The organism is Arthrobacter sulfonylureivorans (assembly GCF_047607445.1).
GTDB classification, from domain to species: Bacteria; Actinomycetota; Actinomycetes; order Actinomycetales; family Micrococcaceae; genus Crystallibacter; species Crystallibacter sulfonylureivorans_A.
The window spans coordinates 1-52,691 of record NZ_JBLKRT010000031.1 but is presented as its reverse complement, the minus strand read 5'-3'; the positions used below and the strand labels follow the sequence as shown (position 1 = coordinate 52,691).

Sequence of the window (52,691 nt, the reverse complement as noted above, 5' to 3'; positions counted from 1 at the left end):
TGCGGCGCGCGGCAGATCGATGGCACCCTGGTCGAGGGCGGCCAGGGTGGCGGGCAGGTGGGTGCCGAGCTGATGCGCGTCGGCCAGGTCCGCGGCCGCCTGCCGCCGGGGCACGGCGAGGATCGGGGCGAGTTCCTGCGCGGCGTGCCGGGAAATCCCGTCCGGGGCGCCGACGTCGGCGCCGGTGGCCGGCCGGAGCACGGCCATGCGGTGCAGGCCGCGAGTGCGGCGGGACTGGGTCCAGGCCTCGTGTTTGCGGACGGCTTGGAGGTATTCAATCGTCGACCAGTCGTCCAGGGTCCCGGGGTCGGTGCCGGCGAGCAGCCCGGCCAGTTCCGCCGGTTCCAGCTCCCGCCAGTCCTCCTCCCACAACTCCCGCCCCGCCGGCGCCCCACTGCGGTATCGTCTTCGGGACCGGCGCTGCCAGGATCTTCGGCGGCTTCAGCGGCAGGTTCAATGGCTGCAGGATCAGATGATGTGCGGTCCTCCGTCAGGGCGCGATCCGCGGCAGACAGGGCTGGGACGGTTGGGGTGCTCGGGCCGGGTTCGGCTGGCCCGCCGGCGACGGCTCCGGGTTCGGCCGGCCCGCCGTTGACGGCATCGGATTTTGTCGGCCAGTCAGCGTAGTGTTCGGCTGACCCCTCAGCGGAGGATTCCGCTGCCCCCTCGGAGGTGCCATCGCTGTCAGTGGAACCGGTGCCGGCTGGTGTCCGGGAGGACACGGCATCAGCGACGGCAGAAGGCATCGATACGGAGTCCGGTGGCGTGGCCGTGGAGCCGGTGTGTTCCTCCGGCTCCTGTGCCTCGTCCAACGGTTCCGCTGCCATACTTCGACGCTACGCAGCGCAAGCTCCGACTAGAACGGGCGTTCGACGTATGTGCACAAACACCCGCCAGCACGAGCCTGTGGAGGCCAAGCCGCCCCCCGCGGACGAGGACTCGGGAGCCTGTGGAGGCCAAGCCGCCCCCGCGGACGAGGACTCGGGAGCCTGTGGAGGCCAAGCCGCCCCCCGCGGACGAGGACTCGGGAGCCTGTGGAGGCCAAGCCGCCCCCCGCGGACGAGGATTCGGGAGCCTGTGGAGGCCAAGCCGCCCAAGCGATTCGTCCCTGCGATCTCCCTGCTTGTCCTGGCAAACCGCGTCACACAGCAAAGCCCGGCTGCCCGGCCGCCACAGGGGCGGCCAAAGCAACCGGGCTTCGGAGTAGTCGAAGAACGTCGGAGCCAGCGGAGAATACGGCGCCTAGAGGGCGGCTTCACCGCGTTCACCGGTGCGCACCCGAACGGCTTCCTGGACATCTACCAGCCAGACCTTGCCGTCGCCGGCGTGACCTGTATTGGCCGTGGCCACGAGGACATCAACGATGTCGTCGGCTTGTTCGTCCGAGACCAGCACTTCGATGCGGATCTTAGGCAGCAGGTCCACGGTGTATTCCGCGCCGCGGTAGACCTCGGTGTGGCCGCGCTGCCGGCCGTATCCACTGGCCTGGCTGATCGTCAGCCCTTGGACCCCGTAGCTTTCCAGGCTGTTGCGGATGGCATCGAGCTTTTGCGGCCGAATGATCGCTGTGACCAGTTTCATGCGTTGACCTCTTCTTTGACGTGGTTTCCGATGCCGGCGTTATGGGAGCTGCGGTCGGTAGCCGGGTGCGGGATGAACGTACCGCCGGTTCCCAGGCCGCCGAATTCGTATGCGGATTCCGCGTGCTGGGTCAGGTCCACGCCAGTGACCTCTTGCTCTTCGGTCACCCGGAAGCCGATGGTCTTGTGGATCGCCAGCCCGATGAGGACAGTGAGCACCGCGCAGAACACCACGGATACGACTGCTGCCACCGTCTGTGCCCACAGTTGGGCGAAGCCGCCACCGTAGAAGAGGCCGCCGCCCGCCCCCTCGACCGGCAGTGCGATGAAGCCCAGCGCCAGGGTACCGACAAGGCCAGCCACCAGGTGGACACCCACTACGTCCAGCGAGTCGTCATAGCCCCAGCGGTACTTCAGCCCAACGGCCAGCGCTGCCAGCACACCGGCCACCAGGCCGAGGCCCACGGCGCCCACCGGCGACACATTCGCGCAAGCCGGAGTGATAGCCACCAGCCCGGCGACCACGCCGGAGGCAGCGCCCAGCGAGGTGGGGCGGCCGTCGCGGATGCGTTCGGTCACCAACCAGCCGATCATGGCTGCAGCCGGGGCGGCCATGGTATTGACCCAGATCAGGCCGGCTTCCTCCGCTGTTCCCGCCGCACCGCCGTTGAACCCGAACCAGCCGAACCACAGCAAGGTGGCTCCGATCATCACCAGCGGAATGTTGTGCGGGCGCTGGGCCGGGTCCTTGCCGAAGCCCTTGCGCTTGCCCAGGATCAGGGCCAGGATCAGGCCGGCCACACCTGCGTTGATGTGCACCACGGTGCCACCAGCGAAGTCGATCGCTTCTCCGGCCCAGGCACCGATAGCTCCTTCAGCGCCGAGCAGTCCCCCGCCCCACACCATGAAGGCCAGCGGGCAGTAGACCAGCGTGACCCAGACCGGCACGAACAGCGCCCAGGCGCCGAACTTGGCCCGGTCGGCGATGGCCCCGGAGATGAGGGCAACGGTGATGATCGCGAAGGTAGCTCCGTAACCTGCACCGATCAGGTCTTCGGTGTTGAGCAGCGGCTCAAGGCCGAGGGCAGCGAACGGATTGCCGAAGAGTTGGGCCACTCCTTCGCCACTGCTCATGGAGTAACCCCAGAGCACCCAGACCACGGCGACCAGCGCAACGGCGGAGAAGCTCATCATCATCATGTTCAGGGCGGATTTGGCCCGCGTCATGCCGCCGTAGAAGAACGCCAATCCCGGCGTCATGAGCAGCACCAAGGCTGCCGAAATCATTACCCAGACGTGACCTGCTGACAGATCCATCTTCACGTCCTCTCGTCCTTTGGCAGGTAGCTTCCCGCCGCTGACTCAAGATTGCCGACGGCGTGTTTCGGCAAGCCGGAAGCTGCATTGCGGCCGCGTTACAAGAAACCCGCCCAAGTAAAACCGGCTTATCCGGCGTGTTTCCGCAGTGTTACGTGGGCAGGCAACGCACGACGGCGGTGCTCGCCACCGAGGAGGCGGCGCGGCAAGTTTGGATGGGCACCCGCAACGCACGACGGCGGTGCTCGCCACCGAGGAACCGCACGGCAAATTCGGTCGGCAGGCAACGCACGACGGCGCCCGCCAACACGACGGCGGCGCCCGCCATCGGATCGGCGCGAGCCTTGGCCCCGTCCCCCGCCGCCATCGTTGTTGCTGCCGCAGTCGCCGCCGCCGCAGCCGCTGTCGCTACCTCTGCCGCCGTCAATGCCGCTGCCGCCGCCGTCGCTCGCGCTGCCGCAAGGACATCTATCCCAGCGGGCTAGGCTTAATGGCATGCCAGTTTCCCGCCGCACCGAGCGCCATCTCCGCCTCCCTGGCCTGCAGCGCCAGGGCAAGGAGGCGCAGACGCCGCTGCCGCGGGACATCAAGGTGCTGGTTGCGGCAGCATTCGTCATCGCCCTCGGGTACGGTTTGGTGGCGCCGGTCCTGCCGCAGTTCGCCGCCAGTTTCGATGTCGGTGTGGCGGCTGCCAGCGTCATTGTCAGTGTTTTTGCCCTCGCCCGGCTGGTGTTCGCGCCGGTGGGTGGGGCGCTCGTGGGCCGCTGGGGCGAACGCCGGGTCTATCTCACCGGGCTGTTAATTGTGGCTGCTTCAACCGGAGCCTGTGCGATGGCGCAGGACTATTGGCAGCTGCTGATCTTCCGCGGCCTCGGCGGTCTGGGCTCCACCATGTTTACGGTGTCGGCGATGGCACTGATCCTGAGGCTGGCCCCGCCGAGCGGACGCGGCCGGGTCTCCAGCCTCTACGCAGGCACCTTCCTGATGGGCGGCATCCTGGGGCCGGTGGTCGGTGGCCTGCTGGCCGGGTTCGGGCTCCGGATGCCCTTCGTGGTCTATGCCCTGGCCCTGCTCGTGGCGGCCGCCGTCGTCGCCGTCTTGCTGAAGAAGCCTGCGCCCAAGACCGCCGACGATGGGCCGGTACCGGAGGCGATGGATCTGCGCGAGGCGCTGTCGGATCCCGGCTACCGCGCCGCCGTCGTCTCCGCCTTCGCCAATGGCTGGGCAACGTTCGGGGTGCGAATGGCACTGATTCCGCTGTTTGCGGCCGCCGTACTGGGGGCCGGACCGGAGACCGCTGGCCTGGCGTTGGCCGTCTTCGCCGTCGGCAATGCGCTGGCCCTGACTTTCTCCGGCCGTCTGGCCGACACCGCCGGCCGCCGCCCGCTGGTGGTCGCCGGTCTCACCATTGCCGGACTGGCGATCGCCGCCATCGGCTTCACCGAATCCGTGCCGGTCTTCGTGGCGGCCTCGGTGATTGCCGGCTTCGGGTCCGGGCTGCTGGGGCCCGCGCAACAGGCTGCCGTGGGCGACATCATCGGCAGCGACCGCAGCGGCGGCAAGGTGTTGGCCGTGTTCCAGATGGGCACCGACGCGGGCGCCATTGTCGGCCCGGTCCTCGCCGGCATGCTGGCCGACCGGCTGAACTATGCCTGGGCCTTCGGCGCCACCGGTGCGGTCATGCTGGCGGCAGCGCTGCTCTGGCTGGTGTTCGGTCGCGAGACGCTGACGAAGCCGGTCAAGGGAACGGCGGCGGACTGACCCGCGCAGAGCCGTAGCCAGGCACCACGTTCGCCGCTATTCTCTGACCCATGACCGTTGGGGGACGTATTTTCGCGGCGATCGCCGTGCTGTTTTGGGCAATATTGCCCGGTTTCGGACTGATCGACCTCTCGACCATGTTCGTTGAGGATTCCTACTACGTCGAGGTCGCGGCGCTGGAGACCAGCTGGGGTGTCCTCACCACGTTCGCGGTGGCCTTGTCCTTCGGCTGGGCGGCGTGCCGGCCGCGGGACGTCTGGCCGGTCCTCGTCCTGCTGTGGCTTACGACGGCGGCGCTCCTCTTCGGTGCCCTGCTCGGCTTCAGCTTCGGCCCGGTGGTGATGGCTGCGGTGCTCGGCCTCATGTCCCTCGGCCTGCTATGGTCCGCCCGGCGCGCCGGTACCCGATTCCAGCGGCCGGGGCTGTCGGTAGACTGGCCGCTGCTGGTGCTCGCCGTGCTGGCTCTCCCCTTCTGGGCAGCCTACGCCTGGCATGCCCTTGAGGTGTCCCGCACCACCGGTTCCCAGCCCGAGTACTGGACCATGGGCATCGACCACTGGCCGGTCCAGGGCGCCCTCGGCATCGTGCTGGCCGGGACCTGCCTGCTGCACGCCCTCTGGCCGCAGGCGCGTTCGATCCTGCGGACTGTGCTCAGCTTCAGCTACGTTTCGCTCGGCATCAGTTGGCTGCTCGGCCCCGACACCGGCGGCAGCGTGGACAACACCTGGCTGGCCATCGCCGCGGTGCTGTGGGGTGTGCTGACCGCCCTGCGAAGCCCGACACTCCCCTCCGATCCCAGGGCGGCATCCGAACCCGGCGCGCCGTCGGCAAAGCACCGGTTTAGCGGGCTGGGTTCTACCGCGGCGTAGGCTCCAACCACCGGCCCCAGCTCGGGAGCGGCCCTAAAAAAGGCGGTCCCTCCTGCCGGACGGGATGTCCGGCAGGAGGGACCGCCGTCGTGCAGCGTGCTCAGGCAGCATGCCTTGGCCCGTGCGAAGCCCGCCTGCTAGTTCAGCAGCGCGTCCACGAAGTCTTCGGTTTCGAACGGGGCCAGGTCGTCGGCGCCTTCGCCCAGGCCAACCAGCTTCACCGGCACGCCCAGGCTGCGTTGGATCGCGACGACGATGCCGCCCTTGGCGGTGCCGTCAAGCTTGGTCAGCACGATGCCGGTGATGTTCACGACCTCGGCGAAGACCTTGGCCTGGTTCAGCCCGTTCTGGCCGGTGGTGGCGTCCAGCACCAGCAGGACTTCGTCCACCGTGGCCTGCTTTTCGATCACGCGCTTGACCTTGCCGAGCTCGTCCATCAGGCCCACCTTGTTCTGCAGGCGGCCGGCGGTGTCCACCATGACCACGTCGACTTCCTGGTCGATGCCGGCCTTGACCGCCTCAAAGGCAACGGAAGCTGGGTCCGCGCCATCGACGTCGGACTTCACCGTGGGAACCCCCACCCGCGAGCCCCAGGTGGCGAGCTGCTCGGCCGCGGCCGCACGGAAGGTATCCGCGGCACCCAGGATCACGTCCTTGTCCTCGGCCACCAGCACGCGGGCCAGCTTGCCCACCGTGGTGGTCTTGCCGACGCCGTTGACGCCCACCACCATCATCACGGCGGGGCGGTCGGCGTGCCGCATCACGGCCAGCGACCGGTCCATGGACGGGTCCACCAGCTTGACCAGCTCCTCGCGCAGCATGGCCTTGACCTGCTCCGGATTGCGGCTGCCCTCCACCTTCACGCGGTCCTTGAGCGCATCCACCAGCTCCAGCGTCGGCTCCGTTCCGAGGTCGGCCAGCAGCAAAGTCTCTTCGATTTCGTCCCAGACGTCGTCGTCGATTTTGTCGCTCGCGAGCAGGGCCAGCAGCCCCTTGCCCAGCGCGTTGTTGGACTTCACCAGCCGGGCGCGCAACCGGGCCAAGCGGCCCTGCACCGGCGCCGGCGTCTCCACCGGAATGGTCTCCAGCGCTGCGGCATCCTCCGGAATTTCGACGCCGACCGGCAGCGGTTCTTCTTCGGTCGGTACCCCGATGGGCGGTGCCGTGGCGGTTGGTCCGCGGGGCGCTTCCAGTGTGTCGGTTCCGCCCCCGGCCGGCGGCGTGGCCGGGTCGTTGGCGTCCCGGGTGGTGGTGTAGGTGCCCGGCGGAGTCTTGCGACCGCGCAGCAGCAGCGTTGCCACGAGGCCGATGACGGCAATGGCGATGACGACGTAAATAATGATCATGGTTGCGTCCACGGGGTCTAGCCTACCGGCCACTACGACTGGCCGTGCAGCGGCACCGGGGCTCCGTTTACCCTCGGCGGTACACTGCGGGCATGTCCCCCAACGGCAGCGAACAGGACGGGCGGAAGGCCGCGCCGGCCGGTCACGAGCACGGCGCGTCGCCGCTGCGGCCGACTGCCGAGCCGGATCTCAAGCGCCCGACTGCCGAGCCGGATCTCAAGCGCCCGACTGCCGAGCCGGATCTCAAGGGCCCGGCTGCCGAGCCGGATCTCAAGGGCCCGGCTGCCGACATGCTGCTGCATACCATCCGCGGACAGTTTCTTCGCCTCGTCGAACTGGCCGGCCCCGCCCGGCAGAACGCCCCGGACGCCGTGCACCAGATACGCACCGCGACCCGCCGGATGCGCTCGGTCCTAAAGGCCTACCGCAAACTGCTGGATCCCCCGCCGGACCGGCTGCAGGCCGGCCTGAAGTGGCTCGCCGGTGAACTGGCTTCCGCCAGGGACGCGGAGGTGCAGGCCGAACGCCTGGGACGGTTGCTGGTTGCTGCCTCGGGGGACCAAACACGCAGCGAGGCCCTGGGTCGGGAGCAGGGCAACCGGTCAGCACCGGACGAGCACGACGGTGGCGGACGACCGGACGGGGTCCACGACGGCGCACCGAATGAGCGCGACGGCGGCCGACTCGAAACGGACGGGCACGACGACGGCGGGCCGGTTGAGCCTGACGACGGGATTGGAAGCGGTGGAACGGACGGGGACGACGACGACGGCGGGCCGGTTGAGCCTGGCGCCGGGACCAGAAGCGACGGGGTCCATGCGGACGCCCGTCCGGAGCTGGCCCGTCAGTTCCAGCGGCAGCTGGAGCGGACGGTGCTGCCGGGCGCCCCGGGCACCGCACCTGCCGTCCGCCGTTTGACCTCGGAGCTGGCGGAATGGTTGGACGCCGGCCACCGGCAGGTGGTGCTGGCCCTCGACAGTGAGCGCTACCGGCAGCTGGCGGCGGATCTCGAGGTCTGGCTGGCCCACCCGCAGCTGGCCCCGCTGGCCTTCGAACCCGCCCGGCAGGTGGTGCCGCGGCTGGTGGGCCGGCAGTTCAAGCGCCTCCGTGCAGCCGCCCGCTCCGCCCTCGCCGCACCGGAGGGCACGGAACAGGCCGAAGCAGCGCTGCACAAGGTCCGTAGACGAGCGAAACAGCTGCGCTATGCCGCCGAAGCGGCCGCGGCGCTATCCCCCGTCGACGTCGCCGCCTTGGGCGAAGCGGCCCACGAAATCCAAGGTGTCCTGGGCGAGCACCAGGATGCCGTCGTGGCCCGTCAACTGCTGCGCCGGGTTGCGGCCCGGGCGGCCTACGACGGCGAGGACACCTTCCTCTATGGCCGTCTGGACGCCCTCGAGCAGGCGACCGCCCAAGAGGCAGTATCGCGGTTCCAAACGCTCTGGAATCGTTTTCCTTCGGCCAAGCCGAAGAGCTGGGGTAAACCGTGGAAGCCAGCGTGAGCAGCCGGGGCGGGAGGTCAGGCTGGCAAGGACGGCTGCCGGGCCGGGACAACCGCCGTACCAGCAGGCGCCGCCGTGACTCCTGCCATATCCGCGGTGACCGCTGCCATATCGGCACCGCCCCTGCCAGCCGCCGTACCGACAGCCGTCGTACCGGCGCACGCCGCGGCGACTGTACGATCAACGCATGAAGCCGTTCCTGCTGCTGGCCACCCGGGCCGACGACACCGCAGCCGATGAGGAATATGCGGCTTTCGTCCGGTTCGGCGGTCTGGACCCGAACCACCTGCGCCGTGTCCGGCTGGAAGCCGAACCGATGCCGGTCATCGATCTGGACGATTACAGCGGCATCATCCTGGGCGGCAGCCCGTTCACGTCGAGCGACGACGACGCAACCAAGTCGTCCGTCCAGCTGCGGGTGGAAGCCGAGCTGGAGCAGCTGCTGGACACCGTCGTCGCCCGCGATTTTCCGTTTTTGGGCGCCTGCTACGGGGTCGGCACACTGGGGCGGCACGGCGGCGGAGTGGTCGACCGGCAATACGGTGAGCCGATTGGCGCAGTGCAGGTGGAGCTGACCGAGGACGGCGCCGCCGATCCCCTGCTCACCGGCTTACCGCGCGAATTCAGCGCGTTCGTAGGACACAAGGAAGCCTGTTCCGTGTTGCCCGCGGGCGCGGTCCATCTGGCCGAATCCGAGCATTGCCCGTACCAAATGTTCCGACTGCAGAACCACCTTTATGCCACCCAGTTCCACGCAGAACTGGATACCGAAGGCCTGCTGACCCGGATCTGGATCTACCGGAACGCGGGCTACTTTCCGCCGGACCAGGCGGAGGCGGTGATGGAGCAGGTCCGCAGCAAGACGGTGTCGGTCCCGCAGCGGATCCTGCGCAACTTCGTCGCCCGCTATGCCACCACCTGATGCCACACCGAACGTCGATTGCTGGACGCACCGACTGACCACTCATCGACCACAACAACACCGAAGCGAGGAACCCACGTGAGTTTGAAAGAGCAACTGCAGGCCGACGTCGTAGCCCACATGAAGGCCGGGAACAAGACGGCACTGACCACCGTCCGCAATGTGCTGGGCGAGATCACCACCAAGGAAAAGTCGGGCAAGACTCCGGTGGAGCTGGATGATGCCCAGACCACCGCCCTGCTGCAGAAGGAAGCGGCCAAACGTCGCGATACCGCACGCATATACTCCGAGGCCGGCGAGTCGGAACGGGCCGCGGCGGAGACTGCCGAGGCTGAAATTATCGAGGCCTACCTGCCCAAGCCGCTGAGCGAGGCCGACGTAGCGGAGATCGTGGACTCCACCATCGCCGGGCTCAAGGCCGACGGTGTGGAACTGTCCATGCGGCAGATGGGTGCGGTGATGAAGCCCGTCACCGAGAAGGTTGCCGGCCGCTACGACGGCAAGGCGGTCAGCGACATGGTCCGCGGAAGGCTGGCGCAACAGTAAGGCAGGGAAAGGTTGTAGGGCGGCGGCACGGCGGCAACCGCCCTGCGCATGGTTAGTCGGCGAGCTCCGGTGGCCACACAATCCGGAAGCGCTCGAACACTACTTCGTTGTCGCCGCGCCACTCGATTCCCTGCGCGGCACAGACCCGCTTCCAGTAGGCCACGTGTTGCTCCAGCCAGGTCGAGCGCTGCCGGTCATCTTCGCCCTCATCCCAGGCGAATGCCTCGTCCACACTGGACGGCGGCCCCAGCCGGAGCTCGGTGGAGCGCAGAATGGCCTGCGGCTTGCCCGAGCCATCGCAGGCCACCCAGTGGTCCCCGATCCGCGGCAAACGTTCTCCCTGCAGGTGGAATTCAGCCGCGAGCGTTGCCGTGGCGCGCTTCTGACCGGCAAGCACCAGCCCCAGCAGCTCGTCCGCGAGCGCGGCGCTGTCGCCGAAATGGTCGGCGACAACCTCCTCGCCTGGCCTGGTGTCCTCAGGCCGCGCCGCGGCATACTCGCGCCACATCCGCGCGGCGGCATCACGGTCAGGGCTGGTGCACGGTTGAGTTGACGTCATCTTGGAATCCTAGGCGGGATGGCCGGCGTCGAAATCCTTGACGTCGCTGAAGGACAGCAGGTCAGTGACGCCGCCTCCGCGTGTTTGGAGCGGGGACAGCAGGAAGCCGGTGTGGTCGCCCATGCCGACCTTCTTCACGACCCGGCCGACCATGACCCGTGCTGCGTCCACCAACAGCGGAACCTCCTCCGGGCCCGGCTCCCAGTCGCAGCGGGAGAACTTGTCGACCTCATCACCGGTTGTTTCGCCGAAGAGTTCTGCGAGCGCGCGCTGGCGGCGCTCCAACACATGCACAGCGAGGACGCTGGCCTCCAGCGCCACGGGATGGGTGTGGTTCTGCTGCGAGATGCAGACCAGGAACAGCGCGGGCTTCAAGCTGCACTGCGTTGCGAAACCGACCAGGCAGCCGGACCGCTGGCCCGCACCGCCCACGGCGGTGACCACATACATCGGATAGTCAAAGCCCTTCGCAAAGTCGCTCATGGGCTGCTCCGACGGTGCCTGTTTCTGCGCCATCCCCCCATCATGCCGTACATGCATGCCCCACATCACAGCGGTCCAGTCTGGCCCCGCGACGGCGGCGGACGTCTGGTCCAGCCCCACCCTGCCAGCTCGGTTCGCGCCTTGACGGCCTATCGGGCGCGTGGTTGGGTCGAAATATCCCACCCGACCAACCGATCCTTTCGTGGCCGCCGCACCCGGCACTGGTCCATGAAGGTCTTCACCAACAACGGGAGGCATCAATTTGAAGAACGTATTTATTCTGGGACTGACAGATTTCCAGGCAGGCGAACTGCAGACAGTCCGCGGAGCCGAAAACTACACTTTCCACAGCTTGCTGGACTACGACCGGCTGGTCGGAGCGCAGGACATCGATTTCCACGGCTTGCTGGACGCAGCGCGGCAGCAGCTGCGGGACTTTGACGGCAGCGTGGACGCGATCGTCTCCCACTGGGACTTCCCCACCAGCGTCATCGGGCCCATCCTCGCCAAGGAATACGGCATCGCGGCGCCCACGCTGGAAAGCGTGCTCAAGTGTGAACACAAGTATTGGAGCCGGCTGGAGCAGCAGGCGTCCATCCCAGAGGTAGTGCCGCAGTTTGCCTCCTTTGACCCTTTCGACGACGGCGCCCTGCAGCAGATCGACATTCCGTTCCCCTTCTGGGTGAAACCGGTCAAGGCGCACTCGTCCAACCTCGGCTTCGAAGTCCGCAGCGAAGAAGACTTCAACGACGCCATCCGGCAGATCCGGGCCGAGATCGAGCAGGTTGGCGACGCTTTCAACGAGGTGCTGAAGATGGTGGATCTGCCACCGGAACTGCAGAACGCCGGCGGCAACACCTGCCTGGCCGAACAGTTCGTTTCCGGAACCCAGGCCGCCCCGGAAGGCACCATGTTCCGAGGCTCGTACAACGCCCACGGTGTCTTCGACATGCACAAGGACGCTGCCGGAACCAGCTTCGAGCGGCTGGACTACCCGGCGAACAGCGTCCCGGAGCCCGTCCAGCAGCGGATGATCGAGCTGGCCGAGCGGTACCTGCGGCATGTGGGTTTCGACAACGGCTGCTTCAACGCCGAGTTCATGTGGGACCAGGCCGAAGACCAGCTGTGGCTGATCGAGGTCAACACGCGCATTTCCCAGTCCCACAGCGATCTTTTCGCCAAGGTAGACGGGGTATCCAACCATGAGGTCGCGATCGATATTGCGCTCGGTGTGGAACCGACCATGCCGCACCGCAAGGGTGAGTTCGCCGTCGCCTCCCAGTGCATGGTTTTCCATGACGAGGACGCGATCGTGACCCGCGTCCCCGACGAGCAGGACGTTGCCCGGCTGGCCAAGCAGATCCCGCATGCCAACTTCACCCGTCAGGTGCAGGTGGGAGACCGGCTGTCTGAACTGCCCAACCAGGACAGCTACCGCTACGTCGTCGGCATCCTGTATCTGGGCGCCGATGACCGTGACCAGCTGGTGGAGCGCTACAACGCCGCCGTCGAAGCGCTGCCGTTTGAGTTCGAGGCAGTTCCCGCCGCCTAGTCCTGTGCCTGCGCCGGGCCGCGACCTTGCAGCCCGGTGCAGGCGTACCAAGCCCGCCCCGGCGCCGGCAGCGCCCGGTGCGGGCATCCGGTGCAGGCAGTATTCGGCCCAGGCAACATCCGGTGCAGACACCATCCGAAAGGAGCACTGAGCACTGCATGAAAACCATCGAGGACTTTCCGCATAAGATCCGCGCCATCGAAAACGTCTTCATTCCAATGCGCGACGGCGCCCAACTGGCGGCACGGATCTGGATGCCGGAGGGCGCCGAGCAGCTTCCGGTCCCGGCCATCCTTGAGTACATTCCGTACCGCAAGCGGGACAATTCCCGCGGCCGCGACCAACTGAACCATCCCTACATGGCCGGCCACGGCTACGTCAGCGTCCGGGTAGACATGCGCGGCAGCGGCGATTCCGACGGCGTGATGATTGACGAATACCGGCCGCAGGAACACGAAGACGCCGAGGACGTGATCGCCTGGTTGGCGGACCAGCCCTGGTGCGACGGCAAGGTGGGCATGATGGGCATCTCCTGGGGCGGCTTTAACAGCCTGCAGATGGCCGCCCGCCAGCCTCCGGCCCTCAAGGCAATCATCAGCGCCTCGGCCACCGACGACCTGTACGTGGACAACATGCACTACATGGGCGGCTGCCTGCTGGCCGACAACCTCTCCGAGGCCACCGTCATGTTTGCGTTCAACAGCCTGCCGCCGGACCCGGAAATCGTCGGCGACAAATGGCGCGATATGTGGCACGAGCGGCTCTCCGGCAGCGGCCTCTGGTTGGAGACCTGGCTGGAACACCAGACCCGCGGCGACTATTGGAAGCCGGCGTCGGTCTGTGAGGACTACTCGCAGGTGAAGATCCCGGTCATGGCCGTGGGCGGCTGGGCGGACGGCTACACGAACGCGATTTTCCGCCTGATGGAGAACCTGGACGTGCCGCGCCAAGGGCTGATCGGTCCCTGGGGGCACAAGTACCCGCATCTTGGCGTGCCGGGTCCGGCCATCGGTTTCCTGCAGGAAGCGGTGCGCTGGTGGGACCACTGGCTGAAGGACAAGGACACCGGCTTGATGGAAGAGCCCATGGTCCGGGCCTGGATGCAGGACTCGGTCTCCCCCGAACCGTCCTACCAGGACCGCCCGGGCCACTGGGTCGCCGAACCGTCCTGGCCGTCGCCGAACATCGAGAACCAACGCTGGCAACTGGGCCGGTATGGCTTGTTCCCGGAAGGCGCGCCGGTGGAGCCCGGCGGCGGCGTCGACCTCCTCTCGCCGCTGAGTGTGGGCATGTTCGCCGGCAAGTGGGCGTCCTACGCGGCGCTGCCGGACCTGCCCTCCGACCAGCGCGAAGAGGACGGCGGCTCGTTGGTCTACGAGACCGAGCCGCTGGACGGCGATCTTGAAGTTTTCGGCCGGCCGGTCGCCACCTTTGAGGTCGCCTCGGACAAGCCCGTCGCCCAGTTGGTGGCCCGGCTTTCCGATGTGGCGCCCAACGGGGAGGCGACCCGGGTCACCTACGGTCTGCTCAACCTGACCCACCGCGACGGCAGCGAGCAGCCGCAGCCGCTGGAACCCGGCGAGCGCTACCGGATCGAAATCCCGCTCAACGGTCTGGCGCAGTCATTCCCGGCCGGCCACCGGCTGCGGCTGTCCGTCTCGACGTCGTACTGGCCGCTGGTGTGGCCGGCGCCGGAACCGGCGACGGTCACCATCTTCTCCGGCGGCACGCTGGACCTCCCGGTGCGCAAGCCGCGTGCCGACGACGGCGAGCTGCGTCCCTTCGCGGAGCCGGAAGCGGCCCCGGAGCTGGCGACCACCCTGCTGAATCCGGGCAACCATCATTGGCGGACCATCCGCGACCTGGAGACCGGCACCTCGACAGTGGAGATCATCAACGACCAGGGCCGGTTCCGGATTGACGAAACCGGCACGGACATCCTGCGGGTAAGCAACGAGTGGTACAGCTCCCGCGGTAACGACGTGAATTCGGTCCGCGGCGAAACCCAGACCGTCCGGCGCTACGAACGCGGCGACTGGCGGGTGGAGGTGCAGACCAGGACGGTACTGACCTCTACACCGACGGACTTTGTGGTGAACGCACAGTTGGACGCGTACGAGCTGGACGAGGATAACGGCAATCCGCGCGTCTACTCGCAGAACTGGCAGCGCAGCATCCCGCGTCAGCTGGTCTGAGCCTGGCTCAGCTGATCAGGATCTGCGTCGAAGACTCCTTGAGCTTGGCGTTGGCCCAGTGCATCTGGCGGACTGTCTCGGGGTGGCATCTTTGTGCCACCGCCAACAGGTCGGTGTGCTTGATGCCCTGGGCCGCCTGCGCCAGCATTTCCCAGTCGGTGGAAACCCCGGAGGCTTTCAGGTAGATCTCCCGCAGGTCGCGCAGCAGCAGCAAGGCGACGTCGCGGCGGCCTAGCAGCTCGCTGCCCTTTTCCCGCATCCGTTCGGCCCAGGCACTCTCGTCCTTTGGCTCCGGGGCGAGCTCCTGTCCGTACTGCCGGCCGATCTCGGCGATCTCCCGGACGTGCTGCTGCGACCAGCGGGCCAGATCGCGGGCAAGATGGTAGATCTCGTGGTCCACCTTGTGCCGTTCGCTGGCTTGCAGCAGTTCGTGCGCCAAATCGTTTTCGGAGCGATGCAGCTCTTCCAGTACCAGGCCGATCCTCATGACAGTCCTCCCCCGGGCGCCGCTTGCAGCCGTTCGTCAACGCCTGCGGTGTGGCCTCCGGCCGTCTGCCGGTCGATCGGGCCTGCCGGTGCGGAGGCGGTGGTGGTGGGCGCCGGCGCCGGTCCATCGCCCGCGCCGATTCTCTCCACCCGGGCAGCGGCGGTCTTGAAAATGGGCTGTTTGGACGCGGCATCCCAGTCGGTGATGGTCAGTTCGTTGGCCGCCCGCCCGGCGCCGTCGGGCTGGTGGCCGCCGTCGGTGTCCCAGTAGCCGTAGTGGAAGGGAAGGAAGAGCACGCCGTCCCGGATGCCGCTGATCCGCACCTGGGCCTGTACGGCCCCCCGCGGCGTCGCCACCTCCGCGAGGTCTCCTTCGGTAATGCCGTAGGCGGCGGCGTCGGCCGGGGACATTTCCACCCAGACCTCGGGGGCGGCGGCCTGAAGCTGCGGTGCGCGGCCGGTCTTGGTCCGGGTATGGAAGTGGTACAGCGTGCGCCCGGTGATCAGCTGCAGCGGGAAGTCTTCGCTGGGCAGCTCGTGCGGCGGCAGATAGTCGGCGGCTTTGAGCAGCGCCTTGCCGTCCGGGTTCAGCGCCTTGTACTCGTCCGGCTCCAGCGGGGCGCCGGTGAGCAGGTCCCGGCCGTAGCTTTCGCAGTAGTCCGGCGCGCTCCAGAACTTGCCGTCGGCATAGATCCGCTCGGTGCCGTCCGGGTTGTCCTCGTTGCACGGCCACTGGATGCCTGACGCGCCGCGCAGCTTCTGGTAGGTCATGCCGGTGTAGTCGCATGGCCGGCCGCGTGTGCACTCTTTCCACGCTTCGAAGGCCGATTCCGGATCGTGCCATTTCACCAGCGGGCCGCCATCCTTGTCCTTCAGATCCAGCCGCCGGGCGTAGTCCAGGAAGATGTCCAGGTCGGATTTGGCCTCCCCCGGCGGATCAACCGCTTTCTCCGACAGGTGGACGGTCCGGTCGACGTTGGTAAAGGTGCCCGTCTTCTCGCCCCACGTCGCGGCGGGAAGCACGACGTCGGCCAGCTGCGCGGTTTCGGAGAGGAAAATGTCCTGCACCACCAGGAACAACCGCTCCTGTTCCAGGATCGAGCGGATGCGCCGCAGTTCCGGCAGCGACACGGCGGGGTTGGTGCCGCTGACCCAGAGCATCCGGATCGACCCGTCCTCCACGTACCGCATCATCTGCATCACGTGCGTCGGCGGGGACATGTGCGGGATGGCCATCGGGTCCACGTTCCAGACCCGGGCCAGGTCTTTGACGTGGGCATCGTTGGACCAGTTGCGGAACGCCGGGAAGTCGCCGTCGGCGCCGGCTTCCCGAGTGTTCTGTGCGGTCGGCTGGCCGTTCATCTGCAGGATGCCGCAGCCGGGCTTGCCCAGCATGCCCCTGATGATGTTGATGTTGTTGACCTGGACGGCGGCCGCGGTGGCCTGGTTGGACTGGTAAAACCCTTGGAGCACCGTGGAGAGCAGCCGCTCGGCCTGGCCGATGATCTGGGCGGCTTCGCGGATCTTCTCCACCGGGACATCGCAGATCTCCGCCGCCAGCTCCGCCGGGTAATCCTTCACCCGCTGTTCCAGCTCCCCGTAGCCGACGGTGTGGGCCTTGACGTAATCGTGGTCCACCCAGTCGTTGGCGATGATCTCGTGCAGCAGGCCGTTCATCAGCGCCACGTTGGTGCCCGGCTGGGGCGCCAGATGGACCGTCGCGGCCTTCGCCACCGGCGTGGCCCGCGGGTCGACGCAGACGATCTTCGGCGGATGGGGGCCGGCCAGCCGGTCCAGCACCCGGGACCAGAGCACCACCTGGGTCTCCGCCATGTTGTGCCCGTAGAGGGCGATGACGTCCGCATGGTCCACGTCCGTGTATGAACCTGGCTGGCCGTCGCAGCCAAACGACGCTTTCAGGGCCGCCGCGGCCGTTGCCGTGCACAGCCGGGTGTTGCCGTCCACATGGCTGGTGCCCAGCCCGCCGTGCGCTACCAGGCCCAGCGTGTAATATTCCTCGGCAAACAACTGCCCTGTGGTGTAGAAACCGATGGCGCTGGCGCCTTGTTCGTCCAGCAGCTCCTTGGTCCGGCCCACCACGCGGTCCATCGCGGTGTCCCAGTCCGCTTCCACCAGCTTGCCGTTTTCCCGGATGAGTGGTTTGGTCAACCGGTCCGGCGACGCGTTCGCCTGCCAGCCATACAAGTCCTTGGGACCCAGCCGCCCGTGATTGACCCGGTCCGTGGCCCGGCCGCGGACGCCGGCTATCCGGCCGTCCTTGACCGCAAGGTCCAGCGCGTCGCCGTTGGAGTGCAGGATGGAGGCAGTCTGCACCCAGCGGTCCACGCTGTCCGGTTCCAGCCCGTCTTCCAGGTAGATGTCCACCCGCACCGGCCAGTCGTCTCCCGCGGCGTAAGGGGTCCGTGTCCCCCATGGTTCGGCGATCCGGTCTATGCGGCTCATGATGCCTCCGATGTACTTCGGTGGTACGGGGACTGCCCTTTTTCAGGAACGACGCCGGTCCACGGCTGCGGAGAAGTCCGGCAAATGGCTTTCGGTAACCGGCTGGATTCCGGTGACCGTGGCGAAGCCGGCGGCCAGGAGCGCGAAGTCGCTCTCCGGCGGGGCCTGCTCTTGGCTGTCCGCGATGGCCAACCGGAGGTGTTCGTCGCCGCGCTCGGCCACCGTGGTTTGGACAATGCCGAACTCCGCCAGCGTCGCCGCCCGGAATTCGGGCAGCTCGGATCCGTTGACGTTCGGCACGTTGAGGTTCAGGACGGTGCCCGCCCGCTGGTCCATCAAGTACGGCAGCAAACCGGTGGCCATCCGGGCGGCGGTGTCCCAGTTCAAGTGGGACGGGTTCAGTCCGGTGTCCAGCGACACCGCCATGCCGTGTCCGCCATTGACGCCGGCCGTCAGCGCCGCGCCAACCGTTCCCGAGTGCAGGATCACGCGGCCCACATTCGCGCCCCGGTTGACGCCGGAGAGCACCAGGTCTGGCCGGTCGCCGAAGGCGCCATGCGTGGCGATCATGGAGATGAAACCAGGGGTGCCATGCACGGCGAAAGCCGGCACCGACTCGAGCCCCTCCAACGTGCGCTGCTCCACCCGGATCCGGCCTTCGTCTTCCCGGGCGGTAATGGACGCGCTGCTGCCGCTGGCTTCGGTGACCGGCGCTGCGATCGTCACGTTCAGCCCGGCCTCCAAGGCGCCGGCGGCCAGCGCATGCAACCCCGGGGAGTCGATGCCGTCGTCGTTGGTAATCAGGACCATCTTGGGCGTCTTCATTGCTTCCATACCTTTCGGGCCAGCTCGTCCGGACTGACCTGCTGGTCGGCGGCGGGCTCCTCGGCCTGATAGGCGGACACCGTCACCAGTTTGGTCAGGTTGCGGATGGCGCCCTCCTCGCCTGTGCCAAGGCCGTGGCGGGTAACGTTCAGCGCGCCGGCGGCCGTGCCCAGCACCACCGCCTCGTGCATCGATCCGCCGTCGGCCAGGGTGGCGGCCACCCCGGCGGTCAGCGAATCCCCGGCGCCGTGGGTGTCCACGCTCTGCATTTCGGGGACGCGAATCTGGCTGAGCTCGTCCTCGTGAAGCATCAGCGACGGCAGGTGCGCGCGGGTCACAATGACCGTGCCGGCACCTTCCTCGTGCAGGGCGTGCATCGCCTCGATGATCGCCTCGGGTTCGTCCGAGGAAGCGCGCCCACTCTCGGTGAGTTCGTCGTCGGCAATCTTGGCCACGGTGACGCCGCCCTCGAGCGCAGCGGTCAGCCGGTCTCCGGTCAGGTCAACGATCACGCGGCAGCCCGCAGTCCCAAGATCGGCAGCGAGCCTCCGGTAGACGTCCGCCGGGACGGCGTCCTCGCGGACCGCTCCGCTGAGGATCACGGTGCCGGCATCCATGCCGGCCTTCAGGGTCTGTCCGTAGAGTTCGTCGAGGTCATGGCGGGTCAGCTTTTCACCGGGGTTTTCCGCCACCAGCTCCCGGGCGCCCTCCCGCCGGTCATGGATGTAGGCGCCGCTGCTGCCCTGCCCCTCGACCGCCATCACTGCGACGCCTTCATCGGCGATCAGATGCCGGATCACGGTGCCGGTTTCGCCGGAGAAGACGGAGCACATGGTGACCGACGCGCCGAGTCCGGTCAGCATCCGGGCCTGCCAAACGCCTTGACCGCCGGCGTGAAAGTGGATGTCCGGGCTGCCGTCAACATCCTCCACCGTCACTGTCAGTCCGGGCGACGGGGCGAAAACAACTACCGAACCCATAGCGCACCCCGATCCAAGCGGTTTGTCCGGCTGATCGCCATGCCTGCCTCCTTTGTCTCGGGCAGTCAGCACGGCAATGCGGCTGCCCGGTATGCGTCCGCAGTGGTCCTTCTTTTTCGACACTAACGCCGCTCGCCCGGCCGGACAATGGGCGACATCCCCCGGTGGTCGACCAAGCGAGCGCCAGCGAGCGCGTGGAGACCCTACGCCGGCGTCGCTCCGGCCAGCACCTGGTCGATGATGTCGTGAACGCGCTTCTCGGCAAGAATTTTGAAGTGCCCGGTGCTTTCCAGCCTGACGTTCACGCCGCCTTCCAGCCGGCAGCCGCCGGGAATGTGCGGATCGAACGCGCTGTAGATGGACACGATCCGGTGATTGACCTCCAGGTTCACCAGCAGTTGCCGCAGCACACGGTTCCTGGGCGAAAACGCCCTGACCATCGGCGTCACGGCAAAAGCCGCGTAGCGGGAACCGGAAAACGGGGTCCCGATTGCCACCATCCGCGGTACACGCACGGCGGACTCCGCCGTCGTCATCACGAATTTACCGATCAGGCCGCCCTTGCTGTGCGCAATGATCGTCACGTTCTCCAGATCGTGCTGACGCAGGTAGTCGCCGACGATGCCGGCCATCCGCGAGACGCTGCCCACGTTGTACCCCAGCGGCTCGACCACGTGCACCGGATGCCCGCGGCCGTAGACGTGCTCAATCAACGGGAGCATGAACGTCCAGGACTCGTAAATGCCCGGAATCACGACGACGGGGCTCGCCTGCTGCTCGGCGCCCTCCCGATACTGTGCCGGGTCGGCTCGGGCGAGGAACCCGCGGACGTGATGATGGCCGAGGTAGATGTAGTCCTCCAGCCAGCCCAAGGCCCGCCGGAGCATCCGGAGCAGCCGGTGCCGCCGGAGCCGCCGGTTCATGGCCGGTCGCCGACGGCGGCATCCCCGCGGGGTCCGGCCGGGGCCAGACACAGCTCGGCCACCGGCTTCGGCGAGCGGAACATCATGACGTGTCCCTCGCCGTCGATGCTGTCCACGGTGGTTCCCGGCAGGGCATCGGCCAGCTCCCGGCACCAGTAGAGCGGCACAATGGGATCCCGGCTGCCGCGGATGATCCGCACCGGCACCCGAACGCGGGCAACCCGGTCTTCCAGCTTCTGGTAGATCATCGCCGGCAGCTGGGCAAGATACCAGCGCGGACCGCAGCGCAGGTAATCGGTCACGACGATCGCGTCCACGGCCAAGGGCTCACGGAAGAAGTCCTGCACTAGCCGCCAGCCTTGCTTCCACACGTTCCGTTCGCGCCGGTTGGTGGTCGGCCCCAGCAGCACCAGGCCGGTACAACTTTCCGGGTGCAGCAAGGCCAATTCGGCGATGACTTGGCAACCCATCGAGTGGCCCACCAGCAATGCCGGGCCAATAGCCAGCTCCGTCATCGCGCAGTGGACCAACCGGGCGTGTTCCACCAGATCGAGGGGCCGGTCAGGCTTGGGCAGCCCACCGTAGCCAGGCAGGTCGATCAGATGGACGCGGCCGTGCCGGGCCAGTTCTATTGCGAGGGGTTCGAAGTAGCGGCCGGAAACGCCGATCCCGTGCACCAGCACGAACACCTCCGGGCCGGATCCCACGGTCCGGACGCGCAGCCGGCAGCCCTCAACGGTCAGCAGCTGAGCTGTTTCGCCCGGAATCTTTACCATCGCCGACCTTCCTGCCTCAGTCCACCAGCGCCTTGGCGTGCTCCAGCCGCTGCGAGATCACGGTGGTGACTCCGTCGCCGCGCATGGTCACGCCGTACAGCGCATCGGCCACTTCCATGGTGCGCTTCTGGTGCGTAATCACAATCAGCTGGCTGGATTCGCGCAGCTCTTCGAAGATGGTGATTAGCCGGCCCAGGTTGGTGTCGTCCAGCGCGGCTTCCACCTCGTCCATCACGTAGAACGGCGACGGTCGGGCCTTGAAGATCGCTACCAGCAGGGCCACCGCGGTCAGCGAGCGTTCGCCGCCGGAGAGCAAGGAGAGCCGCTTGATCTTCTTGCCGGCTGGCCGGGCTTCCACCTCGATGCCCGTGTTGAGCATGTCCTCCGGGTCGGTGAGCACCAGCCGGCCCTCGCCGCCCGGGAACAAGCGCCCGAACACCCGCTCGAACTGCACGGCGGTGTCGTGGTAGGCCTCGGTGAAGACCTGTTCCACCCGCTCATCGACTTCCTTGATGATGTCCAGCAGGTCCTTGCGCGTGGCCTTGAGGTCCTCGAGTTGAGTGCTCAGGAACTGGTGGCGTTCCTCCAGCGCGGCGAACTCCTCCAGCGCCAGCGGGTTGACCTTGCCCAATGCGGCCAGGTCCCGCTCCGCTTTCTTGAGCCGCTTCTGCTGCTCCTCGCGAACGAACGGAATGCCCTCGACGACGGCGTTGCCCTCTTCGTCCACCGGGGCCCGAAGCGCCGCCCATTTGTCGTTCGATGCTGCAGTGGCGACCGGCACCGGCTGGTCCGGCCCGTATTCGGCAATCAGATGGTCCGGTGTCAGCCCCAGGTCTTCGATGGAGCGGGCCTCCAGCGCCTCGATCTTCAGCCGCTGCTGCGCGCGGGCCAGTTCGTCACGGTGCACGGTGTCCGTCAGCTCGCGCAGCTCGGCGGCGAGCGCGTCAGTCGACGAGCGCACGGTAGACAGCTCGGCCTCCCACGCAGCGCGCACCTCTTCGGCCTGGTCGCGTTCCCGTTCGGCCAGATCCACCGAGACGTCCAGCCAAGCCAGCGTCTGCTGCGCGCCCTGGGCCACGGCCGCGGCCTTGGCGGCCTGCAAGCGGCGCTTCCGGGCGCGCTCTGCAGCCTGCGCCCGGGCATGGCGCTCGGTGGCCGCTGCCCGTTCCAGCGAAGCCGCCCGGTTGCCGATGGCGGTCAACTGCTCCTCGCCCGATCGCAGCGCCAGCCGTGCTTCCATTTCCACCTGGCGTACGTGGGTTGCCGCGGCGGCGAGCGCGTCCCGCTTGTCGGTGGACGGCTCGGCGTCGGCCGGTGCGTCTTCGGCGGCCTGTGCCGCGGCCAGCCGTTCGGTGATGTCGGCGAGCTTCTGCTGCTCGGTGACGATGTTGGCCTCCGCGGCAGCCACCAGCTTGGCCAGCCGTTCGCTCTCCCCCGTGGCTGACCGCAGCGCGGAGCCGAGCTGGCCCAGCCGTTCGGCAACAGCTGCCAGCCGGGCGTCGGACTCGTGAAGTTGTTCCAGCGCAGCATCGGTCCGCTGCTTGGCCTCATCCCGGCGCGCGGTGGCGCCGGCAATCGCGAACTTGGCCCGCTCGGCCCGGGCCGTCGCGGCCTCCAGCCGCTGCGCGGTCTCGTCCACTGCCGCCTGGACTTCCAGCAGGCTGGGACCGCCGGCGGAGCCGCCCCGGGCGGAACAGGACGTGAAGATGTCGCCCTCGCGGGTAACGGCGGTCAGCGCAGGATCGGCTGCAATCACGCGGGCGGCGGCCTGCAGGTCTTCAACCACGACGACGGCGCCCAGCAGCGCGCGCACGACACCCTCCACGCCCTGCTTGGCCTGGACCAAACTGTTCGCCGGAATGGCACCCTCCACGGTCTCCACGCGGTCGCTGGCGCTCCCTTGGTCGACCACCGGGGAACGCTCATCCACCGGCGATCGACCAAAGGCGCTTGCGCCTGCGCGGAGATCCGCGGTCTCCACGCGGTCGCTGGCGCTCCCTTGGTCGACCACCGGGGAACGGTCGCTGGCGCTCCCTTGGTCGACCAACGGGGACCCGTCGCCCGTCGCACCGGCGATGAGGAGGTCCACCTGGCCGGCGTCGTCGGCCTTCATCAGTGCCAGTGCCCGGACCGCGGCGTCCGGGTCCGCCACAGCAACGGCTTCCGCCAGCGGCCCCAGAGCTGCGGCTATGGCAGCCTCGTAGCCGGGCTCCACGGTGATGAGGTCCGCCAGACGGGCGAGCACGCCGTCGGTGCCGGACGCCAACAGCGTCTCGCTGCCGTCCCGCCGGTTCAGTCCGACTTCGAGCGCTTCCTTGCGCGCAGACAGTGCGTCACGTTCCCGCTCGGCCTCGCGTTCGTCGGCCCGCAGCTGTTCCAGTTCCGCTTCGATCTCGGCCAGTTCGTCGCTGGCGTCCTCGTAGGCGGCGTCCAGGCCTTCTTCGCCTTCTTCCACCCCGGCCGCCTGGGATTCGAGGGCGGTGAACTCGGCCTGGGCTTGCCGGCGGCGCTCCTCGCCTTCGGTGATCGACGCTCGGAGCCGGCCCAGCTCCGCCTCCGCAGACTCCACCCGGGAGCGTGCCGCGCCCACCTGCCCGGCCAGTTTGGCCAGTCCTTCGCGGCGGTCGGCAGCAGCCCGCAGGATATTGGTCAGCCGCTTCTCTTCGTCCTGTGCAGCTCGCTCGGCAGCGGCACGCGCTTCGATCGCGTCGTCCAACACCTCGCGGCGGTCCTCAAGCTCAAACTCTAGCTCGGCCTGTTCCTCGCGGACTTCGGCCGCCTGCTGCTCCAAGATTTCCGGGTCCCGCCCGCTGTCCGGTTCCTGATCGGCGGAGCCGAGCAGCCGCCGTCGTTCATTGGCAAGGCTGGCGAGCGCGCGGAAGCGTTCCCGGGTGGACGAGAGCTGGTACCAGCTGTCACGCGCGGCGTTGAGTTTGGGCGTGGCCTCGGCCGCAAGCCGCTCCAGTTCGGCCAGCCGTCGGCGGCCTGCGCCCAGAGTCTGCTCCACCTCGGCCTGCCGGGCCTTCAGCGCGGCCTCGTCGGCCACCTCCTGCTCCAGCGAGGTGCTGAGGTCCACCAACTCGTCCGCCAGCAGCCGGGCGCGGGCATCGCGGACTTCGAACTGCACCTGCTGCGCCCGTCGGGCCACCTCGGCCTGCTTCCCCAGCGGCGTCAATTGGCGGCGGATCTCGCCGGTCAGGTCGGTGAGCCGCTGCAGGTTCGCCTGCATCGACTCCAGCTTGCGGACCGTTTTCTCCTTGCGGCGCCGGTGCTTGAGGATGCCGGCGGCTTCCTCCACGAAGCCGCGGCGGTCTTCCGGGGTGGCGTGCAGGACCTTGTCCAGCTGGCCCTGGCCGACGATCACGTGCATTTCCCGGCCAAGGCCTGAATCCGAGAGCAACTCCTGGATGTCCAGCAGCCGGCAGTTGCTGCCGTTGATGGCGTATTCGGAGCCGCCGGTGCGGAACAGGGTGCGGGAAATGGTGACTTCGGAGTACTCGATCGGCAGGGCGCCGTCGCTATTGTCGATGGTCAGCGAGACATGCGCGCGGCCCAGCGGCGGGCGGCCCGCGGTGCCGGCAAAAATGACGTCCTCCATCTTGCCGCCGCGCAGCGTTTTGGCGCCCTGCTCCCCCATCACCCAGGCGAGGGCGTCCACCACGTTGGATTTGCCCGACCCGTTCGGACCGACAACAGCGGTGACGCCGGGCTCGAAGTCGAAGGTCGTCGCCGACGCAAAAGACTTAAAGCCCCGCACAGTCAGAGATTTAAGATGCACGTTGTGTCTCCCGCGGCGGACATTTCCTTGCAACAATCTACCGTGTTTACCGCGTATTCCCCGGCGCCACGGCCTTGTCCCGCCGGACAATCGGGTGTAGTACCTAGCGGAGGCGGGTGTAGAACCCAGCGGAGGTGGCCGGTCGGCCGGCCACGGAGAACTCAGTCCAGGCCGTGTCCGGAGAGGAGTGAACCTCCCGTGTCAGATACAGCTAGCTTTCCGGGGCAGCGAATTGCCGCCATCGTTCCCTGCCACAACGAAGAACGGACAGTTGCCGCTGTGGTCCGGGATCTACAGCAGGCGGTCCCGGGAATCACGGTCTACGTCTACGACAACAACAGCTCCGACCGCACCGCGGAGCTCGCCGCGGCAGCCGGAGCCATCGTCCGGTACGAAGCGCGCAAGGGCAAAGGCAACGTGATCCGGCGGGCCTTTGCGGACATCGACGCCGATATCTACGTGACCATCGACGGCGACGACACCTACGAGGCCGCGGCCCTGCCCCGCATGATCGAAGCCTTATTGGAGGGCCCGTACGATCACGTGCTGGGTGTCCGTTCCTCAGGAGGAGCCGGGTCCTACCGCCCGGGGCACGAAATGGGCAACCGCGTGTTCAACCGGGTGGTCAGCCTCCTCTTCCGCTCCCAGGTTTCGGACATGTTGTCCGGGTACCGGGTGTTTTCCCGCCGCTTCGTCAAGTCCTTCCCCGCCGTCTCGAAGAAATTCGAGATCGAAACCGAGCTCACCGTGCACATGACCTCGCTGCGTCTGCCGCAGGTCGAGGTCGAGGTGGGATTCGGCGAACGGCCGGAGGGAAGCGAAAGCAAACTCCATACCTACTCGGATGGCTTCAAGATTCTGTACCTGATCCTGCAGCTTGTCCGCCACGAACGGCCGACCCTGTTCCACGGCCTCATTGCCGCAGCGCTGGCGCTGGTCTCGCTCGGGCTGGGCCTTCCCGTGGTGCTCGAGTTCTTCCAGACCGGCTTTGTCCCCCGCTTCCCGACGGCGATCCTGGCTGCCGCCCTGATGGGGCTGGCGGTTCTGGTGGGCAGTATCGGCATGATCCTCGACGCCTTGAAGCGCGGACGGCGTGAAGCAGCGCGGTTGGCATACCTGCGCCTGGACCCGCCGCCGCACCCGCAGGATGGAGACGTGGTGCCGCGGGCGGCCGAAGCGGTTCGTTTTGACCGGACGCAGAAGTGACCGGTCCATCCGCCCGCTCACCGCGAGGCGACACCGGCAGCCCCGCGGCGCGCATCCCGTGGACGGCGCCGGACTACTGGTGGCTCTCCGCTCTGGGCGCTGTGGCCCTGCTGGCGACCGCGTTTCTGTGGGTGGCGAACCGGCCGGGACGCATGACCAATGATTCGGCGCATCAGCTCCAGCAGGTCTTCGGCCGGATTCCGCTGGACGACTGGCACCCCGCGATCATGACGGTCAGCTGGACCGGCTTGTACCGACTGACCGGTGAAATCAGCTCGATGGTGCTGGTGCAGATCGGGTTGGCATTCCTGGCCGCACTGCTGCTGGCGGTCTACCTGCACGATCTCACCCGGAGCAGGCTGGTGTCCTGGCTCGCCCTGGTTGTGCCTTTGCTGCCGTTCACCATCACGTTCCTGGGTGTGCTGTGGAAGGACGTGCAGATGATGCTCGCGTTCTTTATCGGCACGGTCCTGATCTTGCTGGCCGAGCGTTTCCCCGCCCTGAGGTACCCGCTTCTGGGCCTGGCGCTGCTCTTCCTGCTCTACGGCGCCATGGTCCGCAAGAACGCCTTCTTTGCGATCCTTCCCCTGGTCTTCCTGCTGTACCGGGCGTGGCGCAACGGATCACCGAAGCTCCGCACACGGCTGACCTCGACCCGGACCCGCTTGCTCGGCGGCTACGCGGCCGCCGCCGTCGCGTTCCTGGTGCTGTTGCTGGGCGCCGGTTCAGCCTTCAACGCCGCCTTCCAGCCCAAGCCAACGGGGCAACTGAATCAGGTTTTCCTGGACGACATCATCTTCACGGTGCCTGCCCGGGACATTCGGGCCGCGGACCTCCCGCAGGAACTGGAAGACAAGTTGCTGCACGCCCGCGCTGTCTGCCAGGCCGACGACGTGATCTGGGATGCCTACTGGAAGTGCTACGGCCGCGGGGCCACCGGCAAATCGTTCGAACCGATCGCTTACCAGCCCGAAGTCCGCGATTTGTGGTTGAGCGAAGTGGTCACCCACCCGGTCCGCTGGGCCTATTACCGCGCGCAGACCTATTCCCGGTTCCTGTTCGTCGGCAAAAGCGAGTACGCCCCCATCACGGCGGGCCGCCATGCAGTCCCCGCCGAGTACCACGTAGCGCCCACCAAAGCCGACAGCATCCTGACCGACTACGTTGTGGAACTGGGCGCGAAAACGTTCCCTTGGTTTTTCAGGGCATGGTTCTGGCTGGCTGCCGCCGGAGCCATCATCCTATTACTTCCCAGGGCTGGATATCTGCGGCCGCAGATCGCGGCGCTCGGCTGGTCTGCGCTCCTTTACCTTCTCGGTTACATCCCGATAGTCCCCGCCTCAGATTTCCGATACAGCTATTGGCCCGCCGTCGCCTGCACGCTTGCCGGAGTGCTCTTTTTCGCAGACCGGCGCCTGAATAAGAAACGGCAGCAAACGCCTGCCGCCGGAGTGGATCCGGCCGGCCATTCGGTGCGCGATTCTCCGGTCTCCGAATAGGCGAGGGGGGCGCCGAAACGTTCCGCGCAGCAGTAGCAGAGACAATTGCCACAAACCAATGCGTTTGTCCGTATGTGCGGAACGCTGGCGCGGGGTGCATAGTTAAGACTTCGGGTGCCCATACCGGATTCTCCGCGTACAGGTGACCGTCCCCGACAGACGAATAAAGGCTGGATATTGAGCGGTAACGCGACGTTTCGACATGACAATGCGGCTTTGCTGGCCGTCTCTAGCGTGGAGGCGCCGGTAGCCGTCAGTTCCGCCGAGTTTGATGAGCGCCTCGCTCCCAGCTTGAAGCGCCTGAAGCTCTCCCGGAAGTTGCTGGAACGCGTTGCCGGCGTGACTGAGCGCCGCTGGTGGTCACCCGGTTCATCCTTCGACGACGCCGCCATTGAAGCCGGTGCCAAGGCCATGGCCGAAGCCGGCGTGGAGCCGGACCAAATCGGACTGCTGATCAATACGTCCGTGACGCGCGTAAACCTGGAGCCGTCAGTCGCGGTGAAGATCCATCACGGCCTGGGTCTCCCGTCGTCGGCCATGAACTTCGACCTGGCCAACGCCTGCCTGGGCTTCGTCAACGGCATCACCCTGGCCGCCAACATGATCGACTCCGGCCAGATCAAATATGCGTTGATCGTCGCGGGCGAGGACGCCCAGCCCACCCAAGAGACCACCTTTGAACGCCTGAACCGGCCGGATTCCACCCGCGCCGACTACCTGCGCGAATTCGCCACGCTGACCCTGGGCTCGGGGGCAGCCGCAGCCGTGATCGGCCCCGCGGACGTCCACCCCGAATCCCACCGGATCCTAGGCGGCGTCTCGCGTGCCGGCACCGAGCACCACGAACTGTGCGTCGGCGGACCCGCCGGAATGTTCACGGACACCAAAGGGCTGCTGGACAACGGGCTGGAACTGGTGGTCAGCGCCTGGCACGAGGCCCACCGCGATGGGTGGAACTGGACCGCGATGGACCGCTACGTCACGCACCAGGTCTCCACGTCCTACACCAACGCGATCATCAAGGCCGTCGATCTGGTCCGCGAGCGCGTGCCGATCACCTTCCCGAAGTGGGGCAATGTGGGACCGGCCTCGCTCCCCATGACCTTGGCCCAGGAGTCGCAGACCCTGAGCAGCGGCGACCGCGTGCTCTGCATGGGGGTCGGCTCCGGCCTGAACACCACCATGATGGAGATTGCGTGGTAGCCAACCCCCTCTGGCCCGGAGTCGACCCGGCCTGGTCCCGGTGTGTCCGCGTGCCCTCCACCGCCGCGGTGGATCCGGCCGGCAGCGCGCACACCTGGCACCTCTTGGACAACGGACCGCAGCTGGCCGAACGCGGAATAGAGCCGGCCGGCACGCTGCTCTGTGTTCACGGCAACCCGACCTGGTCCTACCTCTGGCGCACCGTGCTGGCCGCAGCCGACGACGCCGCGGCTCCATGGCGCGTGGTCGCCGTCGATCAGTTGGACATGGGATTCTCCGAGCGCACGGGGCGGTTCCGCCGGCTGGAAGACCGGATCACGGACCTCGGCGATCTGACCGCCGAACTTGGCATCACCGGTCCGGTCGTCACCGTCGGGCATGACTGGGGCGGCGTCATCTCGCTGGGCTGGGCCACCCGTCACCGCAAGCAGCTCGCCGGCGTCGTGCTGACCAACACCGCCGTCCACCCCGCCGGCTTCGGCCTTCCCGCGCCGCTGAAACTCGCACTGCACCCGGCCGTCCATCAATGGGGAACGACGACGTCGGCCGCCTTCCTGCGCGTCACCCACGCCTTGGCGCGTCCTCCCCTGGAAAAGGACGTCAAGGACGCGTTCATGGCACCGTACCGGCACGCCGCGCGGCGCACCGGCGTGGGCAACTTCGTGGCGGACATCCCGGCCGACGAGGGCACGCCCAGCTGGGGCACGTTGGTCGACGTGGCCGAGGGCATCCGCACACTGGACGTTCCGGCGCTGATCATGTGGGGCCCCAAGGACCCGGTCTTCTCGGACCGCTACCTGCGCGATCTGATGGACCGGCTGCCGCAGGCGGACGTGCACCGCTTCGAAGGCGCCGGCCATCTCCTCCCCGAAGACCGCGACATCGCCACCCCCCTCTTCACCTGGCTCACCACCTCGGTGGTGAAGGAGGCTGACGAGGGGCCCGCGGCGGATGCTTTTCCCGCCGTGGGAAGTCAGCCGACGCAAGCGAGCGCCCCGGTGGTCGACCAAGCGAGCGCGAGCGATCCCGTGGAGACCCGCGTGGAGACCCGCGCGGAGACCTTCCGCCCCATGCTCGCCGAACTCGTCGAGCGCCGCACCGACAACTCCCCCGCCGTCGTGGACATGGCGCCTCTCGCCGCCCCCGGCGCCGGGCCGCGGACCCTGACCTGGGCCGAGCTGGCCGGACAGGTGGAGCTGCTGGCCGACGGACTTGCCGGGATCGGCGTGAAGGCCGGCGACCGGATCAATCTGCTGGTCCCGCCGGGCATCGAACTGACCAGCCTGATTTACGCCTGCCTGAAGCTCGGCGCCGTTATCGTTGTGGCCGATGCCGGGCTCGGACCTGCCGGGCTCAGCCGCGCCATCAAGGGTGCCGGCCCCAAGTTCATCGTCGGCATCGAACGAGCCTTCGTTGCCGCCCGGCTGTTCAACTGGCCCGGCCAGCGAATCAGCGTCACCGACCTGGGCGAAGCCAAGCGCAAGCTCTACGGAATCGCGCACACCGTGCCCGAACTAGTAGAAGCCGCCGCAGCGAACTCGGCCCCAGCGCTCGACCGGTCTCTACTCGGCGCTGGCGCGCCTCCGTCGACCACCGACAACAGCGCCCCGGCGCTCGTCCAAGCGAGCGCCCCGGTGGTCGACCAAGCGAGCGCCAGCGAGCGCGCGGAGACCCGCGTGGAAACCCAGTCGGAGACCTCCGCCCCCGCCCCCGGCCCCGACGACGACGCCGCCATCCTCTTCACGTCCGGTTCTACCGGTCCGGCCAAGGGCGTGGTGTACACGCACCGGCAGCTGGCCGCGATGCGGGACACGCTGAAGGACACCTACGGGTTGGAGGCGGGTACATCGCTAGTGGCCGGCTTCGCGCCGTTCGCCTTGCTGGGCCCGGCCCTCGGCGCCACCTCGGTCACCCCGGACATGGACGTCACCGCACCGAAGACCCTAACCGCTGCTGCCCTGGCCGATGCCGCCGCCGCAGTGCACGCCACCGCGGTGTTCGCCTCGCCGGCCGCGCTGGCCAACGTCCTGGCCACAGCCGATGACCTCACTGATGAACACCGGGTGGCGCTCTCCAGCGTGGATCTGCTGCTCTCCGCCGGCGCCCCCATTCCGGAACCGCTGCTGGCCAAGGTTCAGTCGCTGGTGCCGTCCGCGACCCTGCACACCCCCTACGGGATGACAGAGGCGCTGCCGGTCACGGACATCAGCCTGGAGGGCATCCGCGCAGCCGGGTCCGGCAACGGCGTCTGCGTCGGCACTCCGGTGTCGGGGGCCACGGTGGCCATCGCCCCCGTAGCTGCCGACGGTAGTGTTTCCGACCAGCCGACCACCGATTCCGGCGTCACGGGCGAGATCCTGGTCAGCGCCCCGCATGTCAAGGACCGCTACGACCGACTCTGGATCACCCAGCAGCACAGTGCGTCCGTGCCCGGCTGGCACCGCACCGGCGACGTGGGGCATCTCGACGACGAGGGGCGGCTCTGGGTCGAGGGTCGACTCGCGCACATCATCACTACCGCGTCCGGCGTCGCCACACCGGTGGCCGCCGAGCAAGTGGCGGAAACGCACGACGGCGTCCGACTGGCTGCCGTGGTCGGCGTCGGTCCGGTGGGCGCCCAAGTACCGGTTGCGGTCTTGGAAACGCTGCCGCCGGCCGCCAAGCCGGGAACCGCTCCGCGCGATCTCGGCGAGGAGGTGCGCGCCGCCGTCGCACGCTGTACTGGTCTGGATCTTGCCGCAGTCTTGGTGGTGCCTGAACTGCCCACCGACATCCGGCACAACTCCAAGATCGACCGGGCCAGGCTTGCCGACTGGGCAACCCGATCGCTGGCCGGCGGAAGGATCCGCAAGCCATGACCAAAAAGACCCCCCCGGTGGTCGACCAAGCGAGCGCCCCGGTGGTCGACCAAGCGAGCGCCAGCGAGCGCGTGGAGACCCGCCCGGAGCCCAAGACCGTCCTGGTCACGGGCGCCAGCGGCATGCTCGGTGGCGCCGTCGCACGGTTGCTGCTGGACCAGGGCCACCAGGTCAGGACCTTCCAACGCCGGCCCGCCGACGTCGGACCCGCTGCCGAGACGGTGCTGGGTTCGTTGACCGACCCCGACACCGTCGCCCGGGCCGTCCAGGGTGTGCACGCCGTCATCCACTTGGCCGCGAAGGTCTCCTTCACCGGCGAGTGGAGCGAGTTCGTGGCGACCAACATCGACGGCACCCGAACCCTGCTGGCGGCGGCAAAATCCGCCGGCGTGCGCGACGTCGTGTTCGTTTCTTCCCCGTCCGTGGCGCATTTCGGCAAGGCGATCGCCGGGGCCGGAGCCGGAACCGCTGATCCGGAGCGGGCCCGCGGCAACTACGCCCGGTCCAAGGCCGCCGCAGAGCTTCTAGCCCTCGCCGAGGATGCCCCAGGCTTCCGGGTTGCGGCCATCCGCCCGCACGTTGTCTGGGGCCCCGGCGACACCCAGCTGGTGGAGCGGGTGGTGGCACGGGCCCAGGCCGGCCGCCTGCCCCTGCTGGACAACGGCGCGGCCTTGATTGACACCACCTACATCGACAACGCCGCGGCAGCCATCGTCCGGGCGCTCGACCGGATGGATCAGGCGCATGGCCAGGCCCTGGTGGTCACCAACGGCCAGCCGCGCCCGGTCGGCGAGCTAATCGCTGGCATCTGCACTGCCGCCGGCGTGAAGGCGCCGGCCTGGTCGGTCCCGGGCTGGCTGGCACGCGGTGCCGGTTCTGTCATCGAGCGGGCCTGGACTGCAGCCGGAAAGCGCGGACTGGTCAAGGACGAGCCACCGATGACCAGGTTCCTGGCCGAGCAACTGTCGACGGCCCACTGGTTCGACCAGCGCCGCACCCGCGAGGTGCTGGACTGGAGACCTGAAGTCAGCATCGAGGACGGGCTGCGCCGGTTGGCAGCCCACTACTCCGGAACAACGAGCTAGGAGACACTGTGGAGAGCGTCAAACTGATCGAGTCGTGGCCGGTGGACCATGCGGCCACCGCGGTCGTCGGCGCGGACGGTTCCGTTGTGGCTGCACACGGCGATCAGCAGCGCCGTTTCCCGCTGGCCTCGGTCACCAAACTGCTCAGTGCCTATGCTGTACTGCTGGCGGTTGAAGAGGGCGCACTGGAACTGGACCAGGATGCGGGCCCGGAGGGCGCCACGGTACGGCATCTGCTGGCCCACTGCGCCGGTTACGATTTCGGCGACCGCACAGTCCGCTTTGCTCCGGGAGCCCGACGGCTTTACTCCAACGCCGGTTTCGAAGTGCTCGGTGAAACGCTGGAATCCGCTGCGGGCATGAGCTTCGCGGAATACCTCCGGGAAGGCGTGCTGGCTCCGCTCGGCATGTCGGACACCAGTCTGGACGGCTCCCCCGCCGCCGGCGCCACCTCCACCGCCGCGGACCTTTCCCGCTTTGCCGCCGAGCTGCAGAACCCCTCGCTGCTGGCCCCGTCCACGCTGCAGGAAGCAACCAAGTTGGCCTATCCCGGCCTATCCGGCGTGCTGCCCGGCTTCGGGCGACAGCAGGACAACGACTGGGGCCTGGGCTTCGAGATCCGCGACCACAAGGACCCGCACTGGACCGGCGCGACCAGTTCCCCCAACACCTTCGGCCACTTCGGCCAGTCCGGCACCTTCCTCTGGGTGGACCCCGACGCCGGCGCCGCCTGCGTCGCGCTTACCGACCGCGCCTTCGGACCCTGGGCCGCGGAGGTCTGGCCGAAGTACACGGACGCCGTGCTGGCGGAACTGCAGAATTAGGCCTACCAGCGGCCGTTGCGGGGCCTCGGCTGGCAGACGGGGCAGGTGTAGGACGAACGGTTCATGAAGGTGTCGCGGCGGATCTTGGTGGAGCGGCCCAGTTCGCTGCAGCGGTAGCAGGGCTCATTTTCCCGGCCGTAAGCGTTCAGGTGCCGTTCGAAGTAGCCCGATGCGCCGTTGACGTTCACGTAGAGGGAATCGAAGCTGGTGCCACCGGCCGCCAGCGCCTGCGTCATGACCTCGCGGCAGGCTTCGAGAAGGCGTTCCGCGTCCTTGCGGCGGAGCGTTTCCGTGGGGCGGGCGTAGTGCAGCTTCGCAGCCCACAGGGCCTCGTCCGCGTAGATGTTCCCGATGCCTGAGACCAGGGCCTGGTCTAGGATCGCGCGCTTGAGTCCGGTCTTGCGGGCACGGAGGCGCTGGTAGAAGGCATCAAAAGAGAAGGCTGGGTCCAGCGGGTCCCGGGCGATGTGTGAGGCTTCAACAGGAATGAGCGCCAGGCCGGTCTCGGAGATGCCGCCGGCGTGGCCGTCGCGGGTGGGCGCCAGATCTGCCAAGAACATTCCGCCGAAGATCCGCTGGTCAACGAAACGCAGCTCAGCCGGCATGGGAGAACCGTCAGCGTCACTGGCCGGGCTCAGCGTCAGCCGCACCTTGAGGTGCTTCTCGTCCGGTTGAGCGCTGTCCTCGACCAGCAACTGGCCGCTCATGCCGAGGTGCGCCATCAGCGCGAGCTTGGGCCGGGTCTCCACGCACTCGCTAGCGCTCGCTTGGTCGACCACCGGAAGGTCAGCCGCTTCCTGCAGCGGCATCCAGAGAAACTTGCCGCGCCGGACGACGTCGACAACGTGCGCGCCAATCAGGTTCCCACGAAGGTCATCGGCGCCGAGGAGGTGCCGACGGATGGAGCGTTCATCAAGGACGTCGACGCCGGTGATCGTCCGGCCGCGGACCCACTGGGCCAGCCCGCGGCGGACAACCTCCACCTCAGGCAGCTCAGGCATCTGATCCGCTGTTCTCCGTCACAGGTTCAGAGAACGAACCGCGCAGGTCGCGCCACGTCGAGGCGGCGGCTTCCTGTTCGGCTTCCTTCTTGGAGTGACCGGTCCCCTGGCCGTGTTCGGCGGTGCCGATCAGCAGCGTGGCGACAAACGTCCTCGCGTGGTCCGGGCCCGAGCCCTCCACACGGTATGTCACGTTGCCCATCTTCCGGGCTGCTGCCAGTTCCTGGATGCTGGTCTTCCAGTCCGTCCCGGCGCCGAGGGCTTCGGCGTCCGCCAGGAGCGGTCCGATCAGGCGCATCACCAGCTGGCGGGCGGTCTCGATGCCGTGACACAGGTAGGTGGCACCGAACAGCGCCTCCATGGTGTCCGCAAGGATGGAAGACTTGTCTGCGCCGTTGGTCAGCTTCTCGCCCTGTCCGAGCAGCACATGCTGTCCCAGATCCAGCGAGCGGGCAATCCCGGCCAGCGCACGCGTGGACACCACTGCGGAGCGCCGCTTCGCCAACTCGCCCTCGGGCAGGTCCGGGTTGTCCCGGTACAGCGCATCGGTCACGGAGAAACCAAGAATCGAGTCGCCCAGAAACTCCAGGCGCTCGTTCGTGGGCAGGCCGCCGTGTTCGTAGGCGTAAGAACGGTGGGTTAAAGCCAGACGGAGCGTCTCGGCGTCGATATCGACACCGAGACGCTCCAAAAGCTCTTCAGTTGAAGGCATGCCGGACGTTGTTACGCGTCGGCTACCTTGCGGCCCTTGTACTCAAGGAACAGCGCGGTGCCTGCCGAGTCGGTGACAACCTTGGCCTGGTGCGGCAGGCTGTAGGTGACACGGCCGTTCTCAACGGTCTTGACCAGGTTGGGCGCAGTGGCCTTCCACTGGGACCGGCGTGCGCGCGTATTCGAGCGGGACATCTTCCGCTTGGGAACAGCCACGGCTAACTCTCTTCTCTCTCGTCTGACTCTTTACTTTTCGGCGCCTCGTCGGCGGCCGTGCCGGCCAGCCCTGCAAGGGCTGCCCAGCGAGGATCCACTACCTCATGATGGTGACCCGGATCCTCTTCAAGGCGAATCCCACATTCTGGGCACAAGCCTTGGCAGTCTTCCCGGCACACCGGCTGGAACGGCAGGGCGGTCACCACTGCGTCCCGCAGCGCCGGTTCGAGATCGATCAAATCGCGCTCAACCCGCCGCTGTTCGTCCTGTTCTTCTTCCTCGAGGAGTTCAGCGTCCTCGTAGTAGAAGAGTTCTTGCACATTAACGTCAAGGTCGTACGCGATGGGATCCAGGCATCGCCCGCACTCGCCCGTGACAGCCACGGATACAGTGCCGGAAACCAGGATTCCCTCGTGCACGGCCTCAAGCTTCAGATCCAGCTCCATATCGGAGCCTTCCTGAACGCCAATGAGCGCTGCCCCGAAGTCCTTCGGCGCAGCAATATGTTCTTCAAGAGTCCGCATGCTGCCCGGGCTGCGCCCGAGATCTTTGACCGCAAGGGTCAAAGGCGAACTTTGATCATGGTTCAAGACCAATGTACTGAAAACTCCTCAAGAACATACGACCGACGTATCATCTTAGCCCGAAACTCCCGCCGGCCCAAACCGGCCGTCCGGCCCGGGCGTCAGTCTTGCCCAGCCGCCGCCAAGGGCGACTCTGCCTGGATCTGCTCCGCAAGGTCGAGGATCCAAGAACGCAGCTCGGGTCCTAGATCTTCGCGTTCGGTAGCCAACGAGATGACTGCCTTGATGTAGCTGAGCTTGTCGCCGGTGTCGTAACGGCGCCCCTTGAAGACCACGGCATACACACCGCCGCCGTCCTCCTCGGACTTGGCCAGGGTCTGCAGCGCGTCGGTCAGCTGGATTTCGCCGCCGCGCCCCGGCGCGGTCTGCTCCAGGACATCAAAGACGGCGGGGTGAAGGACGTAGCGGCCAATCACGGCCAGGTTCGACGGCGCGTCGGCGGTGGCCGGCTTCTCCACCAAACCGTGGACCTTCACGTGCTCGGCGCCCTCAACGGGGCTGACGTCCGCGCAGCCATAGGCGCTGATCTGTTCCGGATCGACTTCCATCAGGGCGATGACGGAACCGCCAGTCGCCTGCTGCACAGCAATCATCTCCGAGAGCAGTTCGTCGCGCTCGTCAATGAGGTCGTCACCCAGCAGGACGGCGAAAGGTTCGTCTCCAACGTGCTGTTTGGCACGGAGAACGGCGTGGCCCAGCCCCATGGGATCGCCCTGGCGAACGTAGTGGATATCTGCCAGTTCGGAGGATTCGCGGACGGCGGCCAGCTTCGCGAGGTCGCCCTTGGCCTCCAGCGTCTCCTCGACGAACGGCACGCGGTCGAAGTGGTCTTCCAAGGACCGCTTGTTGCGCCCGGTGATCATCAGGACGTCGGTCAGGCCCGCACGCGCAGCTTCTTCGACGACGTACTGGATGGCCGGCTTGTCGACGACCGGCAGCATTTCCTTGGGCATGGCTTTCGTCGTCGGCAGGAACCTGGTTCCCAGGCCTGCAGCCGGGACGACGGCTTTACGGACTAATGGAGCATGAGACATGGGTACGAGATTAGCCGACGCTGCCACTCAGTCGTAATCGCCCGTCATCACCCGGACGCCGATTCCGGAGCCGGTCCCCCGTTCCGGAAGCGACTGAGAACCGCCTTGGGGACGAACTCGGAAATGTCCCCGCCCAGCGACGCCACTTCCTTGATCAGGGTGGAGGAAACGTGCGAATAGCTGTTCTCCCCGGCAAGGAACACGGTCTCGATGCCGGCCAAGTGCCGGTTCATATGGGCCATCGGCAATTCGTAGTGGTAGTCCTGCGACGAGCGCAGCCCCTTGACGATGACCCCGGCCCCACGGCTGCGGCAGTATTCGGCAAGCAGGCCGTCACCCATCGGCTCAACGCTCACACCGCGGAGGTAGGAGAGCGTCTCGCTGGCCATGGAGAGCCTCTCATCCAGGCTGAAGCGGTACTTCTTGGCGTAGTTGGTCGACACGGCAACGATGACTTCGTCATACATGCTCGCGGCACGGGCAATGATCTCCACGTGGCCTTTGTGGAGCGGGTCGTAGGATCCTGGGCAGACGGCACGGCGCATAGAGTCGAATCTAGCCGATCCGGCAGGTCGCGCACCACGCGCAGCGGTAACACTTCAGTGGTAATACTGGGAGTCATGAGCACAGCAATGAGGCAACTCGTCCACGGCCGCCGAGACGACGTTGCTGCCCCCTGGCAGCGGACCGCGGCAGGATCGAACCTCCTGGGCGACGACGGCGGGCTCGGCGTCACCATTTTCGAAGAGATGACCACGCTCGCGGCCCGGACGGGTGCGATCAACCTGGGACAAGGTTTCCCGGACGAGGACGGTCCGGCCGAAATTGCTGCTGCCGCCATGGACGCCATTCGCAACGGCGCCAACCAGTACGCGCCGGGAAAAGGGACGCTCACGCTGCGCACCGCCGTCGCGCATCATCAGGAACGGTTCTACGGCCTGACCCCCGACCCTGAAACTGACATCATTGTCACCACGGGAGCGACGGAGGCGCTGGCAGCCACCCTGCTGGCACTCACCGGACCGGGCGACGAGGTGCTGACCTTCGAGCCCTTTTATGACTCCTACGGCGCGATCATCGGATTGAGCGGCGCCCGGCATACCACGGCGCCGCTGCTGGCTCCGGACTTCCAGCCCAACCTCGACGCACTGGAAGCGGCCTTCTCCGAGCGCACCCGCATGGTGGTGGTCAACAACCCGCACAACCCGATGGGCAGCGTCTTTTCCCGTGATGCTTTGACCCGCATCGTCGAACTGGCACATCGCTACAACGCACTGATCGTCACCGACGAGGTCTACGAACACCTCACCTTTGATGTCCCGCACATCCCGATCGCGACCTTGCCGGGCGCGGCCGAGCGGACACTCACCATTTCGTCGGCCGGCAAGACGTTCTCCTTCACCGGATGGAAGGTCGGCTGGCTCTCCGGGCCGGCGGACCTTGTCGCAGCGGTGCGGACGGTCAAGCAGTTCCTCACCTACAGTTCGGGCGCCCCGTTCCAGGACGCCGTAGCCCTGGGGCTCGGACTGCCCGACTCCTTCTACACCGGCATTGCCTCGGCCCTGAAGGCCAAACGCGATCTGCTGAGCAGCGGCCTGCGGCAAGCGGGCTTTGATGTCTTCACGCCGCAGGGCACCTACTTTGTCAACGTGGACACGGCTCCGCTGGGCTTCGCCGACTCGCTGGACCTGGCCCGGCGGATGCCTGAACAGATCGGTGTTGCGGCCATCCCCGTGCCGGTCTTCTGCCATCCCGACGGCGCCCGGCGCACCCGCTCGCTGTTGCGTTTCGCTTTCTGCAAGAAGACCGAGGTCCTGCAGGACGCCGCGCAGCGCCTCGCCTCCCTGCAGAAAGGCGCCTGAGCCGTGGCGGACCGTTACCTCGGCGGCAGCGGCCTGCACGCCAGCATCGAGAAAGACCAGCGCGTTCCGGGCTCCTATGTGCTCAGCATCGGTGGTGCGGAGCAATCGCACGTCAACCTGCGGCACCCCGACGACGTGTTTTACGAATACCTGCGCCGGATTGCGAACGTCGTGGATCTGGCCGGGCCGCCGGGGGCCCCACTGCGGTTCCTCCACCTCGGCGCCGGAGCCCTTACGCTGGCCCGGTACGCGCAGGCCACCCGCCCCGGTTCGGACCAAGTGGCCGTGGAGTTAGAGCGGGAGTTGTTGGACTTCGTCCTCGAGCACCTGCCCATGCCAGAGGGAACCGACCTCACGGTCCACTTTGGCGATGCGCGGCATGAAGTAGCGTTCGGCGATATTGAAGGCGCCTTCGACGTCATTGTGCTGGATGTCTTTGCCGGCGACGACGCCCCGGAACACCTCACCACCTCCGGCTTTTACGAGGAGTTGCTGGACGTGCTGGCACCGGACGGTGTGCTGCTGGTCAACGTCGGCGACGATCCGCCGCTGGCGTTCGCTAAACGGCAGGCCAGGGAACTGGCCTCCGCCGCGGGGTCCGTTGCCGCCCTCGCCGAGACCGGCATGTTCACCGGCACCAGGGCCGGCAACATCGTGCTCGCCGCCCGCCGTGGCGACTGGCCATCCGAGTGGTCCGCCGCGCTTCTGGCCGCCGGCCCGCACCCAGCGAGCGTGCTCACCGGCCCCGAGCTTGAGTCATTCGCCGGGGGCTGACGGCTCCAGCACAGGCTCGGCGAACCACAACTGGGTCTCGCCGTACTTCTTGACCGCAAACCGCTCAAGCCCCTCCGGCCAAGCGGGTTCGGGAGAACGTGAAGAGCGCTCGACGACGACGACCGCGCCGTCGGCAAGGAAGCCGGACAGAGCCCCGAGGACCCCGGTCAGCGCGTCCTCACCTAAGGGATAGGGCGGATCCATCAGCACCAGGTCCCAGTGGCGTCCCGCCGGCAGGCCGTCCAGGAAACGTTCCGCCTTCATGCGGTGCACGGTGGCTGTCTTCCGGCCCAGCTTCTGGTTGACCAGGTCGGCGTTGCGCCGGCACACCGCGGCTGCCTTGTCTGCGGATTCGACCAGATCGACTGCCGCTGCGCCCCGGCTGGCGGTTTCCACGCCCAGCGCCCCCGATCCGGCGAAGAGGTCCAGCACCCGTGCACCGGCCAGCACGTCGTAGGACTCCAGACGCGAGAACAACGCTTCCTTGACCCGGTCCGTCGTCGGCCGCGTGTTGTCGCCCGGGACGCTCGCCAGGGTCAGGCCCCCGGCCACGCCGGCCACAATCCGGCTCACCGGCTAGCCCCGCTCAAGGAACGCCTCGCGCTCGGGGTTCAGGTACAGCTCGATGGCCTCTGCCAGCTCCGGGTACTGCGACAGCGTGGAGTCATGCTGCAAGATCGCGGTGGCATCTTCGCGGGCACGGGCGATGACCGCCTCGTCCTTAATCACGCGCAGAAGCTTCAAGGTGGACTTGCCGCCCGATTGGGAGGCTCCGAGGATGTCTCCTTCGCGGCGCAGCTGCAGGTCGGCCTGGGACAGTTCGAACCCGTCGGTGGTGGCAGCCACGGCCTGCAGCCGCTCCCGGCTGGGATGGCCCGGTTCCAGTTGCGTCACCAGCAGGCAGGTACCGGGGAGACCGCCGCGGCCCACCCGGCCGCGGAGCTGATGGAGCTGCGAAATGCCGAAACGGTCGGCATCCAGGATCACCATCAAGGTGGCGTTGTGCACGTCGACGCCGACTTCGATCACCGTGGTGGATACCAGGATGTCCAGCGTGCCGTCGTTGAACGCCGCCATGGCGGCAGCCTTCTGGTCGGGTTCCATCCGACCGTGCAGCATGCCGATCCGCACACCCGACAGGACCGGCAGGCCGCTGATGTGCTCGATGATTCCGGCCACCGAAGCCATCGGCCGTTGCTGTTCCTGCTCCAGATCGTCCGGCGGATCGGCTTCCTCAAGTTCGTCGTCGCCGATCTTGGGGCACACCACGTAGACCTGCCGGCCTGCGTCCACCTCTTCGCGGGCGCGCTGCCAGATCCGGTCCTCCCACGCAGGGTGTTCCTGCAGCGCCACCATGTGGGTGCTGATCGGCGCCCGCCCGGCGGGCAACTCGGTCAACACCGACGTCTCCAGGTCCCCGAAGACGGTCATCGCCACGGTCCGCGGAATGGGCGTAGCGGTCATGACCAGCAGGTGCGGCGGCGTGTCGGCACGGCTGCGCAGTTTATCGCGCTGCTCCACGCCAAACCGGTGCTGCTCATCCACCACCACGAGTCCCAGGTCCATGAACTGCACGGTGTCGGACAGCAGCGCATGGGTGCCGACGACGATGCCCGCTTCTCCGCTGGCTACATCGAGCAGCGCCCTGCGCTTGGCGGTTCCGGTCATGGAACCGGTCAGCAGTACCACTTTGGTGCCGTCGGCGTCGCCGCCGAGCATGCCGCCCTGGGCCAGCGGACCGAGCGTCCGGCTGATCGACTCGAAGTGCTGGCTGGCCAAGACCTCGGTCGGCGCGAGCAGCGCGGCCTGACCGCCGGAATCGACCACCTGAAGCATCGCCCGGAGGGCCACCAGGGTCTTGCCGGAACCCACCTCGCCCTGCAGCAACCGGTTCATCGGGGCATGGCCAGCCAACTCCGTGGCGATGGTCTGCCCGACCTCGCTCTGCCCCTTGGTCAGGTCGAAGGGCAACCGGGCGTCGAACTTGTCCGCGATGCCGCCGCGTCGGCCCGGGCGGGCGGTGGCCTGTTCAGCCGCCGCGATGGCCCGCTTCCGGCCCAGCGCCGCCTGCAGCACCAACGCCTCCTGGTACCGGAAGCGGTCCCGGGCCGCGTTGGCGGCCTCCAGCGATGCCGGCCGGTGGATCTGCTCATAGGCCTCGGCCAGGGAGAGCAGGCCGTCGCGGATGGCGATGTCCGGCGGAATGGGGTCTCCCACGCGGCTCAGGTCCACGATATCCAGCAAGGCGTCCACTGCGGCCTTGATCCGCCAGCTGCCGAGTTTCGCCGTGGCCGGGTACATGGGTACCGGGCGCAGGGCTTCCTCGGCGTCGAAGTCAAAAGCGTCCTCGAGCAGTTGGTAGTCCGGGTTGGTCAGCGTGAGGCTGCCACGGTAGGAGGTCACCTTGCCGGAAAACATGGCCAGCGTACCCGGCTTCAGCTCGCGTTCGGCCTGGTAGCCGTTGAAAAAGGTGAGGCTGATGTCCGAGGAGTTGTCCGTCACCACGACTTCGGTCAGTGAGCCGCGCCGGGCGCGCATCCGGCGCGATGTGCACTTCAGCACACGGGCCACCAGACTGGCGTCCTCGTCGCGGGGCAGCTCGGCGATCATGGTCAGCTCTCCGCGCTTCAGGTACCGCCGCGGGAAGTAGTTGAGCAGTTCCCCGGTGACGGTGATGCCCAGGTGCTTTTCCAGTGCCGTCGCCGAACGCTTGCCGAGCCGCCGCTCCAGCGGGACACCCAGCTCATCGGGAAGCTCAGCCGCCATGGCTGTGCTCCGGCGGACCCGCCAGCTCGGTCATGGTGACATTCATCGGCTCGCCCAGTTCGCGGATGAGTTCCAGCGCCGCATCGCCATCCGGCACGTGGGCGTGGACGCGCCAACGGTACCCGTCTTCCACTTCGGTCACCGCGCTCATGATCACCGAGTCGCCCAGCTCGTCGAGCTTGAGGCGGAGCGTCGCCGCATCCAAGGGGCTGAGGTTGATCGTGCACATCACTTCGACGCCTTCGTCGATGTGGTCCAGATGCAAATGCGGATCCTGCACGTTGAATCCGTGCAGTCCGTCCAGCAGTTCAGGCTGCAGTTCCTCGCCCAGGGCGCTGGCACGCAAGGTGTCCATGATCAGCAGGAAGCCCACCGCTCCGGCGTCGACAATATGGGCGGATTCGAGGGCTCCGAGCTGGGCTTCGGTCCTGACGACGGCGGCGACTGCCTCCTCCACGACTGCTTCCAGTGTTGCCGCCAGGCCGTGATTGCTGTCGTCGGCGTTCTGGCCGCCGTGCACGGCCGAGGCAGCCTGCGACACCGCAGCGATGACGGAGAGCATGGTTCCCTCGACCGGCTCGCTCAGCGCCGACCAGCAGCGGATCTCGGCCCGCTGCAGGGCCGCGGCCAGCAGCGGTCCGGTCAACCGGGTAGTCCCACGCAGCGGTTCGGCCAGGGCGGCGAGGAAAACGGACAACAAGGTGCCCGAGTTTCCGCGCGCTTCCTCCATGGCGGCCTGGCCGGCACCGGCCAAGAGTTCGCCGACGTCGGACGTGGGGTTTTCGGAGGCAGACTTCACCGCGGCCCGGATGGTCAGGTAAAGGTTTGTCCCGGTGTCGCCGTCTGCCACGGGGAAGATGTTGATCGCGTTCAGGCGGTCGCTGTGGTTCCCGAGGACCACTTCGGCTTTGGACAGCCAGCGGCGCAGCGCTTCGGCATTGGCAGCAATCTTCGTCTGCAACATGATCCCATCTGCATGCGCCGGCGATGCCCGCCAACGATCGTCCTCAGTTCTCCGGCGTTAACTGAGCCTACCGCAGCCGGCCCATCCCGTCGGCAAGCCGCGGCGGCGCTGTGAACCTACTCGAGATCCGCGGTGCTCAGGTACTCGCCGAGGCTGTCGCTCTGCAAAGCGGAAGCGATCTCAGCGATCGCCTCCTCGTCCGGCACCACGATCGACTGGCCGTCCGCGGACGTGCCGGTGCCGAGCGTCGGCAGGGTAAACATCTGCACGTCGCTGGACCGCACGTCCCGCAGCGAAACGCCCAGGGAGCCTGCCCTCATCGCATCAAGTTCGTTGTCGACGCTGAGGAAAGGAGAGAATTCCGAGACAACTTCATTGATCCGCACCGGGTTTGTCAGCGTTTCCGCTGTCAGGAACTTGGACATCAGAGCTTTCACGAACAGCTGCTGGTTGCGGACTCTCGAATAGTCGCCGTCGCTGAAGGCCTTGCGTTCCCGAACGAAGGACAGCGCCGATTCTCCGCTCAGCGTCTGGGTACCGGCGGGGAAGAACTCGCCGGTGGAACCGTTCGCTGAGAAGGCCTCCGGGTTATTGATCTCCACCCCGCCCAGGGCATCCGTGAGTTCCTTGAACCCGGAGAAGTCAATAATCGCCACGTGGTCGACGCGGGTTTCGAACATGCCTTCAATGGTTTCCACCACCAGCGGCACGCCGCCGAACGCCATGGCTGCATTGATCTTGTGCTCGCCCTGCCCCGGGATGTCCACCCAGGTATCACGCATGATCGACATGACGTAGACGTTCTCCCGGTTTTCCGGGACGTGCATCAGCATCATGGTGTCCGAGCGGCTGCCGTCCGAGGTCTCGGTGAGGTTATCCCCCGAGGTGTTGCGGCTGTCCGAACCCATCAGCAGAATGTTGACCGACTTGTCGTTGGGGTCCTTTGCCACCCGGTCTGTCGGGAAGGCCGACTCAATCGTCTGCGACTTGCTGTTGAAGGAGTTGGCCAAGTTGAAGATGTAGCCACCTCCCACGATCGCGGCCACAACAACAATGCCCAAGAGTGTGAAGAAGACCGTACGGATGGGGTCTTTCTTGCGCGGCCGGCGCTGCCGCCGGGGGCGGTACTCGTTGTCATGTTCAGCAGTCAATGATGTCTCTTCCTAGGGAGGGGCTACCAAATAGGATAAAGCCCGCGGCAGGCTTGCCCGTGCAGGATCCCCGTTGGGCGTGGCCGCCGTCACGGCGGCCCAACCAGCGTGCAAGGACCGGGATACGCTAGCAGCATGACCCGCGTTTTCCCCAATCGCCGCCGCTTGGCTGCCCTGTTCTCGCTTGGTTTGTTGGGGAGCCTCACGGCCTGTTCGCCGGTGGTCACTGTTGACGCGGCGCCGGATGCGGCCAATCCCGGCTGCGCTCCGATGATGGTGATCCTGCCCCAATACGTGGCCGACTTTCCCCGCCGCGAGACGAGCAGCCAGTCCACAACCGCTTGGGGCGACCCGTCCCAGGTGATCCTGCGCTGCGGAGTGCAGGTGCCCGGCCCAACAACGGATCAGTGTGTTTCCGTCAACGACGTGGATTGGGTACTGCGCGAGGGCGAGAACGGTTACTGGACTGCGACGACGTACGGGCGCACGCCGGCCACGGAACTGATTTTTAAGCCCGACGACGTGGCGGAGAGTTCCGTACTCATGGATCTGTCTGCGGCGGCCTCGGAGATTCCGCAGGAACGCAAGTGCCTCAGCATCTCGGACGTGCTGTAGGGACCTGAGCGCCGCGGGTCAACACGGGTCTCCACGCAGGCGCGAGCGCCTTTGGTCGACCACCGGTTAGGCGCCACGGGTCTCCACGCAGGCGCGAGCGCCTTTGGTCGACCACCGGTTAGGCGCCGCGGGTCTCCACGGGTCTCCACGCAGGCGCAAGCGCCTTTGGTCGACCACCGGTTAGGCGCCGCGGGTCTCCACTGGTCTCCACGCAGGCGCAAGCGCCTTTGGTCGACCACCGAAGAGCATGCAAGCGCCCTTGGTCGACCACCGGTTAGGCGCCACGGGTCTCCACGCAGGCGCAAGCGCCTTTGGTCGACCACCGAAGAGCATGCAAGCGCCGTCGGTGGTCGACGGAGGCGCGCCAGCGCCGAGTAGAGACCTGGCGACCACCGGGGTGCGGTTAGCGGAGGCCGGTTTTGCGGTTGAGTGCCAGGTGGAGCAGTTCGTCGATTAGTTCGGTGTACGGCAGCCCGGACTTGGCCCACATTTGCGGGTACATGCTGATGGGCGTGAAGCCGGGCATGGTGTTGATTTCGTTGATGATCAGTTCGCCGTCGGGCGTGTAGAAGAAGTCCACGCGAGAGAGGCCCTCTCCCCCGAGCGCATCGAAGGCCAGGGCGGCGAGCTCGCGGACCTTTTCGGTGGCGTCTGCTGGCAGGTCTGCCGGGCAGCTCAGCGCGGCGGCCGCGCCGTCGATGTATTTGGCTTCGAAGTCATAGAACTGATGTTCCCCGGGCTGCACCGCGATCTCGCCGGGCAGGCTGGCGCGGGTCGGTTCGGTGCCGCGGCCCTGAAGCACGGCAACTTCGATTTCCCGGCCGCTGATGCCGGCTTCCACGACGATCTTGGGGTCGTGTTCGCGGGCTGCCTCGATAGCGGACCGCAGTCCGGCTGGTTCGGTCACGCGGGTGATCCCCATCGAGGACCCGGCGCGGGCGGGCTTAACGAAGACCGGGAAATGAAGCGAAGCGGCCCGCTGGAGCGCGGCCTCGGCGTCCTGCTGCCACTGGCGGTCGGTGATGACCACGTAGGGGCCTACGGTCAGGCCCGCCGATTCGAAGACCACCTTCATGAAGTGTTTGTCCATGCCCACCGCAGAGGCCAGCACGCCGGCGCCGACATAGCGCACGTCGGCCATCTCCAGCAGCCCCTGCAGCGTGCCATCTTCACCGAATGGTCCGTGCAGCAGCGGCAGCACCACATCCACGTTGCCGAGGCTTTGCGGTACCTGCGCTGCCGGCGCCACCACCAACTCCGGAGTGGTGTCGCTACTGGTCAGCATGACCGGTTCGGCGGACGCGCTGATCTCCGGCATGGTGCCCGATGCCAGCGACCATTGGGCCGGATCTTCGGCGACCTGCACCCACTGGCCGTTGCGCGCAATACCGATGGGAACGACGTCGTACTTGTCCTTATCGATGGCGCCCAGGACACCGGCCGCGGTGACGCAGCTGACCGAATGCTCGCTGGAGCGTCCGCCGAAAAGTACCGCGACGCGAGGCTTGCGGGCGGCCGTGGGCGCCGGCACGGCCGGGCTTGATTCCTGGTTCATTGCAGCTCACCTTCGGACTTGAGTTCACGGGCCAGAAGCTTTGGCGCCAGTTCCTCGACGGCGATCTGACCCTCGAGGACGGCCACGACGGCCTCGGTAATGGGCATGTCGACGCCGAGCTTGGTGGCCAGATCCAACACCGCCCGGCCGGATTTGATGCCTTCGGCGGTTTGGGTCATCTGGACGGACACTTCATCAAGCGTCAGCCCCTCACCCAATAAACGGCCGGCGGTATGGTTGCGGGACAACGGCGACGAGCAGGTGGCGACCAGGTCGCCCAACCCGGCCAGCCCGGCCATGGTCTGCACATCTCCGCCCAAGGCGAGGGTGAGCCGGGTTGTCTCCGCCAGTCCACGCGTGATGACCGTGGCTTTGGTGTTGTCGCCCATGCCTTTTCCGTCGCAGATGCCTACGCACAGGGCAATGACGTTCTTGACGATTCCGCCGATCTCGACGCCGGTCACGTCGGGATTGGTGTACGGGCGGAAATAGGCGGCGGTGCAGAGCCTGGCGATCCACTGCGCCACGTCTTCATCCGTGCAGGCCACCACAGACGCGGTGGGTTCCTTGCGCGCGATCTCCATGGCCAGGTTGGGGCCGGAGATGACTGCCACCCGGTCGTCGGACAGCCCCAGCTCTTCCTTGATCACTTCGCTCATGCGTGCATCGCTGCCGCGCTCCAAGCCCTTCATGAGCGACACCACCACTGCCTCCGGATCCAGCAGCGGTTTCCAGGAGGCCAACTGCGGTCGCAGGGTCTGGGCCGGCACGGCCAGCACTGCCAGCGGTGCGTCGACGAGGACATCGGCCACATCGGCGGAGGCAACAATATTGCCGGGCAGCGCAATGTCCTTAAGGTATTTGGAATTCCGGTGTTGGGTGTTGATTTCCTCCGCCACCTCGGGGCGCCGCGCCCACAGCCGGACCTGGATCTCGGGGTGCGCGTCAGCAACTACCTTGGCGAAGGTAGTGCCCCAGCTTCCTGCTCCGAGAACTGCAATTGTTGCAGGCAGGTCGGGGCGTTCGGTCACAGTTTCTCCTCTGGCGGCAGTTCTTCCGTGTGCACCGCTGGGCCGGACGCGAAGTCCCGTCCGGTCGACTTTTGCCCGTGTGCGGAAGGATCCCAGCGGACAGCAGGCGGTTCTTCGCCGCGCACCTCGGCCAGCAGCGCAGTGATGCTGTCCATAATCCTATTCGTTGCCGCTTCGAGCACCGTCTTGGTGATCGGCATGCCGTCGAAATCGGACAGGTCGACCGGCGAGCCGGCCACGACGTGGGCCGTCTTGCGCGGGAAAAGACTCGGTTTCTTGGCATAGCGGGGCAGCAAGTCGTTCGCTCCCCAGTGCGCCACCGGGATGACGGGGGCTCCGGTCTGCAATGCGAGCCGAGCGGCCCCCGTGTGTCCGCGCATCGGCCACAGGTTCGGATCACGCGTCAGCGTGCCTTCCGGATAGATGATGACGGCGCCGCCCTCGTCCAGCACCTCGCGGGAGACTTCCAGGGAGCGGTTGGCCCCCGAGCTGCTCCGTTCGACGGGGATCTGGCGGGCAGCGGTCAACAGCGGACCTACCACCGGAATCTTGAACAGTGATGCCTTGGCCAGAAAATGCGGGAGGACGCCCTGATTGTAGACATAGTGGCCGACAACCAAGGGATCGATCTCGGTGTTGTGGTTCGGGCAGACGATGATGCCTTGGCTACCGCGGAGATTTTCGGTCCCTGCCCAGTTTCGCCGCAACACCAGGTTCAGGGCCGGACGGACAACGCCGGCCAGGATGCCGATCACCACGCGCTCTTTGGTATCTGCTCCCATGGCCGCCTACTCGACGTCGAAGTCCGCGCCGAGGCCTTCCAGTTTCGACTGGAAGTGCTCGTAGCCGCGATTGATGACATCGATGCCGGTGACGCGGGAGGTTCCGGTCGCTGCCAGCGCGGCGATCAGGTGGCTGAATCCGCCGCGCAGGTCGGGAATGTCGATCTCCGCACCGGTGAGCTGGGTGGGCCCGGAGATCACGGCGGAATGCAGGAAGTTCCGCTGCCCGAAACGGCACGGAATGCTGCCAAGGCATTCGCGGTGCACCTGGATGTTCGCCCCCATCCGGATCAGTGCCTCGGTGAAGCCGAACCGGTTCTCGTAGACCGTCTCGTGCACAATCGAGACGCCTTCGGCCTGGGTCAGGGCCACCACCAGGGGCTGCTGCCAGTCGGTCATGAAGCCGGGGTGCACATCCGTTTCGAGCACCAGCGGCGACAGGCTCCCGCCGGGGTGGTAGAAGCGGATGCCGTCGTCGTCAATGTCGAACGCGCCACCGATCTTGCGATAGGTGTTCAGGAAAGCGGTGAGGTCGCCCTGGCTGGCACCCTCAACGTAGATGTCGCCCTGCGTGACCAGCGCCGCCGAGGCCCAGGAAGCCGCCTCGTTGCGGTCGGGCAGCGCGCGGTGGTTAAACCCAACCAGTTCCGGCACGCCCTCAATGCGGATGACGCGGTCCGTCTGGACGGAGATGATGGCGCCCATCTTCTGCAGCACGGCGATCAGGTCCATGATCTCCGGCTCAATGGCCGCCCCGCTGAGTTCGGTGATGCCCTCGGCCCGGGTGGCGGTCAGGAGAACCTGTTCGGTGGCCCCGACACTGGGATACGGCAGCGTCAGCTTGGCGCCCTGCAGTCCCCTGGGCGCCGAGATGGAGATGCCACCGGGACGCTTGTCCACAATGGCACCGAACTGGCGCAGGACATCAAGGTGGTAGTCGATGGGACGGTCGCCGATGCGGCAGCCGCCGAGGTCGGGGATGAACGCTTCGCCGATGGCGTGGATCAGCGGCCCGCAGAACAGGATCGGAATACGGGAATCACCGGCGTGCGCGTCGATGTCCTTCATCTGGGCGGTCTTAACGTTGGTCGGGTCCAGCGTCAGGTCGCCGGTGACCGGGTCTTTGGAAACCTCCACGCCGTGCAGGCGCAGCAGGCTGGTGACAATCTCCACGTCCCTGATCTCGGGCACATTCCGGAGGACCGAGGCATCGCTGCCCAGCAAGGATGCGACCATCGCTTTGGGAACCAGGTTCTTGGCACCACGGACGGGCACTTTTCCCGTCAGGGGTACGCCACCACGAATGGTCAAAACACTTGCCATGAATACCTGTTTCCTCAAGCTAGTTTAACGCCGGACTGGGCCTAGGGCTCAGCTAAGCATATTGGTAATCCGTGACCATTCTGAAATAAACGGACTGCGCGCGCCGCGGCCAGCTGCACACTTGCCGCTGACTTGCATAATGCCACCTCTGGACGCAAATCGGCGCCTCCGGGGGACCTGAAAAAAGTCCCGCGAAGGCGCCGATTCGGTGCAGGATGCCTGCGGTCAGACTTTCGCAGGAAGGGTTTTCGGCTTCCACGAGGGACGGGTGGCCTCGTAGGAGGTGATTTCCGCCTCATGGTGCAGGGTCAGGCCGATGTCATCCAGGCCTTCGAGCAACCGCCAGCGGGTGTAGTCGTCGATCTCGAACGGAGCGGTGATGGTTCCGCAGACCACCGTCTTCGCGTCCAGATCAACGGTGATGTCGGTACCCGGATGGTTCTCGAGTTCCTTCCAGATCAGCTCGATGTCGTCCTGGGCTACTTCGGCGGCCAGCAGTCCCTGCTTGCCGGAGTTGCCGCGGAAGATATCGGCGAACCGGGACGAGAGCACTACGCGGAAACCATAGTCCTTCAGTGCCCAGACCGCGTGCTCCCGCGAGGAGCCGGTGCCGAAGTCGGGGCCGGCCACCAGGACGGATCCGCGGTTGAACGGTTCCTGGTTCAGGATGAAATCCTCGTGCTTGCGCCAGCCGGCGAACAGGGCATCTTCGAAGCCGGTCCGGGTGATCCGCTTGAGGTAGACCGCCGGGATGATCTGGTCAGTGTCCACATTGGACTGCCGCAGGGGAACGCCGATCCCGGTATGGGTGGTGAACTTCTCCATGGTGCTTCAGGCTCCTTAGGCAGCAGACCGCGTGGCGGCGTCGTTGTTGACTGGGTCCAGGTCCGAGGGCGAGCTCAGCGTGCCGCGCACCGCCGTGGCAGCGGCGACGACGGGCGATACCAGATGGGTCCGGCCGCCCTTGCCTTGCCGGCCTTCGAAGTTTCGGTTGGACGTTGAGGCGCAACGCTCCCCCGGAGCCAGCTGGTCCGGGTTCATGCCCAGGCACATCGAGCAACCAGCGAAGCGCCATTCCGCTCCGAACGCTTTGAAGACCTGGTCCAGGCCTTCGGCTTCGGCTTCGAGCCGGACGCGGGCCGAGCCGGGAACCACCATCATGCGCACGTTCGGCGCCTTCTGCCGGCCGCGGATGATGTCGGCGGCAATGCGCAGGTCCTCGATCCGACTGTTGGTGCAGGAGCCCAGGAAGACGGTGTCCACCTGGATGTCCTTCATCGGGGTGCCGGCTTCGAGCCCCATGTAGGTCAGGGCGCGTTCCGCCGCGGCCTTGGCGTTTTCATCGGCAAAGTCGTCAGGCGACGGCACCGCCTCGGACAGCGAAACACCTTGCCCGGGATTGGTGCCCCAGGTGACGAAGGGCTCCAGCGTGTCGGCGTCCAGGAAGACTTCGGCGTCGAATTCGGCGTCATCCTCCGTGCGCAGCGTCTGCCAGTAGTCGACGGCGGCATCCCAGTCGGCACCTTCCGGGGCATGCGGACGGCCCTTGAGGTAATCGAAAGTGGTCTGGTCCGGGGCCACCATTCCGGCGCGGGCGCCCGCCTCAATGGACATGTTGCAGATGGTCATCCGGGCTTCCATGCTCAGCGCGCGGATGGCGGAGCCACGGTATTCCAGCACGTAGCCCTGCCCGCCGCCGGTGCCGATCTTGGCGATAACAGCCAGGATGATGTCCTTGGCCGTGACCCCGGGACGCAGCGTGCCCTCGACGTTGATGGCCATCGTCTTGAACGGCTTCAGCGACAGCGTCTGGGTCGCCATGACGTGTTCGACCTCGGACGTTCCGATGCCGAAGGCCAGGGCGCCGAATGCGCCGTGCGTGGAGGTGTGGGAGTCGCCGCAGACCACCGTCATGCCCGGCTGGGTGAGCCCCAACTGGGGGCCCACCACGTGCACAATCCCCTGCTCGGCATCCCCGAGTGAGTGCAGGCGGACGCCGAATTCCCGGCAGTTGGCGCGCAGCGTCTCGATCTGGGTCCGGCTGGTCGGGTCGGCAATCGGCTTGTCGATGTCCACGGTGGGAGTGTTGTGGTCCTCGGTAGCGATGGTCAGATCCGGCCGACGCAGCTTCCGGCCCGCCAACCGCAGGCCCTCGAAGGCCTGCGGGGAGGTAACCTCGTGCACCAGGTGAAGGTCGATGAAGAGGAGGTCGGGCTGGCGGGCTGCGCCTTCCCCGTCGCCGCGGCGCACCACGTGCGCTTCCCAGACCTTTTCAGCGAGCGTCTTGCCCGCAGTGTTACCGGCCATGGCCAGATCCCTCCATCAAATACCAATGCAGGTGGTGCCTCCCAACGGGAGACCTGCTCCAAGTGTGTGATTCAACTCTTCCAGCAGGGGCTCGGATCCCGCCAGTGAAACGACTTGCATCTCAAATAATGAGATGACAGTATCAATCTATGGACAATCCTAGTGGTGTCGGTGTCATCGACAAAGCGGCCATGGTGCTCGATACGCTCGAGGCCGGACCTACTTCCCTGGCCCAGTTGGTGGCTGCCACCGGCTTAGCCCGGCCCACCGCCCACCGGCTTGCCTTGGCCCTGGTGCATCACCGCCTGGTTAGCCGGGACATGCAAGGCAGGTTCGTATTGGGCAGCCGGCTGGTGGAACTGGCCGCCGCTGCAGGAGAAGACCGGCTCATCGCGGCGGCCGGCCCCGTCCTGATGAATCTTCGCGACGCCACCGGCGAAAGCGCGCAGGTGTTCCGTCGGCAAGGCGATTCACGTGTCT

Annotated in this window: 45 protein-coding genes and 1 pseudogene; 17 read left to right on the top strand and 29 right to left on the bottom strand. The window is 66.9% G+C overall.

All coding sequences use genetic code 11. From position 1 onward, the window contains the following. The 3 genes and pseudogenes from ACMX2H_RS14795 to ACMX2H_RS14785 form a co-directional block, all read right to left on the bottom strand. Positions 1 to 372 (bottom strand): annotated as a pseudogene (locus ACMX2H_RS14795) (hypothetical protein); the annotation flags it as partial. Between the two features lie 870 nt (positions 373 to 1,242). Then, positions 1,243 to 1,581: a P-II family nitrogen regulator gene (locus ACMX2H_RS14790; protein WP_414961419.1), complete on the bottom strand. Its 339-nt coding sequence runs from the start codon at positions 1,579 to 1,581 to the stop codon at positions 1,243 to 1,245. Next, a complete protein-coding gene (locus tag ACMX2H_RS14785; protein ID WP_414961417.1) occupies positions 1,578 to 2,897 on the bottom strand; it encodes an ammonium transporter in 1,320 nt (439 codons plus the stop codon). The genes ACMX2H_RS14790 and ACMX2H_RS14785 overlap by 4 nt, the downstream gene beginning before the upstream one ends. Positions 2,898 to 3,392: 495 nt before the next feature. Here ACMX2H_RS14785 and ACMX2H_RS14780 point away from each other — a divergent pair, with 495 nt between their 5' ends. Together ACMX2H_RS14780 and ACMX2H_RS14775 are read left to right on the top strand one after the other, a co-directional pair. Then, the gene (locus tag ACMX2H_RS14780; protein ID WP_414961415.1) at positions 3,393 to 4,658 is read left to right on the top strand and encodes an MFS transporter; all 1,266 of its coding nucleotides are present in this window, start codon (positions 3,393 to 3,395) and stop codon (positions 4,656 to 4,658) included. A 50-nt stretch (positions 4,659 to 4,708) separates the two neighbouring features. Beyond that, the gene (locus ACMX2H_RS14775) at positions 4,709 to 5,527 is read left to right on the top strand and encodes a hypothetical protein (protein ID WP_414961413.1); all 819 of its coding nucleotides are present in this window, start codon (positions 4,709 to 4,711) and stop codon (positions 5,525 to 5,527) included. Between the two features lie 137 nt (positions 5,528 to 5,664). Here ACMX2H_RS14775 and ftsY read toward each other — a convergent pair whose 3' ends face one another. Continuing rightward, complete coding sequence (gene ftsY / locus ACMX2H_RS14770) at positions 5,665 to 6,873, bottom strand: signal recognition particle-docking protein FtsY (protein WP_414961425.1); 1,209 nt, start codon at positions 6,871 to 6,873, stop codon at positions 5,665 to 5,667. A 92-nt stretch (positions 6,874 to 6,965) separates the two neighbouring features. Between ftsY and ACMX2H_RS14765 the strand changes: the two genes are divergently transcribed. From ACMX2H_RS14765 to ACMX2H_RS14755, 3 genes are all read left to right on the top strand, one after another. Beyond that, a complete protein-coding gene (locus ACMX2H_RS14765; protein ID WP_414961412.1) occupies positions 6,966 to 8,372 on the top strand; it encodes a CHAD domain-containing protein in 1,407 nt (468 codons plus the stop codon). 187 nt (positions 8,373 to 8,559) lie between these two features. Beyond that, complete coding sequence (locus tag ACMX2H_RS14760) at positions 8,560 to 9,294, top strand: glutamine amidotransferase (protein ID WP_414961410.1); 735 nt, start codon at positions 8,560 to 8,562, stop codon at positions 9,292 to 9,294. A gap of 78 nt (positions 9,295 to 9,372) precedes the next feature. After that, a complete protein-coding gene (locus tag ACMX2H_RS14755) occupies positions 9,373 to 9,840 on the top strand; it encodes a GatB/YqeY domain-containing protein (protein WP_414961408.1) in 468 nt (155 codons plus the stop codon). Between the two features lie 52 nt (positions 9,841 to 9,892). Here ACMX2H_RS14755 and ACMX2H_RS14750 read toward each other — a convergent pair whose 3' ends face one another. Together ACMX2H_RS14750 and ACMX2H_RS14745 are read right to left on the bottom strand one after the other, a co-directional pair. Further along, entirely contained in the window at positions 9,893 to 10,399 is a 507-nt protein-coding gene (locus tag ACMX2H_RS14750; RefSeq protein WP_414961406.1) for an ASCH domain-containing protein, read from the bottom strand. Positions 10,400 to 10,408: 9 nt separating this feature from the next. Next, positions 10,409 to 10,915 (bottom strand): flavin reductase family protein, encoded by a 507-nt coding sequence (locus ACMX2H_RS14745; RefSeq protein WP_414961404.1) that lies wholly within the window; start codon positions 10,913 to 10,915, stop codon positions 10,409 to 10,411. Positions 10,916 to 11,144: 229 nt separating this feature from the next. On the opposite strand from ACMX2H_RS14745, the gene ACMX2H_RS14740 reads away from it, so the two are divergent. Both ACMX2H_RS14740 and ACMX2H_RS14735 read left to right on the top strand, forming a co-directional pair. Further along, positions 11,145 to 12,434 carry an ATP-grasp domain-containing protein gene (locus ACMX2H_RS14740; RefSeq protein WP_414961402.1) on the top strand — a complete coding sequence of 430 codons (1,290 nt, stop codon included), beginning with the start codon at positions 11,145 to 11,147 and terminating at the stop codon, positions 12,432 to 12,434. A 158-nt stretch (positions 12,435 to 12,592) separates the two neighbouring features. After that, entirely contained in the window at positions 12,593 to 14,629 is a 2,037-nt protein-coding gene (locus tag ACMX2H_RS14735) for a CocE/NonD family hydrolase (RefSeq protein WP_414961400.1), read from the top strand. A gap of 7 nt (positions 14,630 to 14,636) precedes the next feature. On the opposite strand, the gene ACMX2H_RS14730 is transcribed toward ACMX2H_RS14735, so the two are convergent. The 7 genes from ACMX2H_RS14730 to ACMX2H_RS14700 all read right to left on the bottom strand — a co-directional run bounded on the left by ACMX2H_RS14730 (position 14,637) and on the right by ACMX2H_RS14700 (position 24,860). Further along, complete coding sequence (locus tag ACMX2H_RS14730) at positions 14,637 to 15,116, bottom strand: hypothetical protein (RefSeq protein ID WP_414961398.1); 480 nt, start codon at positions 15,114 to 15,116, stop codon at positions 14,637 to 14,639. After that, positions 15,113 to 17,578: a molybdopterin oxidoreductase family protein gene (locus ACMX2H_RS14725; RefSeq protein WP_414961396.1), complete on the bottom strand. Its 2,466-nt coding sequence runs from the start codon at positions 17,576 to 17,578 to the stop codon at positions 15,113 to 15,115. The genes ACMX2H_RS14730 and ACMX2H_RS14725 overlap by 4 nt, the downstream gene beginning before the upstream one ends. Positions 17,579 to 17,620: 42 nt before the next feature. Then, on the bottom strand, positions 17,621 to 18,403 hold the full coding sequence (gene surE / locus ACMX2H_RS14720) for a 5'/3'-nucleotidase SurE (protein WP_414961394.1): 783 nt from the start codon (positions 18,401 to 18,403) through the stop codon (positions 17,621 to 17,623). Beyond that, on the bottom strand, positions 18,400 to 19,383 hold the full coding sequence (locus ACMX2H_RS14715) for a 1-phosphofructokinase family hexose kinase (RefSeq protein ID WP_414961392.1): 984 nt from the start codon (positions 19,381 to 19,383) through the stop codon (positions 18,400 to 18,402). The genes surE and ACMX2H_RS14715 overlap by 4 nt, the downstream gene beginning before the upstream one ends. A gap of 203 nt (positions 19,384 to 19,586) precedes the next feature. After that, positions 19,587 to 20,306, bottom strand: coding sequence for an esterase/lipase family protein (locus ACMX2H_RS14710; RefSeq protein ID WP_414961390.1), 720 nt, complete (start codon positions 20,304 to 20,306; stop codon positions 19,587 to 19,589). Continuing rightward, the gene (locus ACMX2H_RS14705) at positions 20,303 to 21,082 is read right to left on the bottom strand and encodes an alpha/beta fold hydrolase (protein ID WP_414961389.1); all 780 of its coding nucleotides are present in this window, start codon (positions 21,080 to 21,082) and stop codon (positions 20,303 to 20,305) included. The genes ACMX2H_RS14710 and ACMX2H_RS14705 overlap by 4 nt, the downstream gene beginning before the upstream one ends. Positions 21,083 to 21,098: 16 nt before the next feature. Continuing rightward, complete coding sequence (locus ACMX2H_RS14700; protein WP_414961388.1) at positions 21,099 to 24,860, bottom strand: AAA family ATPase; 3,762 nt, start codon at positions 24,858 to 24,860, stop codon at positions 21,099 to 21,101. Between the two features lie 198 nt (positions 24,861 to 25,058). Here ACMX2H_RS14700 and ACMX2H_RS14695 point away from each other — a divergent pair, with 198 nt between their 5' ends. From ACMX2H_RS14695 to ACMX2H_RS14670, 6 genes are all read left to right on the top strand, one after another. After that, the gene (locus tag ACMX2H_RS14695; RefSeq protein WP_414961386.1) at positions 25,059 to 26,066 is read left to right on the top strand and encodes a glycosyltransferase; all 1,008 of its coding nucleotides are present in this window, start codon (positions 25,059 to 25,061) and stop codon (positions 26,064 to 26,066) included. Beyond that, positions 26,063 to 27,565: a hypothetical protein gene (locus tag ACMX2H_RS14690; protein ID WP_414961384.1), complete on the top strand. Its 1,503-nt coding sequence runs from the start codon at positions 26,063 to 26,065 to the stop codon at positions 27,563 to 27,565. Before ACMX2H_RS14695 ends, ACMX2H_RS14690 begins: the two co-directional genes overlap by 4 nt. Positions 27,566 to 27,742: 177 nt before the next feature. Further along, on the top strand, positions 27,743 to 28,768 hold the full coding sequence (locus ACMX2H_RS14685; protein ID WP_414961383.1) for a 3-oxoacyl-ACP synthase III: 1,026 nt from the start codon (positions 27,743 to 27,745) through the stop codon (positions 28,766 to 28,768). Beyond that, positions 28,762 to 31,626 (top strand): alpha/beta fold hydrolase, encoded by a 2,865-nt coding sequence (locus ACMX2H_RS14680; protein WP_414961382.1) that lies wholly within the window; start codon positions 28,762 to 28,764, stop codon positions 31,624 to 31,626. Before ACMX2H_RS14685 ends, ACMX2H_RS14680 begins: the two co-directional genes overlap by 7 nt. Before the next feature lie 122 nt (positions 31,627 to 31,748). Then, a complete protein-coding gene (locus ACMX2H_RS14675; protein WP_414961423.1) occupies positions 31,749 to 32,711 on the top strand; it encodes an NAD-dependent epimerase/dehydratase family protein in 963 nt (320 codons plus the stop codon). Positions 32,712 to 32,719: 8 nt separating this feature from the next. Continuing rightward, the gene (locus tag ACMX2H_RS14670; RefSeq protein ID WP_414961380.1) at positions 32,720 to 33,535 is read left to right on the top strand and encodes a serine hydrolase domain-containing protein; all 816 of its coding nucleotides are present in this window, start codon (positions 32,720 to 32,722) and stop codon (positions 33,533 to 33,535) included. 2 nt (positions 33,536 to 33,537) lie between these two features. Here ACMX2H_RS14670 and mutM read toward each other — a convergent pair whose 3' ends face one another. The 6 genes from mutM to coaD all read right to left on the bottom strand — a co-directional run bounded on the left by mutM (position 33,538) and on the right by coaD (position 37,626). Continuing rightward, positions 33,538 to 34,536, bottom strand: coding sequence for a bifunctional DNA-formamidopyrimidine glycosylase/DNA-(apurinic or apyrimidinic site) lyase (gene mutM, locus ACMX2H_RS14665; protein WP_414961378.1), 999 nt, complete (start codon positions 34,534 to 34,536; stop codon positions 33,538 to 33,540). Further along, a complete protein-coding gene (gene rnc / locus ACMX2H_RS14660) occupies positions 34,529 to 35,248 on the bottom strand; it encodes a ribonuclease III (RefSeq protein ID WP_136786607.1) in 720 nt (239 codons plus the stop codon). Before rnc ends, mutM begins: the two co-directional genes overlap by 8 nt. Positions 35,249 to 35,259: 11 nt before the next feature. Continuing rightward, complete coding sequence (rpmF, locus tag ACMX2H_RS14655; protein ID WP_127511582.1) at positions 35,260 to 35,463, bottom strand: 50S ribosomal protein L32; 204 nt, start codon at positions 35,461 to 35,463, stop codon at positions 35,260 to 35,262. A gap of 2 nt (positions 35,464 to 35,465) precedes the next feature. After that, on the bottom strand, positions 35,466 to 36,029 hold the full coding sequence (locus ACMX2H_RS14650; protein ID WP_414961375.1) for a YceD family protein: 564 nt from the start codon (positions 36,027 to 36,029) through the stop codon (positions 35,466 to 35,468). A 119-nt stretch (positions 36,030 to 36,148) separates the two neighbouring features. Then, positions 36,149 to 37,081 carry a UTP--glucose-1-phosphate uridylyltransferase GalU gene (gene galU / locus ACMX2H_RS14645; RefSeq protein WP_414961373.1) on the bottom strand — a complete coding sequence of 311 codons (933 nt, stop codon included), beginning with the start codon at positions 37,079 to 37,081 and terminating at the stop codon, positions 36,149 to 36,151. A 47-nt stretch (positions 37,082 to 37,128) separates the two neighbouring features. Then, positions 37,129 to 37,626, bottom strand: coding sequence for a pantetheine-phosphate adenylyltransferase (coaD, locus tag ACMX2H_RS14640; protein ID WP_414961371.1), 498 nt, complete (start codon positions 37,624 to 37,626; stop codon positions 37,129 to 37,131). 75 nt (positions 37,627 to 37,701) lie between these two features. On the opposite strand from coaD, the gene ACMX2H_RS14635 reads away from it, so the two are divergent. Then, the gene (locus ACMX2H_RS14635) at positions 37,702 to 38,943 is read left to right on the top strand and encodes an aminotransferase class I/II-fold pyridoxal phosphate-dependent enzyme (protein WP_414961369.1); all 1,242 of its coding nucleotides are present in this window, start codon (positions 37,702 to 37,704) and stop codon (positions 38,941 to 38,943) included. A gap of 3 nt (positions 38,944 to 38,946) precedes the next feature. After that, positions 38,947 to 39,717, top strand: a complete 771-nt coding sequence (locus tag ACMX2H_RS14630) for a spermidine synthase (protein WP_414961367.1) — start codon at positions 38,947 to 38,949, stop codon at positions 39,715 to 39,717. Here the strand turns inward: ACMX2H_RS14630 and rsmD are convergent. From rsmD to ACMX2H_RS14610, 4 genes are all read right to left on the bottom strand, one after another. Beyond that, on the bottom strand, positions 39,700 to 40,290 hold the full coding sequence (gene rsmD / locus ACMX2H_RS14625) for a 16S rRNA (guanine(966)-N(2))-methyltransferase RsmD (protein ID WP_414961365.1): 591 nt from the start codon (positions 40,288 to 40,290) through the stop codon (positions 39,700 to 39,702). The two genes, ACMX2H_RS14630 and rsmD, sit on opposite strands and share 18 nt — an antisense overlap. 3 nt (positions 40,291 to 40,293) lie before the next feature. Beyond that, on the bottom strand, positions 40,294 to 42,483 hold the full coding sequence (locus ACMX2H_RS14620; protein WP_414961363.1) for an ATP-dependent DNA helicase RecG: 2,190 nt from the start codon (positions 42,481 to 42,483) through the stop codon (positions 40,294 to 40,296). Then, entirely contained in the window at positions 42,473 to 43,411 is a 939-nt protein-coding gene (locus ACMX2H_RS14615) for a DAK2 domain-containing protein (protein ID WP_414961421.1), read from the bottom strand. Before ACMX2H_RS14615 ends, ACMX2H_RS14620 begins: the two co-directional genes overlap by 11 nt. Positions 43,412 to 43,563: 152 nt before the next feature. Beyond that, on the bottom strand, positions 43,564 to 44,598 hold the full coding sequence (locus ACMX2H_RS14610; RefSeq protein ID WP_414961361.1) for an LCP family protein: 1,035 nt from the start codon (positions 44,596 to 44,598) through the stop codon (positions 43,564 to 43,566). A 135-nt stretch (positions 44,599 to 44,733) separates the two neighbouring features. Between ACMX2H_RS14610 and ACMX2H_RS14605 the strand changes: the two genes are divergently transcribed. After that, positions 44,734 to 45,213, top strand: a complete 480-nt coding sequence (locus ACMX2H_RS14605) for a DUF3515 domain-containing protein (RefSeq protein ID WP_414961359.1) — start codon at positions 44,734 to 44,736, stop codon at positions 45,211 to 45,213. A 403-nt stretch (positions 45,214 to 45,616) separates the two neighbouring features. Here the strand turns inward: ACMX2H_RS14605 and ACMX2H_RS14600 are convergent, their stop codons facing one another. The 6 genes from ACMX2H_RS14600 to leuC form a co-directional block, all read right to left on the bottom strand. After that, positions 45,617 to 46,768 (bottom strand): D-alanine--D-alanine ligase family protein, encoded by a 1,152-nt coding sequence (locus ACMX2H_RS14600; RefSeq protein WP_414961357.1) that lies wholly within the window; start codon positions 46,766 to 46,768, stop codon positions 45,617 to 45,619. Next, the gene (locus tag ACMX2H_RS14595; RefSeq protein WP_414961355.1) at positions 46,765 to 47,799 is read right to left on the bottom strand and encodes an NAD(P)H-dependent glycerol-3-phosphate dehydrogenase; all 1,035 of its coding nucleotides are present in this window, start codon (positions 47,797 to 47,799) and stop codon (positions 46,765 to 46,767) included. Before ACMX2H_RS14595 ends, ACMX2H_RS14600 begins: the two co-directional genes overlap by 4 nt. Then, entirely contained in the window at positions 47,796 to 48,581 is a 786-nt protein-coding gene (locus ACMX2H_RS14590; protein WP_414961353.1) for a lysophospholipid acyltransferase family protein, read from the bottom strand. Before ACMX2H_RS14590 ends, ACMX2H_RS14595 begins: the two co-directional genes overlap by 4 nt. Positions 48,582 to 48,587: 6 nt before the next feature. Then, positions 48,588 to 49,904 (bottom strand): UDP-N-acetylglucosamine 1-carboxyvinyltransferase, encoded by a 1,317-nt coding sequence (murA, locus tag ACMX2H_RS14585; RefSeq protein ID WP_414961351.1) that lies wholly within the window; start codon positions 49,902 to 49,904, stop codon positions 48,588 to 48,590. Positions 49,905 to 50,129: 225 nt separating this feature from the next. Continuing rightward, the gene (gene leuD / locus ACMX2H_RS14580; RefSeq protein ID WP_414961349.1) at positions 50,130 to 50,729 is read right to left on the bottom strand and encodes a 3-isopropylmalate dehydratase small subunit; all 600 of its coding nucleotides are present in this window, start codon (positions 50,727 to 50,729) and stop codon (positions 50,130 to 50,132) included. Between the two features lie 15 nt (positions 50,730 to 50,744). Then, positions 50,745 to 52,211 carry a 3-isopropylmalate dehydratase large subunit gene (leuC, locus tag ACMX2H_RS14575; protein ID WP_414961348.1) on the bottom strand — a complete coding sequence of 489 codons (1,467 nt, stop codon included), beginning with the start codon at positions 52,209 to 52,211 and terminating at the stop codon, positions 50,745 to 50,747. Between the two features lie 149 nt (positions 52,212 to 52,360). On the opposite strand from leuC, the gene ACMX2H_RS14570 reads away from it, so the two are divergent. After that, positions 52,361 to 52,691 (top strand): helix-turn-helix domain-containing protein (locus ACMX2H_RS14570; RefSeq protein ID WP_414961346.1); only part of this gene is annotated, 331 nt, incomplete at its 3' end.

What these genes read in the sequence shown, in the direction of transcription:
- ACMX2H_RS14790 (WP_414961419.1), bottom strand. Translation starts at nt 1,581, where the DNA reads ATGAAACTGGTCACAGCGATCATTCGGCCGCAAAAGCTCGATGCCATC.
- ACMX2H_RS14785 (WP_414961417.1), bottom strand. Translation starts at nt 2,897, where the DNA reads ATGGATCTGTCAGCAGGTCACGTCTGGGTAATGATTTCGGCAGCCTTG.
- ACMX2H_RS14780 (WP_414961415.1), top strand. Translation starts at nt 3,393, where the DNA reads ATGCCAGTTTCCCGCCGCACCGAGCGCCATCTCCGCCTCCCTGGCCTG.
- ACMX2H_RS14775 (WP_414961413.1), top strand. Translation starts at nt 4,709, where the DNA reads ATGACCGTTGGGGGACGTATTTTCGCGGCGATCGCCGTGCTGTTTTGG.
- ftsY (WP_414961425.1), bottom strand. Translation starts at nt 6,873, where the DNA reads ATGATCATTATTTACGTCGTCATCGCCATTGCCGTCATCGGCCTCGTG.
- ACMX2H_RS14765 (WP_414961412.1), top strand. Translation starts at nt 6,966, where the DNA reads ATGTCCCCCAACGGCAGCGAACAGGACGGGCGGAAGGCCGCGCCGGCC.
- ACMX2H_RS14760 (WP_414961410.1), top strand. Translation starts at nt 8,560, where the DNA reads ATGAAGCCGTTCCTGCTGCTGGCCACCCGGGCCGACGACACCGCAGCC.
- ACMX2H_RS14750 (WP_414961406.1), bottom strand. Translation starts at nt 10,399, where the DNA reads ATGACGTCAACTCAACCGTGCACCAGCCCTGACCGTGATGCCGCCGCG.
- ACMX2H_RS14745 (WP_414961404.1), bottom strand. Translation starts at nt 10,915, where the DNA reads ATGGCGCAGAAACAGGCACCGTCGGAGCAGCCCATGAGCGACTTTGCG.
- ACMX2H_RS14735 (WP_414961400.1), top strand. Translation starts at nt 12,593, where the DNA reads ATGAAAACCATCGAGGACTTTCCGCATAAGATCCGCGCCATCGAAAAC.
- ACMX2H_RS14730 (WP_414961398.1), bottom strand. Translation starts at nt 15,116, where the DNA reads ATGAGGATCGGCCTGGTACTGGAAGAGCTGCATCGCTCCGAAAACGAT.
- ACMX2H_RS14725 (WP_414961396.1), bottom strand. Translation starts at nt 17,578, where the DNA reads ATGAGCCGCATAGACCGGATCGCCGAACCATGGGGGACACGGACCCCT.
- surE (WP_414961394.1), bottom strand. Translation starts at nt 18,403, where the DNA reads ATGAAGACGCCCAAGATGGTCCTGATTACCAACGACGACGGCATCGAC.
- ACMX2H_RS14715 (WP_414961392.1), bottom strand. Translation starts at nt 19,383, where the DNA reads ATGGGTTCGGTAGTTGTTTTCGCCCCGTCGCCCGGACTGACAGTGACG.
- ACMX2H_RS14710 (WP_414961390.1), bottom strand. Translation starts at nt 20,306, where the DNA reads ATGAACCGGCGGCTCCGGCGGCACCGGCTGCTCCGGATGCTCCGGCGG.
- ACMX2H_RS14705 (WP_414961389.1), bottom strand. Translation starts at nt 21,082, where the DNA reads ATGGTAAAGATTCCGGGCGAAACAGCTCAGCTGCTGACCGTTGAGGGC.
- ACMX2H_RS14675 (WP_414961423.1), top strand. Translation starts at nt 31,749, where the DNA reads ATGCTCGGTGGCGCCGTCGCACGGTTGCTGCTGGACCAGGGCCACCAG.
- mutM (WP_414961378.1), bottom strand. Translation starts at nt 34,536, where the DNA reads ATGCCTGAGCTGCCTGAGGTGGAGGTTGTCCGCCGCGGGCTGGCCCAG.
- rnc (WP_136786607.1), bottom strand. Translation starts at nt 35,248, where the DNA reads ATGCCTTCAACTGAAGAGCTTTTGGAGCGTCTCGGTGTCGATATCGAC.
- galU (WP_414961373.1), bottom strand. Translation starts at nt 37,081, where the DNA reads ATGTCTCATGCTCCATTAGTCCGTAAAGCCGTCGTCCCGGCTGCAGGC.
- coaD (WP_414961371.1), bottom strand. Translation starts at nt 37,626, where the DNA reads ATGCGCCGTGCCGTCTGCCCAGGATCCTACGACCCGCTCCACAAAGGC.
- ACMX2H_RS14635 (WP_414961369.1), top strand. Translation starts at nt 37,702, where the DNA reads ATGAGCACAGCAATGAGGCAACTCGTCCACGGCCGCCGAGACGACGTT.
- ACMX2H_RS14620 (WP_414961363.1), bottom strand. Translation starts at nt 42,483, where the DNA reads ATGGCGGCTGAGCTTCCCGATGAGCTGGGTGTCCCGCTGGAGCGGCGG.
- ACMX2H_RS14605 (WP_414961359.1), top strand. Translation starts at nt 44,734, where the DNA reads ATGACCCGCGTTTTCCCCAATCGCCGCCGCTTGGCTGCCCTGTTCTCG.
- ACMX2H_RS14600 (WP_414961357.1), bottom strand. Translation starts at nt 46,768, where the DNA reads ATGAACCAGGAATCAAGCCCGGCCGTGCCGGCGCCCACGGCCGCCCGC.
- ACMX2H_RS14590 (WP_414961353.1), bottom strand. Translation starts at nt 48,581, where the DNA reads ATGGGAGCAGATACCAAAGAGCGCGTGGTGATCGGCATCCTGGCCGGC.
- murA (WP_414961351.1), bottom strand. Translation starts at nt 49,904, where the DNA reads ATGGCAAGTGTTTTGACCATTCGTGGTGGCGTACCCCTGACGGGAAAA.
- leuD (WP_414961349.1), bottom strand. Translation starts at nt 50,729, where the DNA reads ATGGAGAAGTTCACCACCCATACCGGGATCGGCGTTCCCCTGCGGCAG.
- leuC (WP_414961348.1), bottom strand. Translation starts at nt 52,211, where the DNA reads ATGGCCGGTAACACTGCGGGCAAGACGCTCGCTGAAAAGGTCTGGGAA.